Source organism: Planktothricoides raciborskii GIHE-MW2 (assembly GCF_040564635.1).
GTDB lineage: Bacteria > Cyanobacteriota > Cyanobacteriia > Cyanobacteriales > Laspinemataceae > Planktothricoides > Planktothricoides raciborskii.
Genome location: NZ_CP159837.1, coordinates 4,328,352 through 4,385,217 on the forward strand (window position 1 = coordinate 4,328,352; position 56,866 = coordinate 4,385,217).

The following is a 56,866-nucleotide window of genomic DNA, read 5'->3' on the forward strand; positions in this document are numbered from 1 at the left end:
TTCTGAGGAGCCACCGCGACGATAGGAAATCACCGGAACCCCGCAAGCAAGGGCTTCCAGTGCTACCCTACCTAAAGCTTCTACCCACTTATGGGTCATCAGTAAAGCTTGACATTTTCCTAATGCGCTTTGAAATTCTTTGGTGGGTAAAAAGCCCATATACTCTATGGAAGCCTGGGGATAGTCCCGGCAGATCTGTTGCCAATATTCTGGATCTTGAAGATAGCCAAATACTTGTAGATGAATACCAGTTTTTTGAGCAGCAGCAACTGCATCTTCGAGTCCCTTTTCTGCTGATATTCGCCCTGCCCAAGCTAAACCATTTCCAGGTTCTGGGCAAAATTGATATTGAGTTAGGTCAATAGCACCCCCTAAAATTCTAAAGGATTCGGCGACTGAGTAGGTAGCAGCTTGAGCTTTGGTATGGGCCCCCAGAGTTCCTGGACAGAGGTGTGCTACCCTTTCAATCGCCCGATCCATCACACCAGTCCAGGAACCGATACAGACATAGTGAAGAACGGGGCATTTAAAGAAGGGTGATAAGTAAAAGGGCAACCATTCGTAACCAAAATCAATAATTAGGTCATAATCAGCCTGGACTTGATGGGCATAATGCCACATATTGGCCAAAACTGAGTTATGGGGAATAATTACGGGGTCGTTATAGGTGGGTTCGGGGATTAAGGGTTGCAGTTCTCCAGGAATTTCTTTGACGGGTAGAGATGCTACGGTGGAGTCTGTAGGGGCAACGATTTGGATTTGATGTCCTCGTTGGATCATTTCTGTGGCGATGGTCTTGAGATTTAGGGCGACTCCTCCCAGACGACCGGAGTTTAAGGAACTGACAGGACTAGAGACAAAAAGTAATTTCATCTTCAAAAATCTAAGGGGTAACTGATTCTAATTCGGGTTTTAACCAATCCGCATGACCATTTTCGGTCTGGTCGAGGAATTGTTCTAGATTTTGGCATCGTCCGGATTCCATATACCGGCGAAAGAGTCGATTGAGGAGTAAGTTTTGAGAAAATTCTTAGTAGGCTACTTGCCGAATTTCTGGGGTGAGATCGAGTTTTCCTTCTTCTAATAAGGCGAGGATTTGTTGATAGGAGCGTTCGGCGGTTTCAAAGGCGTTGGCGGACTGAGTGATGGAGTTGTCTCGCTTGTAGTAGCGATAAAGGGGCTGAGGGTGAATGGCTATTTTCCCTACTCGGCTTAATAGTTCGAGATTGAACAGGACATCGGCAGCAAAGGGGACTTTTGTCCAACCCCGACCAAAAAATTCCCGACGGAAGACGGGGAAGAATGGGACACGGGGCTTGAGAATATCATCCGCTGTGGCAAAGGTAACGGTGGTGCGATCGCCGAAGGGACGCTTATACAGCATCAAGTCTGTGTTATATACGCCCGTATTGTCGATCGCCGCACCGTATTCCATCGCCAGGGGAAGCAGTTCTGCCAGACGGTTGGGTTGGAAAGCATCGTCAGCATCGAGGTTGGCGATGACCTCGCCAGTAGAAATGGCCATTGCCGCATTGCGGGCGGGGGCTTCTCCACTACCACAGCCCCCCGTGTAAGATTGTTTCAATCGCCCGTCTTCAATGCCGTGGCGAGATAGCACGGATAAATAGTCTACCCCGTCGTCCGAACCGATCGCTGCTTCCCAGTTTGTATAAGTCTGGTTTAGGAGGCTTTTGACAGTTTCAGCGATCGTGTTTTCGGCTTGGTAGGCTGGAATCAGAATACTAACTAAGGGGGCAACACCGTTGCACATAGTAAATAAGTAAATATATAAGTAAATATATAAGTAAATATATACTTTAGTCAATTGATATGCTGCTGATTTTTCCCGTTTTTTTGGCTGATTAAATTGGGACTAGACTCTGCTAAATAGTAATCCACTCCCTTATTGACAAATTGCACTGTAAACGCATCTTGATAATTCAAATTCCGTGCATAAATTCCCAGTTCTGCCATACTTTCAAACAATAATTTCCAGCGATCCTTACTCATAGTCCCGATCCCTTGCTTTTGAGCCTCTGACGAAAGAATCATCTCATACTCTTTGAACTTTGCTAATCCGTAAGCTAGTTCTTCATCTGTGATTTTTGGATTCTCCTTTTTAATCAGACTATTACCCGGATCTGGATTCTGTAAATAGCTGTACCACCCCTGAATAGACGCATCAACAAATCGTTGGACTAGATCGGGATTTTTTTCTACCAGTTCTTTTCTGGTTTCAATGGTAGCAGCATAGGATAAGTAACCATAATCTGCTAACAAAAAGACTAAAGGCTTAAATCCCCCCTGTTTTTCAATCATTAATGGTTCATGGGTAATATAACCTTGTTGGGCTGAATTTTTATCCACGATAAAAGGAACTGGATTAAAGTTATAAGGCCGTTTTTGGTCATCGGTAAAACCATATTTAGCTTTTAAAAAAGGCCAGTAGGTGACATTGGCTGCGGAAGAAACATAAATAGGTTTTCCCTTAAGGTCTGCCAAGGTTTTAATGTCTGGGTTAGGATGAGCGATTAAACATTGGGGATCTTTCTGAAAAATAGCAGCGACGGTGATTTTAGGAATTCCTTCTGCTACAGCCTTGATTGCGTCAATCGGGTTCCCCATATTAAAGTCAATCAGACCTCCCATCAGTAATTGAGTCCCATTTGCTTGAGGCCCACCCATTCTAATCGTGACATCTAAACCGTGGTTTTGGTAAATTCCTGTTGCCAAAGCTTGATAAAATCCACCGTGTTCTGCAACTGCGGTCCAATCTGTAGCTAATGTCACTCGATCGCTGCCAGAATTCCCCCCTGACAGTTGACTCTTTTGAGTACAGGCAGCTATCAGACTACTCATGCAGATAGAACCGTACTTCAGTAACGTGCGGCGATTGATTAAATGATTGGTTAGAGAATTCATAACTTTGGCCTAGATAGTGAAGGAATTTAGCTGATATTATTTCTGGCACTCGATTAATCGCATCGGTGGATTATCTAATAAATCTTGCCAATAGTCCTGACCAAATTTTTCAATTCCTTCAGGAGAAATCATGGGTTTGTACCAGTTGACTGTCTTAAACCCGACTTCTTTGAAAGCCCATTCATAAGTTTCTTGACTCAAATAATAGTCATCAATTACGATCTGTTCTCCATTCACATCGAAAGCCAAGCTAGGAATTGCCATTCCATCCTGAAAATTAGAAAGATTAGTATTTCTATAATATCCGTATTTTTCGATTCGCTTATACGACTCTGAAGATAAGGCAACATTATTATTGAGTGCCACAAATCGGCCACCCGGTTTCAAGTTGTCATAGATGGTTTGGCACATTTGGCGCAGTTGGTCTTTGGTTTGAGCGTGATTGATAGAGAAAGCTGCGCCAACCAGATCGAAACTATCTATTGTCCCCAGTTCGCACATATCACTAACGATATATTCTATTCCCAGGGATTCTTTGGCTTCTTGTTCTCTGGCCAACTCTATCATTTTGGGAGAGATATCTACCCCGACTACTCGGACTGCACCATTTTTTTTAAAGTTTCGGCTGTGTATCCCTTCTCCACAACCGAGATCGAGAATTGATTTACCCGAAAGATCCCCCAATTTGTGCAAATAAGTATAAGTCTCAACATATAAGTAGATGCTGTAGATATTTTGCTGCCGAAATTGTTTGTATTGGGTTGCTATGGGATCATAAACTGCCATATTTTTCTCCGATTACAACTTAGCCGTAATTTGGTGGCTTGATTTGACTTAAGACGATCGCCAAAGGGGTTAAATATATCGAGAAAATCCAGAAATTTCTAGATTTTTTTGGGAATTGGTCAGGAATTCGCTCTGTAATTCGCTCTGTCTCAAATTGATCGCCTCATGGCCGAATAGACCATTATTATATAATACAGCAGATAGAGGCTAGAGATCGCGCGGTTAAGAAACTCGATCTTTGTCGCGAATCATTTCGATCACAATATGTCCAGGGAAACCGGGAATCGGTGGAGAAACTTTCACCAAGCGCGATCGCACTTTTTGCACCTTTTCAAAGTTAAGCATCGCTTCAATAATCGCGGTATTCAACCGTTCCACGGTCTTGAATTTTGCCGTTTCCATCAGTTGCCGGACTTGTTCCACCACATCAGCGTAATTTAAAGTATCTTCCAGGCGATCGTTTTGACCCACCACCGACAAATCCAACCATAAGGTCAAATCGACTTCAAACCATTGACCAAGTACCTGTTCTTCGGGAAAGTACCCAACATATCCGTAATACCGCAGCCCGGTAATTTCGATCGCGTCCATTTTTTTGCCAAAGCTTGCTTGATTTTGCTCCAAGGGCGATCGTGATTTCTATGACTGTGGTTCAAACTATGCAGGTTTTTCACAGTCAACCCCATTCAGTGATGCGCCAACAGAATATCATAAACCAAGTGGGGGGAATTTTTACCAGGGTCGGGAAATCTGCCACTGGGTGAAGATCCTTCGATACCCCCTTGCCAATCACACCGATTATTTGTTATAATAAAAAACGTTGCTGGTGTAGCTCAGTGGTAGAGCACCCGCCTTGTAAGCGGGCGGCCATCGGTTCAAATCCGTTCACCAGCTTTATACCTATTCCCTTATAGACTCAGGATTTTAGGGGTTTACTCAAGCTAAATTTGATATAAAGTAACTCAGTTTTGACTCATTTTTGATTCAAAACTGAGTTACTTTATATCAGATATATAGTCAATCAATCCCTATAAGCCTTAAGTTATAAGGATTTATTTAAAACGAGCATGGAGGGATTTGAACCCCCGACCCTCAGAACCGGAATCTGATGCTCTATCCACTGAGCTACATGCCCTCACAGATTTCTACTATAACATGGTTTTGCTCGAATTGCTAGTTTTGAGGGAACTTTTTTTGCCGATCGCCGATTTGACTAGGGTGTGGGGTGTTCTGGGGCGGAATATTTCCGGGACGGAGGAGCAGCGGCTCCCCGGGGCGGGGAGCCGTATATCGTGCGGTAAGAAGGTTATTGGCTAATGACTAATAGCTAATAGCTATTAGCTAATAACTAATAAATGATAGATGATAAGTGATAGCTGGGATTAAGCGCGAGCGATGCCTTCTTGACGGGCGGCTTGTTGGACAGCGGCAGAGACGGCAGGGACTACTCGGCGATCGAATACCGAGGGAATGATATGCTCAGAATCTAATTCCGCCGGAGAGACTAAAGCGGCGATCGCCTCAGCGGCGCTTAGATACATAGAGTCAGTAATTGTGGTGGCTCGACAGTCGAGGGCGCCGCGAAAAATTCCCGGAAAGGCTAAGACATTGTTAATTTGATTGGGGTAGTCACTGCGTCCGGTAGCGATGACGGCCACCTTGTCGGCAACTAATTCGGGCTGAATTTCCGGAATGGGGTTGGCCATCGCAAAGATGATGGGGTTTTTGGCCATTGTTCCGACCATTTCTGGGGTGAGAACTCCAGGCGCACTTAAGCCAATAAAGACATCGGCACCGACTAGGGCATCGGCTAGACTGCCGCCTTTTTCTGCGGCAAATTCCCGTTTTTCCTCGGTTAAATTGGGGCGATCGCGGGCAATTATTCCCTTGGAATCGCACATAGAGATATATTTGGCTCCAGATGTACGCAGTATCCGGGCAACGGACACTCCTGCCGCTCCTGCGCCATTCATCACAATCCGCACTTTGTCCATTGATTTATTGACAACTTTCAAGGCATTAATTAAAGCCGCCAAAGAGACAATGGCCGTGCCATGTTGGTCATCGTGAAACACGGGAATATCTAGTTCCTGGCGTAATCTGGCTTCAATCTCAAAACACCGAGGGGCACTAATATCTTCTAGGTTGACCCCACCAAATACGGGGACGATATTTTTCACTGTTTGGACTATTTGATCTGTATCTTGGGTGTCCAGACAAATGGGAAAGGCATCGATTCCGGCAAAGGCTTTAAACAGCATGGCTTTGCCTTCCATCACAGGCAAAGCGGCTGCAGGGCCGAGGTTGCCCAATCCCAACACTGCCGAGCCATCGCTGATGATCGCCACTGTATTGTTTTTGATGGTGAGATTGTTTACTTGTTCGGGATTTTCCTTGATTTCTAGACAAATTCGCCCTACTCCTGGGGTGTACGCCATGGCCAAGTCCGCTTGGGTCGCTAGAGGAATTTTGTTTTCCATCCGGATTTTGCCCCCACGATGCATATTAAAGGTGCGATCGTATATATTGATAACTTTAATATTAGGTAGGTTCTTGACTGCTTGAGTAATTTGTTGGGCGTGCTCGCAGCTTGCCGCATCTACGGTGACATCCCGGATGATGCTCGATCGGTCTTGGGAAATTAAGTCTATTTGACCCAGGCTGCCCCCGACTGAAGCGATCGCCTGAGTGACTTGAGCCAGCATACCCGTGCGATTGGGAAGCTGTAAGCGCATAGTTAAACTAAAACTAGAATTTGGGGTCAAATTGACCATAAGGTGATGTTTCTCCTACAAGGCGGTTTAAAAATAGAGACAAGTGTTACGTCGGTAATTCTTGTTCTGAGTTGAACAGAGATTTCAGATCCTACATCTTTTCCGATCGTTCTTGTACAGAAAAAATATTCACCGCAGACCCTTGGCTGTTCCCGCCTCAAGAAACTGGAGAAAAGCCATTTCGGATCCCGGATCATGCCTGAGATCGTCTCAATAGTTAATTTTCCTTAGTTGATTTTTCTTTAATTGTTCCCCATAATCTGCCGGAAATTCCTTTAATCCGGGTGCGATTCCGCCAGAGCGGATCGCGATCGCGAATCGCCAAAAATATTTTTCACGCTTCAACCGGGCTTCATTCCTAGGAGATGAGTTCAGACGGCATCAACTCAGATTTTTTTCATATTCTGCTAATTTTTGCTCTAACCCTTACCAAGACAATGGCTGGGATTGCTAATCTTCCCGATGGTTTGATGGATTTTTCTGGCAAAAATTCCCAAAAAAATAGTGTGATTTAAATCACACTATTTTGGTGTTTGTGTCACAAATATCATGGGTTCTGTGTCACAGTAAACTATGATAAATATCACTTTATATGAAGTTGACAATCACACTCTTTTCTTTAAATAAGCTTCATATTAAAGATAAAGAACTCAAGGTAAGATCGATGAACACAAAATTAGGCAATTCCGAACTCACCTTAGCGGAAGTCTTTTTTCAGGTCTATCAACAAGGTAAAATTGAACACAGTCACAGACAACACCTGAGAGCAACCTTATTAAAGGAAAATATCAGCGAGGAAGAGCAAACAGCGATTAACCGCTTGCTCTATGCGGTTCGGCGGGGTTGGTTACAAATTGCCGAATAGATTTTGAGGGTCGAATAGACAGAAAATAAACTATAACTTTACTGTCATATATCGATGAAAAATTCGGTAAATCACTTTAATTTGCGATAATTTGCGATCAGGCGATCGCCTGCATAAAAAAAATCATAAAATCTATAAAATATTAAGCTTGGTGGGATTCTTGCCAAGTTTTTTAATCTGTGGACAAATTTATATTTGAATTATAGGTGAAGCAATAAATTAAGGCTAATTTTAAATCAACCTATTTATGGGATAAATGCCATGACCCCTGCGGGAGAACCGGAGCCATTTTGTAATCGCAAAATCCCGATCGCCAAGGTTGTCCCAACCGGCGGCAACTGGTCTAAATTAGTCAGATTTTCCAGAACAATTCCACCCTGGGATAATACTTGTTTATTGGTGGCAAAAGTCATATCTTGACCAGAATCTACCCCGTGAGTATCAATGCCCACCCCCGCGATTTGTCGCTCATCGAGCAAAAATTTTGTGGCCTCTGCCCCAAATCCGGGAAAATGTTGTTGATTGATAAAATCATCCGGTTTTGCCCATTTTTCCTGCCAACCTGTGTATAGCAGAACCACCGTTTCTGGGGGAATTCTGCCGTAGGTTTCCTCCCAAGAAAATACATCATCTAAGGTGAGCAAATAATCAGGATTTGTAGCGGCTAAGTTGACAATATCGATCGCTATGGCGGGAACGACTAGGGACTCCGCAGGGTAGGCATCAATTCCCGGACTGTTGGGAAAAAAACTATTTGGGGCGTTGATATGGGTGGCGCTATGTTCCCCCAGGGAAAACCGCCGCAGGTAATAGCCGTCTGGGTCGATATCGGCGACTTTTTCCAGTTCTACGGCTGGATCTCCCGGCCATTGGGGGATTTGGGGGTGGATGATGTGACTCAGATGAATGATTCGGGAGTAGGCGATCGCCTTTTGGGTGGGATACGCTGCCATAAAATTTCCGGGATATTTGTTAAGTTATGTTAAGGATAATATTGTTCAGGACTTTTAAAGAAATCATGCAAAACCGACTCACTCGTAAAATTTTCCTCTGGAGTTTCACGGTAATTTTAACCTTAGCTGGCTGGATTGTGGCTACCCCAGTCCGGGCTGAAACCCTGGCAAATGCAACCACTCCATCGGCTTTAGAAGTATTTCGCGATGCTTATGATAGCCGCTATTTCTGGGATAGTGATTTTCCAGGGTTTTCGGCAACGGTAGATGTAACCGAAGATGGGGCAACTTATAAAGGCGAAATGGAAATTGATTCTAATTTAGAGATTACCGTGGTGGGGATTGATGATGAAGATGCCTATCAATCGGTGTATTCTGGGTTACAAATGTTAGTAATTCACCGCCGTTCTGTGCCCTTTGATTTGCTCCACAAAGAGCATACTTTTAGCTTTGGCTCAGTCCTAGAAAATGGGGCGGTAGAAATTGACCAAGCAGGGGGTGAAACTCCGTCATTTTATTTAGTTCAGGATGGCAAAATTACTCAGGTGAATCGGTTAATGCCTACCGGGGGTGTGACGGTTGATTTGTTAGAGTCGGAACCAACTCCGATGGGTTATTTGGGGACTCGCTATCACGCTTTTTTCAAGACCCCAGATACGGGTGAGGCGATCGCTGAGGCGGATTTTGAAGATACTTACGAAAAAGTGGGGAATTACTATATTCCTAATCGTCAAGTTATTCGCCATATTGAGGCAGGAGAAGAAAGCACTGTTGAGATTAATCTGAGCAATATTCAGTTACTTTCTTAGGGGCTTTTTCGGGAAGCGATCGGGTGGGAAATCCCCACCCGACTAGAGGAATTAGCAGCGGATGTGGCAGCGGATGGGATAACGGATTTGGCAACGGATGAGTGGTTAGTAGACTTATTGCTTTCCCAAGCCAAAAAGCCCCCCTTTTTAAGGGGGTTTGGGGGGATCGAGATAGGTATTTTGCAAGAGGTATGATGAGAGGCATTTTTGTAGGGGCGAAGCATATAGCCCAGCGGCATAGCTTCGCTTACCGGGCAAAAAATCTATAGGATCTAAGGACAAATTTATTCCCCGTAGGCGAAGCCTTCTCGAAGAGTATGCTTCGCCCTCATGGTATTTTATCACAGACTTCTATATTTTCACTCTATATTTGATATGGTGGTTATGGTCAAAATAAGTGCGCCTGAGCTATAAACAAAATATGGTAAGCTTGATGGCTGAATCATCAATTGAAGACGTGAGTGTGAGGAAGTGATTCCAGAATTTGATGAAAATGGCAACTTACCGCCTGGGGTTCATTTTTGCGAATGGGAGGAGTTTGTAGATCGATTTGGCACCACCGATCTAAGATTGCGTTTAATGCGCGGACTGCAAATGGCAATGCAGCAACTTAAAGCAGCGGGTTGTCGGACAATTTATATTAACGGTAGCTTTGTCACCAGTAAGTCTGACCCCGGAGATTTTGATGCCTGTTGGGATCGAGAAGATGTTGATATAGACTATCTCAGAAGGGAAGCTCCTCAATTGTTAAAGTATTATGACAGAGCCGGACAAAAAGCTAAATACAAAGGGGAATTATTTGCCTCAGATCAACCTGTAGGCAATTATGGAAAAAACTCTTTTGATTTGTTTCAAGAGGATAGAAAACACAATACAATATAAAAGGCATTATTGCTATTGATTTATTAAGGTGGAACCCATGATTAAAGATGAAAACCAGTATAAATTTAGTCAGCAGATTGCCAGCGAATTTGAAAAATCTATTGCGGCAATGGATAGAGATGAAAATAGAAAAATAAACGACCCTGATGGGTGGGAAATTATCAGAGGGTCTTTAAAATGTCACCTTGATAAGTTAAGGTCGGAAATTGCCGAATATGAACGGCTGACATCCCACGATCGCGATCGGCCAATTGTGTTAACTCTTGATGATATTGATGATTTATCTCAAATTTTGATTAAGGCGCGGATGGCCGCAAAGTTAAGCCAAAAAGAGTTGGCAGATTTGTCTGGTCTGACGGAAGAACAAATTTGCCGTTATGAAGATAATGATTACCAAGATGCCAGCTTTTTGGAGGTAAAATTTGTCCTAGATGCCCTGGATCTTAGAGTGCAAAAAGCTGAGTTTTTAGTCCCTTTAGATACTCTGAGAAGAACCCCGGTTACTAAGGAAGAATTATTGGGATCTCGACGGAAAAATGACAGCGATCGCGTGGCGATCGAGCAATAATTTCGCCAGTTTAGTCCAAAGTTTAATCCAAAGTTTAATTAAAAAAAGGCGCGATCGCTGCCCCAGTAAAACATCTGACAATAGCTAAAATTATATGGTGCCATAACACTCTACAAAAATCGTTAGTTCAACCCTTAAACTCGAGGGTTACGATTGTTGGATATGACGATTAAACCCATAATACAAATCCCCGCCAATCCTAAGATATAAGGTGGAAAGGTTTCGATCGCCCAGGCAAATTCTCTGGAGATATCCGTTCCTCTGGCATTTAATATATTGTCACCTTCTGTTACAAAAATACACTCTCTGGCAACGGCATTTGGCAAGCACATCACTCTTTCTTTTAGAAACAGACCAACTCCACCAACAATGATTAATAATGGGGTAATAATACTCAAAAATAACGGCAAGGTTAGTGGTTTTATTTGATATTTAGCATCAAATTCTGCATCAGACATTCTCAAGAAGCGGACAATATCTACTAATGTAATAATGAAACCTACATAAAGCCAAAAAAACAGAATAGCCAATATTCCTGTTTTTTTATCTCCAATATAAAATCGATGTAAGCCACCGATGGTAAACAGAGATATAAGTGCGACCAGCAATACTTTTTCTCGATTAGACATGATATCTTATAGATTTATTTTTTTATACTAATTTCAAAAAAGGTTTCGACAATTATAGGATTTTTTGGGGTGATGCCATAAAGCGTGAAGGCATAGCTTCACTTTCCGCCCCTACAGTTTTCAATGTTGCATTATTGATGGAAAATGGTATTATGAGCTTACTCCAACGCGATTTTACACAATCTCGATCGCCTGCCTTGTAACCACGTCTCTATCAAAGAGGTGCGATCGCCTTGAAAGCTCGCACCTCATATACAGTAGAGCGTTTTATAACGATATACCGATCGCACCTAATTTGAAAAGTCAAAAAAGTGGGAAAAAGTGGGATCTTTCTCAAATTAGAGTGTCACCGGGGAAAAAAGTGGGAAAAAGTAGCAAAAAGTGGCAAAAAGTGGCAAAAAGTTGGGTATAGTAGCCATAGTTGTGTCATCTGCCTACCTATGGATATTCCTCAAATATTGGAATTTGTTGATGAAGCTGTTTACGCTAAGACCGACAAACATCTCAATGACTTGCAACGAAAGATTATTGCGGGAATACTCAAGGGGCAAAAGTATGCGGAAGTGTCAAAAAATTATGGTTATAGCGCCGATCATGTAAAAAAAGTCAGCCACGATCTTTTACACATTTTATCTGATGTTTTTGGCGAAAAAGTTAAGAAAGGTAATCTGGAATCTGTATTAGAACGGCAAATTAATGTCAGGATAAATTTTGGCAATAAAAATGCCCGACATAAAAATATTATCGGCATAGGCACTATTAACAATTGCCCTACTCCCGCAGGTGATTCGCCAAAGAAAAGTCAGCCTGTAATCACTGAATTACCGCAGAAATCCCAAAATAAAGCTAAGATTAACACAATTGATAAATTAAGAATGTTTGGCTTAAGCGATGAGCAAATTGCCGAAGCATTAGATATCCCTTTAGATGTCGTTAAGCAAATAAACTTTGATGAGTGAATCGGCTGAAATATTATTTTATTCTTTATTATCCTCAACGTTATTCCATACTGCATCTAGTGATGTTTGAATTGCTGGCAGCTAAAACTGATTTTCACCGTAAGGACGGCGTTGCATTCGCGGATAAATATAAAAAACAGCAAATTTATTCACGCGAATGCAACGCCCCACAGGAATTATCTTGAGCGTGATGTCTTTGATTTACGATGATAATTGGAGTAGCTTTAATTGAGCGGTTTCTAGAATCGAATCTCGGATAAAGCTACTAGCTTTTGTTATTTCCAAGCCAATTAACTCTCCTTTATCGTTCAACTCTGCCGTAATGTTAGGACTGAGTTCAATACTGTTGGCTTCCGGTTCATCAGCTAGAGTTAAATGTAAAATATCTTCTTGTTCAAAATAGATCATTTTTGTGGAATTCATTCGATGATAAACCTCCCGGTTTTTAAACGAAATTTTATTTGTTGACGACTGGTTGCATGAATGGTGATTGGTTGAATTGAATCTGCGTTAACTTGATAGGGAATGATGGCTAGGGCGAAGCATTGTAGGGGCGAATGGCCATTCGCCCCTACTGCCGGAAAGATCACGCCCGTACATTAATATTTTCAGCAATAGGTTATCTGTCGGAAAGATCACGCCCGTACATTAATATTTTAAGCATTGTAGGGGCGAATGGCCATTCGCCCCTACTGCCGGAAAGATCACGCCCCTACAGTTGGTCATGGGTTCCCACATTGATCCACCCCCATTAAAACCGCCAAGGTGCTCCGCACCGCGGCGTAGGCCGCGAAAGGCTTTGCACGAATTTTGCCAGAATTGTCTATTACTCAAATAGCGATCGCACCTTCCCTAATTTCCTCAAAATCAAAAATATGCGATTCCCGTGAGCGATCTGCTTTGCGGAATCGCGGATTTTTCCCTTGCCTAATTATTCACAAATTGCTATAATAAAACAGCGATCGCAGAAAAATAGGTTATGGCATCAAATTAACCGATAAAATATCTTTTGATTTTAGGCTGGTATTATCTGTATATTTGTGATAAAAACGATTGGTGAAACTATGGCAGATTGGGATGTAATTACGATTGGGAGTGGGATTGGGGGATTAGTTGCCGCTGGACTATTAGCCCGTTATGGTCAGCGGGTGTTAGTTTGCGAAAGTCACAATATTCCCGGAGGGGCTGCCCATAGTTTTTCTAGAGATGGTTTTCATTTTGATTCGGGGCCTTCGTTTTATTGCGGTTTAGCTGACGCAAATAGTTGTAATCCGTTGCGCCAAGTTTTGACGGTTTTGGGCGAAACTTTGCCCACGGTTGCTTACGATCCTCTGGGTCATTATCATTTTCCCGATGTGACATTTCCGGTTTATGGCAATTCCCAACGCTATCGAAAGGCGATCGCGCAAATTACTCCCACTGGGGCTGAAGAATTCCGCCGATTTGAACAACGGATGTTAGCCTTATATGACGGATTAAAAGAAATTCCCACCATAGAGTTACGGTCAGACTGGCAGGTGATTTCTGTATTTCTGAAATATTGGCGTTCTCTGTTGAAATTGCTGCCGCAAATTGGGTCAATTAATTCTTCGGTGGGTCAAATTATGGATGAATATATCCAAGACCCTTGGGTGAGACGGTTAATTGATTTAGAATGTTTTCTTTTATCGGGGTTAAAAGCGGATGGAACCGTGACCCCAGAAGTAGCATTTATGATCGGAGAACGCGATCGCACTCCTATTGATTATCCCCTTGGTGGGAGTGGGGCGATCGCGGATGCTTTAGTTCGGGGATTAAAACGTTGGGGCGGGGAATTGCGACTTAGTACCCATGTTGAGCAAATTGTCGTCAAAGAAAACAAAGTTGAAGGGGTAAAATTGCGGAATGGGGAAATTCTCACCGCCCCAATTGTTATTTCTAATGCCACAGTTTGGGATACTTACAGCCAACTCTTGAAACCCGAAGATTTGCCCGCAAATTATCGTCAAAAAGCATTAGAAACCCCCGCTGTGGAAAGCTTTATGCACCTGCATCTCGGCATTACAGCGGAGGGAATAGAAGGGTTGACAGGACACCATGTAGTTGTCCATCACACCGAGCAAGATATCACAGAACCGGGCAATACTTGCATGATTTCTATTCCTTCAGTTTGGGATGCGTCACTTGCGCCTCCAGGACATCATTTGATCCATGCTTATACCTTGGAATCTTACGCCGGTTGGCAGCGAGATGCCGATTATCCCCAGAAAAAACGGCAAAAAGCAGAACCGCTATTTCGGGCTATAGAAAAAGTGATTCCTGATTTACGTTCTCGCATTAAAATTGAGTTAATTGGTACACCCTTAACCCATGCGCGATATTTGCGTCGCTATCAAGGCACTTATGGGCCGGCGATCGCGGCTGGAAAAGGCACATTTCCCAATTTTCAAACCCCGATCGCTGGGTTATATCGCGTTGGAGATAGTACCATGCCGGGAATTGGGGTTCCTGCGGTGGCTGCCTCTGGTATTCTTTGCGCTAATACCTTGGTTTCCCCACAGCAAACTCAGGAATTGTTGATAAATTAATAAATTAAATTAAGTTTACGGGCAGAAATAAATGCACCACATACCATATCAGAAAAAAACTGTCATTCCCGCTTCGGGCGGGAATCCAAAGCCTATCGGCGGTTAAGGAAGCAATTAATTATGTTCACCTACTTAATCCTTACCCATCAAAATAATTCGTAGGGGCAATCCGATGGCGGTGGTTGCCCCGATTTTATTCTGAGATAGATATCTAAAGCCGTTCGCAGCTATGCTGCGGTGCGGAGCAGGCGGTTTTAAGGGGGGTTGGGGGGATCTTTTAACTTAGCCCCCAGCGGCAAAAGCGCCCATAATTAAGGCAGACAATAACAGACCCGGTGAGAGTAACAAGACTAACATTAATAAGTCATGGGTTGACATGAGATATCCTCCGAATTTTTATGATGACTGATTTCTCTCTACATTCTCTCTTTATACAGCATTTTTCAAATAAACGCTATACAACGCCGCCCTGGGTGAACATATTATATTAAATTATTATCCAAATTTATATCGTTTCCAGGGTAGGGCTGGGAACGATATAAATTATATACATGACGGCGACTTATTTTAAATAAATCAATAAGTTCAGACCGGGGATGGTGCGGGAAAGCGTCCAGAGTAATAGAGTCAGATATAAAATTCCCAGACTCCATTGATACCACACTAAGGTATTAATTAATCCGGGGAGGTGTTCGTCTCGGACGCGGATATCATTAAAGCCAAATTTAAATAGATTATTCAAACTAAAATCATAATAGTTTAACCAACTCCAGCGCCGATCCCAAAGAATTGGATAATAGCGATCGCGGAATAAGGGAAACTTAGGAATAATCGGCAATCGACCAATAGTTAAACGCAGTTGCCGCATACTCCCATCTTCGACAAAATAACTGACATTTAATAACTGATGATAGCGACCGCGCCAATAAATAATTGTAACCAATAATACAGGTAATGGCAGCAGAAAAATTGCCAGACAGCCTAAAGTCAGCCAAGAATTTTCTGGACTATTAAAAATCGCCAATAAACCAATCCCGGTAAAGCCGATAAAACTAATCAATACTGAGATAGTTTCTCCTAAGTTGGGCACAATGGGTTGAGGGACTAGCCGACGATACCGATCTATTAACCAAAATAACACCCCAAAATAGGCGATCGCCACCATTCCTACCCCAAAAACTAACTCTGAACTGGTGCCATAAGCACTCAATAAAAGTAGCAAACTTAAGCCTAACCATTGTAAGGTATCTAATACGGAGGCAAAAATACCCGATCGCGGACTACAAAAGATGCGATCGCTGACTTTGACATAGGTAGCTAAATCAATTTCTTCTAGGGATAAAAGTTCATTTAAATTTCTAAAAAAATGCATTTGGCGACTATCAATAATTGCCTTAACCTGTTGATTAGAAAAACCTAAACTTTTCAATTCCGCTGCTGTAGCAGTATTCACATTTACATTGTGTAAACGTTTGCCCAATTCTCGGAATTGCAATTTAGCCCGTAAATACTCCACTTGATTGGCATCAGGAATTTGTTCTGAGGAGCGAAAATTTCTCACTAAATTTCGCAACACTGTTTCATTTCCTTGTAAACTGGGAACCGAAAGTTTTCGCCCAATTCTGCCGGTATCTCCGGCAATTTTTGCCTGTTCTGAATCAAAAGTGAGTTCTGCCACATTCACATAAGCATCTGGGGTAAAGTCAGCATCACTAAAATCCGCTTGATTGAGAATACTGGCGCCCCTTAAGTTCACCGGCTGGGCAAATTGTGCCTCGCGGAAACTCGCTAATTGAGCAAAATTTGCCCCATTTAAAAATAGGGATTGGCTAAATTTATCGTTAGTAAATAAAAGGCGATCGCCAAATTGACCTTGGCTAAAATCCGCATTACTCAGCCATTGCACCCGACTAAAGTTAGCCAGTTTTTGCCACTGGGTTTGATGAAAACTGCCACTATTGGCAAAGGTACTGCCGGTAAAATTTACCGAGTCTTGAAATTCCGCCCGATTAAAAGTTGCTTTTTGGTAAAAAATACTGCCGCGAAATTGGGTTACAGCCTTAAACTTAGCACTATTAAATTTAGCCATAAGACTAAAACGAGTTTCTGACCATTCCGTATTGCCGATAAATTCTGCCCCGATCGCATCTAAGGTATTTAAGAAAAAGGTATTATTAAAATTTACCGTTCCCTCAAACCGAGTTTGCGCCATTTTAATCGGACCTCGTAAAATCGAAATTTGCACCTCAGAAGCGGGAGTTCCTAAGAGCGATCGCGACAACTGGGTAAGCTGCGATAACCGACGGCGATCGCGCTTAATTTGTAACAACTCATCTTCCGTAAACATTGGGGACAAAGACTCCGCATAAAGGGGCACTTGTAGCCCCAAATTATTACCATTAAATGCCCCCAAAATCACCGAATTAGAAACGTCTAAACCTACGGGATTCCCGGGACGATTTAAATAAAGTTTAACCTGCCGATAAAACTGGCTTTTAAACTCCGCATTATCACTGCGTAAATCAATAGTAAAATTGCTTAAATTAATCCGGCGCATCCCTTCAGTAAATTCCGGATTTTTGACTCGTTCTTGCAAAACTTCTCTCGTCAGCATTGGGGGAGTTTGGGGAATCGTCGCTGCCCATGCTGGTGCTATGACTATTTGCTGGAGTAACCAAAAAATTAAACCAATCAAAAGAGCGATCATAAAAACCAATTGAGACACAAATAAGTGGGTAATTCTCATCCTACATTAGACTGGTTGCCAAATTATCTAAATACCCCATTTTTAAGGAAAGTTGGGGTAATCTATTCTTTATCTAAAGCCGATAGCGGTTTTAAGGGAGGTTGGGGTAAATCAATCCGGTGTTTTGGCATATGTCTATTTAATTAAGACTTAATTTTACTATCCAAAATTGGCAAAGCTCGGTCTAAATTAGCCTCGGCAATTGGTTGCTGCCTTAAGGTGACAATCAGTTGTTTGGCCTTAGATTTCTGAGATGACGCGATCGCCTGATATATCTGCTGCCAAATTAATTTTTGTTGCGGGTTTTGCGGCATTAATTCTCTCTGAATATAAGCTGCTAATTCCACCATTTCCATATTTTTCCACTCCGCTTTATTCAACCCCAATGTCCAAGGATCGCTGCGAAAGGGAAAAGCAGGTAATCCCGCTTGATTGTACAAATTGCCGATGGGATTATTCGCCCAACCATAACGCACCACCACCGGGTTTGGTACTGCTTTACTGGTCAGAATCACTTGATTATTTTGAATCTTGGCATCGGCCCAGAAAAAACGGCGATCGCTTCCTGCGAGGGCAAACCCTTTTAGTTCACCACCATTTGGCACCATCAGTCCTGCCCCTACATAATTAAAAGTGACGATCGCTTTGCCATCTTCAAACTGTACCGACTGATATTGCGGACCACTCCACGGGATATCTTTTTGACCATAAACATTGGCGATCGCGGCCAAATAAAGACGATGCCCTGCCAACTGTTTATTCGGCGGATGAATCTCGTTAGGATTCGCTGTATCTGGCAGAATATCGATAGTAGAAATCATCGCCGTATTAGGCAATTTTAATCCTTCTTTCTGGGCATCGCGCAAACTGGGCCAAGGATCTTCTTCCACCGGATAAGTTTGTTTTTCCAGGAAATTGGCCAACTCCACAAATAAAAAAGGGGCATTCTCGTTGTGCCACCACCGCCGCCACTCCTGGATTAAAGCCGGAAACAAAACCCGGTATGTCAAAAACTCCCCTGCATTCGATTCCCCTTGCCACCAAATAAAACCTCGTGCAGAATAGGGGGCAGCCGGATAAACCATACCATTAAACAACTCTGCGGCTTTACCCTCATAATTCGGCTGGTTTTTATCCCCTGAATTATTCACCAAATGCGGCAGGTTTACTTGAATAAACTCATTACTAAAAAATGTCTCAATTTTTTGCCCCGGTACAGCCAAGTGAACAATCCCGATTGGCACCTTTAAAGTTTGGTGCAATTCCCTGGCAAAAAAATAAGCTGTAGCGGGAAAATTCCCCACAGTTTCCGGTGTGGTGATTTTCCATTCTGCCTGGACAGTCTTCTGGGGCTGCCTTGCCCGCCAACCCTCACTGTTCGGGGCCGTATTCGCATCCCAAACCCGAATCTCTGGATCGCAGGACGGACAAGGCAATCGGGTTTCTGAATCCCCCAAATCAGAGTCAGAAACCGGGTCTATGGGCAGGCTGCGACTGACGGGCCACCACATATTACTCTGACCCCCAGCCACCCAAACTTCTCCGACCAGCACATCCTCCAGCTTTTGCTGTTTTGTCCCTGAAATCAGCAGGGTAAATGGCCCACCTGCCGCCCCCGTGTTTACCGAGGCGATCCATTTGCCGTCCAATTCCGCTTGGGTCAAGATTTTTTGCCCCCGAAATGTCACCGCGATCGCCGTCCCCGGTTTGTCCCACCCCCAAATCGACACATTCCTCTGTTGCTGGAGCACCATGCGATCGCTAAAAATCGAAGGTAAAGTTAGGGTGACAAAACCTTGGTTCGTGTCCCCAGATAAATAAAAAGTCATCAGAAAAAAGAATAGCAGTCCCAGGAAGATAACCGTAATTTTCATAATCCAATAACATAAATGACGAGATTAGTCTGAACACCCCGACAAAAAACCGAGCCGTAGCATAATTTTAGACAATTAATCAAAGCTTAACCAGTTCAAAAGACCTCTGGCAAAATAACGGATCGATTAATGTTGGCAGCATTTCATATTTGCATCCTGTTTCTGTAGATTTAATTAAATTTTAGGTATTTACCAAAAAAGAGTTGATAAAATATCTAGTATATATTTAAGACAATTTCGGGAAAAATTACTATGACCGAAGCTACAAAGTTCAAGGCTTATGCCGTCTTAAACGCCGGGGAAAAGCTACAACCTTGGGAATATGAACCCGCCCCCTTACAAGTCAATGAAATAGAAATTCGCGTGACTCATAATGGTCTGTGCCATACGGATATTCACATGAGAGATAATGACTGGGGAGTGACTCAATTTCCCCTAGTCGCAGGGCATGAAGTTGTGGGAGTCGTGACGGAAGTGGGAGAAAAAGTTACCCATCTCCAAAAAGGCGATCGCGTGGGAGTGGGCTGGATCCGTAACTCCTGCCGGACTTGCGACCACTGCTTGCAAGGGGAAGAAAATATCTGTCGTCAAGGCTATACAGGTCTAATTGTGGGCAACTATGGCGGATTTGCCGATCGCCTGCGAGTGAACGCAGATTTCACTTATAAAATTCCCGATGCTTTAGACTCTGCCAGTGCTGCACCATTATTGTGTGCCGGAATTACCGTTTACACTCCCTTACGCACCTATATTAAACATCCGGGGACGAAAGTTGGGGTAATGGGAATTGGTGGACTGGGACATTTAGCCATTAAATTTGCCCGGGCAATGGGAGCAGAAGTGACCGCATTTTCTACCTCTGCGGATAAAGAAGCCCAAGCCAAAGAATTTGGTGCCCATCATTATCAAAAATGGGGCACCGCTGAAGAGATGAAAGCAGTCACCGGCACTTTGGATTTAGTGGTTTCTACAGTTTCCGCCGAAACAGACTGGGATGTTGCCTTTAGCCTATTAGCTAATAATGGCGTGTTGTGTTTTGTAGGCATTCCCGTTTCCAGTCTAAATGTGCCATTAATTCCCTTAATTTTTGGCCAAAAATCTGTGGTGGGTAGCGTCGTCGGTGGTCGCCGGTTTATGCGGGAAATGTTAGAATTTGCGGCGATTAATCAAATTAAACCGATGATAGAAACCATGCCTTTAAGTCAGGTGAATGAGGCAATGGACAAGGTAGCGGCTAATAAAGCCCGTTATCGGATTGTGTTGTTATCTGAATGATGCTTAATGGTTGGGGTAAAAGCCTTCGTAGGGTGGGTTAGGCGCGGCGGTGATTTTGGGACAAAACAGATCGCCTTTGCTCCGCGCCGTCGTCCCACCAAAACCAGCCTCATAGCTCAAGCCTACCCCCTGAAGGCGGGGGTTGGTTAAAAACCGACATCTTGCACTCCTGGCAAAACCCGGCGGGGGATAAATCCCCCGTCGGGCGTTGCCACTTGGCGCGGCGGTGATTTTGGGACAAAACAGATCGCCTTTGCTCCGCGCCGTCGTCCCACCAAAACCTTCCTAGGGTGGGTTAGGCGCGGCGGTGATTTTGGCACACAAAGATGTGCGAGATAAACCGGGTTTTTGTCATAACTTTTGTCTGACTACCCAGATATTTGTGAAGCAACCCGGTTTCTTTGCTTGAGGTGCGATCGCCTCTACCCTGAGAAGAGAAACCGGGTTTATTTCATACAGAGTTCTTCTGATTAGTAGGGGTGAAGCATTCCCCAAAAAAATTCACATAACCCATAAATTATTTGCAAACGCAAAGATTGCGCCCCTAGAATGCCCCTACAAGGTGCGATCGAACCGACTAAGCATTTGTCGTAAAATCTCCCAGGCTTTCTTTTCTTCTCTTGGGCAGAATAAATTCCTTATGTTAGACTTAAAAATAAGTCATCTCTGAAGCAATGTACTTAATTCAGTAACGAGGCCAAATGAACTTAACTGCTACTCAATACAAATATATAGAACTAAATGAAAACAGCGTTCCCTACATTGCCGGAACAACGATGAAAGTCATTGAAGTAATTTCCGGTTATCTAGCTTTTGGCTGGAGTCCCGAAGAAATTAAATTTCAACATCCCTATTTAACCATGAGTCAAATTTATTCGGCATTAGCTTACTATTGGGATCACAAAGAAGAACTAGATGCCGATATTCAGCAACGATTTGAAAGAGTTGAAAAGTTACGTCAAGAAGCTGGCGAATCCGCTTTGGCTAAAAAACTTCGCACTCAGGGGCTAATTAAATGACCATAGCTTTGTACATGGATGAGCATATTCGTCGAGCAATTACTAATGGTTTAAAATTGCGGGGTATAGACGTTATTACAGTACAAGAAGATGGTAGAACGGGCAGTCCTGATTCTACTTTACTCGATCGCGCCACCGAACTCAATCGCGTTATCTTTACCCAAGATGATGAGTTTTTAGTCATAGCCAACTGTCGGCAGCAAGAGGGGGTAAAATTTAGTGGAGTGATTTACGGACACCAACAGTATGTAACTGTTGGTGAATGCGTGAGGGACTTAGAAATCATTGCCAAATCCAGTGAACCAGAAGATTTAGTTAACCAAGTTCAATACCTACCTTTGTAATCAATTTTTGCATGATTGCCTCGCGAGAATGACAGATTTCTTCTATTTGAAGAAAGGCTTCTTTGTTTGGGGTGCGAAAGAAACCGGGTTTATGTCATAACTTTTATCTGACTACCCAGATATTTGTGAATAAACCCGGTTTTTTTGCTTGAGGTGCGATCGCAAACGGTTCGCTTTGCCGACTAAAAACAATTTTATTGTTGCGAAAGTCGCAATTCAGGACATGGCTATTAGGGGTTTATGTAAATTATTATTGCCAAATTTAATGGCTGATAGAAAAAATGCTACAATGCTCCGAAAGGATTCAGGCTATTTTTGATAATTATTCTCGCCTTTACTTTGGGTGGGGCGATCGCTCAGTGATTGTAAGCTGTCAATTATATCGTCAATATTTTGAGACTCATTAACTCATGTAATCTAATATAAACTACAATATTATTCAACAAATCAGGAGGTTTAAATGGTTACAATTACTTTAACCAATGAACAAGAAAAGTTTTTAGAAGAGCAAATTAAAACAGGTAAATATAAAAATTATCAGGAGCTAATTTCTAAAGCTTTTGAAGCTTTAGTTAAACAAGAAAAATCTCAAGAGATCTTAGAAATTAGAGGAAGTGAATCTGCTCAAAAATTATTAAACCAAAAACTTGAACAATTAAGTAGAGAGAGAGTCAACAATCAAAATCAAACTTCCGATCCTCAAAGACAGGAGTTAGCCCAAGAATTTACACAGTTATGTAAAGAAACTCAAGCTTTACACGCCGATCGTCCTCTCACCGATGCAGAAATTCAAGAAGAAATTAATGCTTATCGGAGAGGAGAATGAAAAAAGTTATTATTGATACTAATATCTTAATATCGGCGGCAATATCAGGGAGAAAACCAGAAGAAGTGATTAATTTTATTATTGCTTCTTCTGATTATGAATGGATTGTCTCTCCATCTATTTTAGATGAATACGTCCAGGTGTTAAATCGTCCTAAACTTAAGTTAAATTCACAACAAAAACAAAGATGGCTAGATTTAATCGATCAGGTAACTATCTTAGTTAATCTTCAGCAAAAGGTTCATTTTGAGCGAGATCCCAAAGATGCTAAACTCATTGAATGTGCAATTGCTGCTGACGCTGACTTTTTAATTACTGGCGATCGAGATTTTGAGGAAATTCAAGAAATCGGAAATACTTTAATTATTTCTGTATCTTTATTCAAAACTTTATTTATTGATAAGGATAAGTAGATATGAGTAACAATATTAATCCAGAATATTACCAAGTTCAACTGAGGTACTGTTAGCGCGAATTAGTTGAGTTCAAGGAGAAACCGGGTTTCTGTGATAACTTTTGTCTGACTGCCCAGATATTATAATTCGGTTTTGATATATTCTCTCAATACGGGTTGTAAAAGATAACAACTACCTTCCTGCTGTATCAAGCAACGGCGCGATAAAGAATGTAGGACATTAAATAAATCTGACAACATAACTTCACTATTTTCTGCTAACATTGCCAGATTAATTGGTTCTCTTACTGTTGCTAATAAAGACATTACTACGTTTTCTCTGGCCGATAAGCGACTAAATTGTTGCTGTAAAACATCCTTCAAATCTTCTGGTAACAATAGAGTATCATCTGGTAGTAAATCAGTCATACTTACTCCCAACTCTTGAATGATAGTCGCCACGCTTTTTAACCATAAAGGGTTGCCTTGATAGTCATGAATAAGTCTTGAGTAGTGGTCAATTTGTCCTAATCCATGATCTTTGATAATTTCAGCACTAGCTTCAACATCTAAACCCATGAGTTGTAAAGTTTGAATCGGGCTATTTTTACTGGTAATTTGAGGAAATTCCCTCGGTTGTTCCCAACCGATGAGCAGAAAGCAACTTCGATGAGATAATTTTTCTATCTGTTTCAAGAACGCTCTATATTCTTCATATTCAGGCTTATACTGTCCTGCCAATTCGCCACTACAGAAAAGGTGGTGAACGTCATCTAAGATAATTAAACAGCGATATTTTTGTAAATATTTAATCAGAGGTAAGCGTTTGGGATTAGTTGCAGAAGAATCCAGCTTTTCTGACTGCAAGAAAAACTGAATTAGTTCGTGTTCAAATTCGTCGAGGGTGTGCGATGCGTCTATAGTGCGCCAAATTACATACTCAAACTCATCTTTTATCTGCTGTACGAGTTGTACTGCTAGAGATGTTTTGCCGATGCCGCAGATACCCGTGAGGGCTATGAGGCGACAGCGTTGTTGTATCATCCAGGAGGTGAGAGTGTCGAGTTCGGGAGTGCGTGAGTAGAAAGCACCCAACTCCGGCATCTCGCTTAAATCGTGATGCGATGTTTTAGTTTGTTTTGTGTTAGTTGTTTCTTCATTAGGTCGATGTGAGTTTGGTATATCGGGTAGGTGTCTAGTTTCGCCACATATGTTAAAACTACCACTCACGTTTTGTGTCACTCTTTGTGCAAAGTTCACAACATTATAGTTTTGTAACCTTTCAATTGCCGCTCGAAAATTGGTTTTACTAACATCTTCTCCCAATTCTTCTGAAAGTATCTGCCATAATTGCGAACCTGCATTCCTAACACGACTTTCTGAACAGTCAAAATCTTTAGCTATTTGCTTATATGTTTTACGTTGTAGAGTTCCGCGCAGTATCGCTTCTTGTAAATCGTCAAGGTGTTGACCGGTTTTCTCCAAGACTACCTTATCAGCTATATGTAACATTTCTTTAATATTCATTGGGTCAGGTAGGTGCGAGCATTTTGTGTATTATAGCACAGTGTTAGACATTTTAGTATATTTTGAGATATTTTAATACAAAAGTAGATTGAAAGAGAATAAAAGCAGGAAAAAGTTGGCGGCAAAATAGGACATTTTGAGACTAGACAAAGATTTCATTAGCAAGGAAAATGGGGGAGTCCTCAACTCAATCAATCAAATCTAAAGGAAGATAAATGACTGTTTATCAGAGTTCTCAACCTGTTGCTCAACTGACATGGAGCGATTTTAAAGATGAACAGCTACAGCAAATAAATCCAAAAGTTGTAGCCGCAATTCAAGCGATTCAAGCGGAACGGATGGGCAAAGAGCCAATTGCTTGGCGTGATTTCAGTAGTCACAATCAAAGTTGAGTCGGCTTTTTCCAAAGAAAGTGCTTGGCTTCAAAGGCTTTTAGCCAAAAATTATTTTGTTTTTCAGAGCAGCTTCGACGAAACACGAAATACTTATGTCACTTGAGTTGCTGATCTCCCGGAAAACTGATTTGTACATCCATTTAATTAATGAGTGAGGAAAATAAATGACCGTTTATCAAGGAAATAAACCTGTTACTAAACTTGCAGTTAATGAGTTGAAAGAAGAACAGCTACAGAAAATAAACCCAAAAGTTGTAGCCGCAATTCAAGCGATTCAAGCGGAACGGATGGGCAAAGAGCCAATTGCTTGGCGTGATTTCAGTAGCCACAATAAAGATTGAGTTTGCTTTTTACAGAGAAAGTGCTTGGCTTAAAAGGCTTTTAGCCAAAAATGATTTGGTTTTTCAATAATGTAGCTTTAAAGGAAAGATTTATGTCACTTGAGTTGCTTCTACCCCAGAGAACTGAGTTTTACGAAGTGCGACCGATAACAACTTTTGTAGTTAAAGTCGTGAGTCGTTGCAATCTCAAGTGTTCTTATTGCTATATGTACGAACACCCAGATCAAACTTGGCGAGATCAGCCAGTCTTTATGACTGCTGAGACGATCCAGCTTCTAGCAGATCGTCTCAGCAGCTATGTTCGTATTCGTGAGTTAAAACAGATTCTTGTGGTCTTTCATGGTGGTGAGCCTCTTCTACTCGGAGCCGCTAGACTTAGAGAGTTCTTCACAATTTTGTCGAATAATTTTCATGATATTGAAGCGGATGTAAAGTTCGGATTCGGACTTCAAACGAATGCAACGCTGGTAGACGATGACATTGTGCAGGTACTCCAAGACTTTAATGTTCGTGCGGGTGTAAGTATTGATGGACCGCAAGAATGGAACGATCGTATGCGAGTTGACGCAAAAGGAAATGGAAGCTTTTCTCAAGTTATAGCTGGTGTAGAAAAGTTGCGTAATCCCAAGTCTGGCGCGTCTGTGTTTGGAGGTTTTCTCACCGTTGCCAATCCAGAAATAGATCCTTATGATCTATTGACATTTTTTGAAAAATTCAACACCACTTCTATAGATTTTCTTCTACCCGACTTTAACTATGATACTTTTCCATACGATAAGTATCCCCCAGGAACTTTTGGTCGATGGCTATCCTCTCTTTTCGATTATTGGATAGCTTCAGAAACCAGTATGGAAGTTCGTATATTCAGAACTCTAATGAAGCTTTTAATGGGTGGACAGAGAGGATTTGATTCCTATGGGGCATTAAGTAATGGAGTAATCATAGTTGAAACCGATGGCACTTATCACGGGCTAGATGTTCTCAAAACAGCCTATCATGGCGCAACCAAAACAGGGATGTCGCTGGAATCCGATCCGATTGAGACTTTAGAGTCTTTGCCTCTCGTCAAAGCACTATCTATAAAACGTTTTTCTGCACCTCAGAAGTGTTTTGATTGTCAATTATTTGAAATTTGTGGTGGCGGATATCTTCCTCATCGTTATAGTTCCCAAAATGGCTTTAATAGGGAATCAGTTTATTGCGAAGATATGATGATTCTCATCGAGCATATCAGAAATTACTTATCCACTGAACTTTCAGCTATCTCATAAAAACATTAAGTTATGAGCATTTGTCCAAAGCAAGAAACTAAAATTGGGACTGTTGACTTGGAATTGACCTGTAAGTTAGATGACACTCAACTGTTCTATCAAAATGCTTTAATTGAATATGCCGATCAGTCAGCTACTCGACACCTAGCTATGCTGCATATTCTTAGCAATCAAGGTTATGAGTTAGCGGCGGCGCTTCTCAAGCAAAGTGAAGACGTGAATATATTGAGCGGTTTATTTCTGCAATATAGGGAACTTGAAGCAAAATCTGGCTCACTTTTCCAAGCTTATGTCAACAGTGAAACTGATAGTATTAACGATTGCCTAATCGATTTCTATGCTTTGTTTTCACCGCTGAGTGGAGGCTTTAGTTTAGGGTTAGAACCTCTCAAAAAAGTAAAGGTCACTGTTGGCTCTCTTGTTTGCTTTCCTACCTTAGCTGGCGTTGCGGCTGTAAAGCGAGATAGCGATCTAGGAGAAATTACAGAACAAATGATTAACCTACTGTTTGACGATCGATCTGATTGCATAACTTGGCTGCCAGACAGCTTTACACGGTCAGGAATTCGTATTTCCACAGCGATAACTCAACCAGCCGCAGCGGGAAATGAGTTTAACTTTATTGAAAAAAACTATGTTGATAGTATCACAGTTGTCAACACTAGGCATAATGAGATCCGGCTCTGCTTAGACATACTTCCATTCTTAGATATGGGGCTTGGTGTAAGTATGAGTCGGGCGATGAAGGTTTACACTGTTTTGCCTCGTTACTCTCCTACTACACGCAAAGCTGGTTCTGTATCATCATTGCCTGGTTGGGCTTGGCAGGACTTCGATTCTGAAATCGATCGGCTCGAAGAAAGATGCCACTTATGCGTACAAATGGTGCATGAGTTTTTCCATACTAAAGTTAATCTGGTAGAAAAAAATGTGCGCCTTTACACAACAGACGGGAATTCACCAGAGGTCTTCTCTCCCTGGAAAAACAGAAACCGGCCCCTCAGACAGGTTATTCATGCTCTAATGACCTTTTCAGCAGGAGCGGCTGTATGGACTAAACTTTTATCTTCTCCTTGTTTTTCATCGGGAAATTTGTACTCGCAAGCTGAGAGTTACTGGGTTGAAACACTTAGTTTTGCCGATGTAGCTTATCAAGGTTTAATAAAGTCTGAAGCGTTGACTGATGCAGGCAAGCTTTTAGTTAGTGCTTGTGTTGATAATTTACATTCTGTAGTTAAAGAAGGTAAAAATAGCTGATGCTATATCCTAAAAATTTTAAGCAGCCAGTAGTTTTTTTTGCTAATGGTATTGGCGATGACCTTATCGCATTACCAGCTGTTCGTGCGCTTTATAACATCTTCTCAGGTCGATTATCATTTCTCAAATTAACATTGAATATTTTAGTAATTTTACCTATATAAAAAAATATTTAACGCTAGTTCAAGATTTAAAAGTGTCTATGAAAAAAAATAAACTACTCATTCATTGTACACACAGATACTAAGCCAAGAAAAATATGGTCAGCCGACAAATTCATAAGGACAATAGATAAATTTTTGTCAGTTCAGACTGACTACATAGTTATTATTTTAGGTATGCATCACAACTTACCTTTGGAATTGGCATATTATAAAAATCGAATTTTTGATGTATCTGGCATTCCTCTAGAATTATCATTTGCTTTATTAAGTGTTGCTGACCTTTTCCTGGGTGTTGACTCCTGTATGCTTCATGCTGCGGACTTATTTCGTGTACCAGGAGTAGGTATTTTTGGACCAACTAATACCCAAAAATGGGGTTTTCGGTTTGCCCCCCATAAACATATTACTTCTGATTCTATTACATCTATTACATCACAACAGGTCTTTGACGCTCTGATGTGCTTATGTTAGTTTACCAGCAAATTTTGAGTTTATACTATCTAGAAGTAAATAATATATGTATCAACTTATTGAAGGGGTAAAAATATTTCCGAGTTATAATAACATAATTTTGTCAGAGCGAGTTTTATTAAGTTCAGGAACAGAGGAAGCTAGTGTTTCAACAGATCGATGTTCTACTCCTTACTGTCGGGATGCAATTATCCCTCGATTACCGTGGCGAAAACTTACCGAGTTAGAACAACAAATACTTTTCAGCAGTCAACTTGATAATTCATCAAATCTTTATGTAAGTGTTTTCAGTATTCCTCAAAATATTTTAGGTCATTTTAATGAGATAAGTAGTGTCAAAAACCAGAAAAACTTGAACTATTTTTTACAAAAATATCGGGTTAAGAAAGGGATCAGTCTAATTCAGGATCATATTGAAACCTTCCGTCTTCAAAGTGCAGACCTAACTAAATATGGAATTGGGTGGAATGCCCCTAACCAGATGACTGTAACTGTTGGCAATAGAGATTGCCGAGTTGGTCTCCACATTGATAATCCGCGTGGTTCATCGCTCGATCGAATCTTAATCAATCTTGGCTCTGAACCCCGCTATTTTTTATTCATCAATCTATCAATTCAGCAGCTTTATAGATTGGTTGTTAAAGTTGATGGTAATCTAGTTAGTGAAACTTCGGGTAGTTCAAGAATTTGCAGGGCATTTATGCAGCGTTTCCCAAATTATCCTGTTGTTAAATTAAAAGTAGAACCAGGAGAGGCTTATATAGCTCCTACAGAACATATTACTCATGATGGGTGTACGGAGGGAACAAATAGTCTTGATGTATTTTTCACCTTGCGATCTATTTTTGATTACCAGGGTAGAGTACAGCAAAGTGTTGTTATGTAGTGCGATCCCCCACTCAATCCCTCTTACTAGATTACGCGAAACCTAAATAAGTAGACAGGAACATTGCAATAAGCCAGTTAATGCTGGTCTAATTACTAAGCAAACAACATAGTGAAGATCATGGAAGAAAATTTTCTGATATTAAGTGAGTTAGCAAAAAGAATATCGTATAAGCCAGGGTACACCTTTTCAATCCGTCGAATAGATAACGAAAAAGCTTTTATTTCACTTAGATGTCCATCGTTACCTAATTCTCAAGAAAAGGGTGAAGAGGCTGGTTTAACAATTAATAACACAGTAAAATTGTCAGCTATCATAACATCATCAGATGCCTTACACGCTTTTGCGAACCTTGTGGCAAGTTTTGAACTTCATGAGGCGGCAGAATGGTTCAAGCTAGACGATCGTCAAGTATTTCTTCCACATGGTTGGGGAGATGAGTTTGGCGGCTTTAAGTGGGAGGATTTTATGAATCTTAATGGTAAATTTCTTAATGCTTTAAAACAAATCATAGATCGGCCTGATATATAAATAAAATCATTAGAATATGGCTGACTTGCTTAAGATTTTTATTGTGCTTGATTGTTTTGAGACCTTTAGATAATTTTGAATGGACTCGTTTTGGGAAAACGTCTAGCAAATCAGTATCTATAGCAGAAGTTGTAAATCCTATGTTTTTGAAAAAATCCGGTTTCTTTTGCTTGAGGTGCGATTCCCGCGTCGGGATTCGCTGGGTGGAATCGCCTCTGAGAGGAGAAACCGGGTTTCTGTGATAACTTTTATCTGATTAACCAGATATTTGTGAAGCAACCTGGTTTCTTTGCTTGCGAGGAGGGCATTATTGCTCAAATAGGGGCTGATGTTCTGGCTAGTATTGGTAAGTAATGCCGATCAATTAAAGTGAGCGATCGCAGGCTTTGTCACCAAAGGCAAATTTGCCATTACGCGAGCAAATCAGTAAAAATTTGTGATATTCACCTGATGGGAAAGTCTCTAAGACTTTCTTTTTTTCTCTTGGGCAAAATCAATTCCTTATGTTAGACTAACCCATAGGCTCAAGGGTGAGAATTAAACACCTAACTGATGGCTTTACCGAGGCTAACTATGACAGTTATCAACCGGATTAACTACCGAACACAATCTATAGATACTTCGATTGAAGCTGAACAAGTACAGTTTAAACTCTGGCGAAAAATGACTCCCAGCCAAAAAGAATCTCTGTTTAAGCGCATAGCAAAACGAGGGGCTATATTGGCATTAGCAGGGATTAAAAGTCAGTTTCCTAATGCTTCAACAGATACAATCAGACAACACTATATCAGAAAGCGTTTAGGAGAGAAATGGGCTAAATTTTTATCTGGTTTAACATATCAGGGAGATTTAATGATAGAAGATCCAATTTGGTTAGCACTTGAGTTAGCATCTATCTTGAATTCATTGGACATCCCTTATTATGTAGGAGGCTCAGTTGCTAGTTCTCTCCAAGGAGAAGTCAGACTTACACAGGATTTAAATTTAGTAGTCAACATCCAAGCTAGTCAGATTCAGTCACTAATTAAGGCGATCGCCGATCAATTTTATATCAGCGATATCGCTGTAGAAGAAGCTGTGAATAGAAAGACTTCATCCTTTAATGTTATCCATTTGACTACAACCGAAAAAGCAGACATTTTTGTGATGAAAGACGATGAATTTTCCCTTTCCCAAATGTCTCGTCGTGTACTTCACTGTCCTGATGGAGATATGAGTAAATCTTTTTATCTCTGCACACCGGAAGATACAATACTGCAAAAACTTCTCTGGTTTCGGATGGCTAACAGCGAATCCCAAAAACAGTGGCGAGATATCTTGGGTGTCTTAAAATTACAAGGGAAAAAACTCGATTTTGACTATCTTCAAGAATGGGGGAAAAGATTAAAGTTAACAGATTTACTTGTGCAAGCCCTAAGAGAATCTGGGGGATCGTCTCATATTAGTAAGGGCGAAGCATTCGAGTAATTATCTTGTCGGGGCGTTAAAAGTATTTTAAGAGCAATATAGTGTTTTCTGGGGGGCAGCTAGATATGCTATTAATAAAGGCTTTGTCACCAAAGGCAAATTTGTCATTATGCGAGCAAATCAGTAAAAATTTGTGATATTCACCTGATGGGAAAGTCTCTAAGGCTTTCTTTTTTTCTCAAAATTGGGCAGGATCAGCACTCAGGGGTTAATTAAATGGCCATAGCCCTTTACAGAATTTGCTAGAGTTAACCTAGTGGATTGTACTAAAATAGCAAAATTATGATTCAAGTAATGATTAGCCCACCATCCTTGCTGGAAACGGGCATTAAAGTTGAGAAGATCGATCGCCTTCTACTCTTCAAATTTACTGACGAATTACAATCTCGCCTCGAAGACCTACTAGAAAAGAACAAAACAGGTTACTTGACCCTAGAAGAAGAGGCAGAACTCAATGCCATCGGGGAACTTGACCGCATCTTTACCTACCTCAATTCTCTCTTGATTGCCCAGCAATGACTATTAATGAATTGACCAAACAACTGGTGCGAAAATGCGCTGGCTACCTGTGCGAATATTGCCACTCTCCAGAACTAATCAGCACCTCTCGTTTCACCATCGATCACATCCAACCGCGATCGCTGGGGGACTCTGACAATTCTGATAACCTAGCTCTGGCTTGCAGCCGCTGTAATCAGCGTCGTTATAACTTTATTGTGGGTCGGGATGTAGAAACCTCAGCAATTCTGCCCTTATTTAATCCCCGTCAACAACAATGGTCTGACCACTTCATCTGGAACGCAGACGGCACAAAGATTGTTGGCACAACTCCCATAGGTAGAGCCACTTGCGAGCGTCTTGACCTCAACGATGAACGCTATACAGGAGAACGTTCTATCCAAGAAGCCCGTGCGCTATGGGTTCAGGCTGGTTGGCATCCCCCCTCAGCGGATCCCCGGCAGCTTGAGTAGTCAGTTTATTTGTACCATGAATTAAGGGCTACTTACGCTGTTGAAAATACTGTGACAACATCCATATTGGTGCAGTGGTTACAATGGCTTGTGTGAAACGATAGACAAGAATGCAAAATTCTTAAAAGCCCCCTTTTTTAAGGGGGGTTGGGGGGATCGAGATATTTATTTTGCACTCTTGTCTAATATTTAAACGAGAGGTAAGCATGACGATGAACTATCAAGAAATCATCACGATCGCACCCGGTAAACGAAGTGGTAAACCTTGGATTCGCGGAATGCGGATTATTGAACACCAGATCAACCCTTCAAAGTTTTAGCAAATACATTGCATAATTTTTGTAACCCAGGAGAGATATCTTCCGGGGATAAACGAACATCAAGAATGCTAAAATTATCCCGTTTTTTTGCTTCATGCAACGCTGTTCGGAACTGCGATCGCGTTTCAATCGCAAAACCATTGCCCCCCATCAATTCAGCTAATTTAGCATAGTCTAATGTGGGGATATTGACATACTTTGCTTCTTGGTGTCCCATTGCTCTTAGGGTGGCAAATGAAGCATTATTTGTCACAATCACAATCGGATTAATTCCTAAATGCTTGGCGGTGAGAAGTTCCATGCCGGTCATCTGAAATGAACCGTCCCCCACAAGGGCGATCGGGCGACGAAATGGATCAGCAAAATAAGCACCGATCGCCCCTGGAATGGCAAACCCCATACTGGCATAATAAGCCGGACAGAAAAACGAAGTTCCTTCCTGCATCCAGATATCATCAGCGGCAAACAAACAGTCTCCGGGATCTGCTAAAAACACCGTATTTTCATCGATGAATTGATTGAGTTCGTAAATCAGACCGCCCATAGAAATTTTTTCTGTGGTTGGGAACACCCGATCGCGAATTTCTTTGACTAAAGTCTGTTGGGAATGGGGCAAATCCTCCCGATGACATAAACTTTGAATAAAATCCTCAAACAGAATATGGTGATATTCGTGGTGCTTAATCGTAATGATTTCAGAATTTACCGAAATCGCATTGGCTACATCCAGGTGCGCTGTGAATAGCCCTAAGTTAATATCTGTGAGAAAAGTACCCAACATCAGCAAACAGTCTGATTCTTCCACTAAAGATTGGACTAAGTGACTGCTAGAAACCCCGTTGTAAATCCCCAGATACTGCGGATGTGCTTCTGGAAAAACACTCTTACCGAGCACGGTTGTCACCACCGGACACCCTAGCTTTTCGGCCAAGATCAGCAATTGTTCTTGTAAGTTGAATCGATGCAGTTCAACCCCAGCCAAAATGACTGGTGATTTGGCCTGATTTACCATCGCAATGGTTTCCGCGATCGCTTCATCCAAAGTTTCTGGATCGGTTTGTTTGATTGGCTGCGGCTGAATGGATATCGGCTCAATTTCTGCATAAACGCGATCGCGAGGTATTTCTAAATAGACCGGACGTTTAAATTTCAGGGCATAGTCGATCGCCTTGTGAATTTCTCTGGCTGCCGTAAATGGATCGTCCAGAGTAACCGCATAAAGCGTGACCTCTTCATAGATCCGTCGCTGAGAATCAAAGGTTTTGACCTTGTGGTGGAGCAAATCTCGCTTTTGTCTTTCTCCGACTCCCGGACTACCGCTCAAAACCACTACGGGAGACTTTTCCGCATAAGCGCCCGCGATCGGATTAATCATATTCAGACCACCGACTCCGTAGGTGACTACAGCCACCCCCAAACCTCGAATCCGAGCGTAAACATCTGCGGCAAAACCCACAGAAGGCTCGTGAGTCATCACAATCGGTTGAATCTCGCTTTCAGTCAAAACATCGAACAAACTTAAAACATAATCTCCAGGGATACCAAAGGCGTGTTGAACGCCATATTGGTGTAATACTTGAAATATATATTCGCCCAGTTTAGGCATAGTGAATCAACATCCTGATTAATCATAAATTCTTCATAGACAAGAGTGCATAATGAAACAAAGATCCCCCCAGTCCCTTTTCAAAAAGGAACCCTCCCAATTCCCCCCATCATCGGAGGAAAAACTTTGATTAATGCAAAAAGTCTAATGAGTCAATAAAAAAGTTATCCTTTATACATTATATCTTGAATTAATCGGATCGTGGCGATATCCCGCGATCAAAACCGAAAAAAATTTCAGTTACAATCGTCAAGAATGATTGGCTGTTGACGGTTGACCGTTATTGGTTATTCGCTATTCTTGATCGGATTCAAACAACAAACAACCAACCACAAATAACTAATAACAAATAACCCATAACAAATAACTAATACTAAATCTTTTTTGAGGGAAAGATAAAAAGTAAAAATATCTTTCCCCCTAGGAGCGATCGCCCATTTATGCCCACTCATGGTTTAGGGTTTTGGCACTAACTCAATTTCATATAAATTTGGCCAAAGTTTGCCAGTGACAAAAAGGCGATCGCCTTCTGGATCGTAAGCAATACCATTAAGGACATCATTTCCTTGCATTTTTTGCCCAGATGCGTGATGTAACCCTGATAAATCAATTACCCCAACAATTTGACCTGTTTTCGGATCGATTCGCACAATCAAATCCGTCATCCAAACATTAGCAAAAACTTCCCCATTAATATATTCTAATTCATTCAATCGGTTCACCGGCTGATTCCCATATTTTACTTTAACCTGGCCAATTTCCTCAAAAGTTTCTGGATCTAAAAAATAGAGGGTATCCGTACCATCACTCATAATTAATTTTTCCCCATCATGGGTAATCCCCCAGCCTTCTGTGGGATAATTAAACTCACCAACTTGCTCAAAAGTTTCTAAATCGTAGACAAAACCCACTTGAGAAGTCCAGGTAAGCTGAATAATTTTATCTTGCCAAATGACAATCCCTTCCCCAAAATCTTGCTCGGCTAAACGATGAATTTGTAAAACCTTGCCGGTTTCTAACTCAACTTTGCGTAAAGAAGATTGTCCCTCCAAACCCGTTCCCTCATAAAAAACCCCTTGATGATAAACTAATCCTTGGGTAAAAGCTTTGGGGTCATGGGGATAAGTGTTGATAATTTTATATCCTTGAACTGGGATTTTGGGAGTTTGATTCTCAGGAGTTTGGTTCGGCAATTGAACCGTATTTTCGGCAACAACTTGATTGATCTCCGCTACATTTCCCGCTGAAATTTGGGAAGTCTTTGGTGCTTGTTTTAGACAACTAGAACTGGTTAGGGCAATAAAAAACACGAGAATAGAGGTTAAGAGAGAGTTTGTAGCCATTTGTAGCCATTAATGGTGAATCGGTGTGATTGGTTATTGGTTATTGGTTATTTGTCAGGAGCGAAAAATTTTCCCCAGCTAACCATGTTAAACATTTACTTTAAAAGATAGTCTCATTAGGAAAAAAGTTGCGCGAAGCGGCGCATCCGCGCCGCTTCGCGATAGCGCATCCGCGCCGCTTCGCGATAGCGCATCCGCGCCGCTTCGCGAACGCCTAGATTAACCTAAATAAATCTCTACACAATTCTACACAATATACTGATTTAACTCTTGTACCAGCAAATGTACCGTTGTCGAAGGATTATTATTAGTGGGATCGATAATATCATACTCCTTAAGCAATTTCTCCGCATTTTTAATCGCTGTAGCTTGGTTTTTCTGTAGCCTTTCATACATATTATCACTATTTTTTTGATAGGAATCTCCTAGCAGAGAGTCTAATTTTTTCTGGCAATTCATATTTTTCATCAAATTAAATTACCGATAAAGGGAATAGCACCATATCGACCTTTGATATAATCCTGTTCAAATGGCGCATCATTTTTAACATTATATTCTGCTAAAGAATATAAATCAGTAGCCCCATAGCGATTTTTTTCAGTAAACCAAATTTGATCGCGCCGAAAAAGTTTAGAATCCAATAAATTGGTGTCGTGAGTCATCAAAATGATTTGGGCATTGTGGGGATTAGTGTCTGGGGAATTAAATAATTGAATAATCGCTTTACCAATCAGGGGATGAAGTCTAGCGTCAAACTCATCCACGATCATCGTTTGTCCCTGTTTTAAAACGTCAACAATCAAACCGGACAAGGCAAAAACTTTCTGGGTGCCTTCGGATTCTTGCTCAAGTAAATCAAATTTTTCCTGATCAATGATATTTCCCCCTGCATCAAATTTATCATGTAAAGTTTGCACAAAAACCATTTGATTACCACTATCTTTAAATAAGTAATTCTTGAAAAACTCTGGGATTTCATCGGGAAAATGAATATCTTTTTGTTCAAAAGTCTTAAGTTGTATATTGCTGATATTGAAATCGAGAGTTTTAATCAAATTTACGATCGCTTGTCGATTGATGTCAGAGAAAAGACATTCAACGGTATATGCGGATAGGTTGCCATCGTTTAAGCCAGATATGATATGTACATTCTCGTCAAAACCCTGAAGAATTTTATCGGCGATCGCCACATTAAATTGAGCGGCAACCGATAAAAACAGAGAATTATGTCGGGTTCTCTTATCGATGCCATCGGCTTTGAGATTTTTTTTCATCATAATTTTATCTTTAACCCGGTTAAATAGTTCAGTTTCTTGTTTTTTGGGAACATAAAACAACCATTCTGAGATTACTTGTTCTGAAGTTACTTCAAATCCATATCGATATTGTTTTCCATCGAGAATCATCACAATTTCAAAAAAAGACGGCTGGTTTTCTGTTTCAAGACTTAATCTAAAGGGTTCAACTTTGATTTTATCAGTCGTTTGGGTTGCCCTGGAAGAGTTAATCATAAACCATTGCATAAATTTCATGGCGCGAGCTAGGTTGCTTTTGCCGCTGGCATTTGCTCCATAAATTGCCGCACTTTTCAGTAACTTGAGTTGGCTATTTACCGGGAAAACCGAGGCGGGATTAGCGGGATCGTCTGTGGCATTCAAATCCGCAGCAACCATACTAAAAGTAACAGGTTCTTTAAAAGAGCGATAATTGCCAACGGTAAATTCAATGAGCATGATTTAGTCACCGGATAAATTTCAAAAAGTAATTTTGCTTAATTTTAATAAATTGACTGATATTGACTAATTCAGTATATAGCACTTGGCAGATTTATGAAGTAAAAAAACTCTGTCATTCCCGCCGATGGCGGCCTTCGCGGGGGTGTACTTCCGACGGGAATCCAGAATACCTCTGTACTTCATCAGGATCATAACGGCTATATCATTTTACTGATACTAAGTAGGTGAACATAATTAATTGCACTTTTCGTTCCCCGCCGATAGTCTGTGGATTCCCGCATTCGCGGGAATGACAATGCATCTAATGGGGTCTGTGTTGAATTTATTTATGCACATCTACTTATAGGAAAAACCATGATTCCCTTTGCCGCCAAATGAGCAGAATTTGCGCTACAACCAAATAAGTTTGTAGGCTAGATGTATGATAAATCATTGGTTAATGCTTAATTGGTCAAAAATTTGGCCTTGGCTGAGTTTAGCGATCGCCCTAATTTTAATTCCTTTAGCACTTCGTGGCTATGTCTATTTGACCACCAAAAAATTTCGCGAACGCGACCCAGAGAAAGTGCCAAAAACTCCTGTAGCAATTGTTTTTGGGGCGGGGGTTTGGGCCGATGGCACCCCAACGCCAATGTTAGCAGATCGCCTGACTGGGGCAGTAGCCTTATACCAGCAGGGAAAAGTCAAAAAACTGCTAATGAGTGGCGATCGCCGTGGGTCTGATTACGATGAAGTCACAGCCATGCAGAGTTATGCCGAAAGCTTGGGCGTTCCCAGGGCAGATATCATCTTAGACTACGCCGGTTTTAGCACCTACGAAACTTGTCACCGGGCAAAAGAAATTTTTGGCATCACCCAAGCGGTATTCGTCACCCAAAATTTTCACTTACCCCGCGCAGTCTATATTGGTCGGGCGATGGGTATTCAGGCGAACGGCTTAGGCACCCGTGACTGGGGGCGGTACGGGATCGACTCCATCAGCTATCATACACTTCGCGAGATCGTGGCCACCGCCAAGGCGCTTTGGCAAGTTCATCTCACTCGTCCTCGACCCATCGGTTTAAATCAGGGGGAAAAAAATTCTTGAGCAATGGAACTGTCAAGTTTTAGTCCCATCCCATCAAGCAGTCAATTCTCACGATCGATCTTATCAATCACTTTCCCAGGGGCGATCCTTAAAGGCGCGATCGCATCACCCGATGATTAGAATAGCCAGCCAAACCCATTTGTCCCACAATAAACCCCTTGGCAGATCGATCTGGGTCAAATTTAGATAAAATATAAAAAAAAAGAAACAAAGTTACCTGAACTCATATCCTTTCCGTTTTATTAAAAAATCTTCATAATTAGTCCTGCCACTGCGCTGTGATGAGATTAAATGCACGTGATTCCTAATCAAACCACGAATACAAAATTAGCCTTACAACTGCTGCTATTCGTTGATAGCCGTCCACATTCAGCCGAACAAATCCAAGAAATCCGCAATTACCTAAAACAGTGGAGGACGGAATTTCCCTACAATCTGGAAATCATCAATGTAGTTGAAGAACCCTATTTAGCGGAACACTACAAATTAATTGCCACCCCCACCTTGCTGAAACTTTATCCCGAACCGAGGCAGGTACTCACCGGCAATAATATTGTCGCCCAACTAGATAAATGGTGGGTGCGCTGGCAATCTACATTAAAAGAGCATCTGAATACTCAATTGTCTGAGTCTAACTGTGTGGTTAAGCACCATGAACCCACTCAGATTGCGACAAATAGCTCGGTGGCAGACTCAGCGGAAATGATCCGCTTATCCGATGAAGTATTTCGGCTGAAACAGGAAAAAGCAGAACTCTTGGATCAACTGCGATTTAAAGACCAGATGATTGCCATGTTAGCTCACGATATTCGCAATCCTTTAACGGCGGTTTCCTTGGCTTTAGAAACTTTAACCAAAGCTACCACATCTGCGGATGGGAAAAAAACCCCGATCGCCCCCAGTTTGTTCAACCGCTTAATCCAACACGCTCGCAACCAAGCCACAGCCATTGACCGACTCATCGAAGATATCTTACAAGCGGCAGGGGGCGATCGCGATCAATTTTATCTGCATCGTCAACAAATAAACCTGGGCTGTTTGTGCCAAGAAATATTGGAGGATTTTTCTCATCAATTCGAGAAAAAATCCTTGAAACTTGTGACAGACATTCCCAACGATCTTCCATCGGTTTATGCAGATCCAGAACGGGTGCGACAAGTGATGATTAATCTTCTGGATAATGCTGGCAAATATAGCCCTGAAGGGGGCAACATTCGCATATCCATTTTACACCGTACCAGCCAAAAAGTTCAAGTGAGTATTTCTGATGAAGGACAGGGAATACCTCCAGAGAATCAGGAGGAGATTTTTAAAGATCACTTTCGTTTACAAAGAGATCGTGGCCAAAAAGGATATGGCATTGGTTTATCGGTTTGTAGACAGTTAATCCGCAGTCAATATGGCCAGATTTGGGTAGATTCCCAACTATCAAAAGGCAGCACTTTTCACTTTACTTTGCCGGTTTATCAAGCCTAGGAAAGACATTATAGCAGCGGAGTTATGAAGTACAAAAAAAACTGTCATTCCCGCGCGGGAATCCAGAAAACCTCTGTAATCCAATAAAAACCTCTATAAGCGATCGCCGATGGCTGACTGCTGAGGGTTTATTCTGGCAATGAATGCATCCTCAAAAAACTTTGCTGAAAACAATTTGCTGAAAACAATTTGCTGAAAACAATTGCCTGAAAACAATGGTCTCAAAAAAAAATTTTTTTGAGTTAGATAATTGCTAGAGTAATTTGGAAAATGTTAAGGTATTGATAAAAGCGATCGCCAGTTTTTTTACTGCGATATAATTACCAGAAAAAATTATCCTGGGGATAAATAATTTTTGGCGGATCGACTCAAAAAGCAAAATCTGGATAAGATGATTAAGATAATGATAAATTAAAGGTTAAAGAGAAACTAAATTTTCTGGAATCCCATCTAAATCCAGAGTATAACCATAAAATGAATCAAGTTTGTACAATCAAACCAAGAATATAGATGATGATGAAACTGCTCAATAGAATGGGTGGGAACGCCGAAAGTTCTCAACCACCGCAACAAACCTCGCAACAAACCCAACAGGCGGCACCTGTTGGCCAAAAAACAGCCAGTCTGTTACTGATCACTTGTTCCTTTTTTTGGGCGATCGCCACGCCACTGCTCGCCCTAGAAGTCACTGTCAAACCTTCTAATCCCCAAATCGGGGATACCCTATCGGTAGAAATTCTCGTAAATCCTGGAGAAGCGGCACCGACTGAGGTGACAATGTTAGACAAAACTTATCCGGTCTTTCCCCTCAGAGAAAATAAATATCGGGCTTTGTTGCCGACTACTCCCCTGGATCGACCGGGAAGACGGGAAATCCGGGTCATGGGTGCTAACGAGGTAAGAAATATTGCCGTCTCCATAAGCGATCGCAGCTTTCCCACCCAATCAATTTGGCTACCACCGGATAAAGAGGATCTGGGAACGGACTATGAATTTGATTTAGTCGATGCATTCAAAGCATTGGTCACGCCACAAAAATTCTGGAATGGCCCGTTTATTAAACCCAATGAAGGATATATCAGCACTATTTATGGTGTCCGAAGATACTATAATGGTGTCTTTGCCGACGACTATTATCATCGGGGTGTGGATTATGCAGGCCCTTATGGTTCCCCAGTATTAGCCCCCGCTGCGGGTCGAGTGGCATTGGTCGGACGGGAATCAGACGGATTTGAAATTCATGGCAACACCGTTGGCATCGATCATGGTCAGGGGGTCGTGAGCATTATGATCCACCTGAGTCAAATCTATGTCCAGGAAGGAGATATGGTCAAAGCGGGTCAGGCGATCGGTGCGGTGGGAAACACTGGCGCTTCCACCGGGCCACATTTACATTGGGGTCTTTATGTGAATGGACAGTCAGTCGATCCAGTTCCTTGGCGATATGAAGGATTTGAATAAGATTTCTCCCTCGGAAACATCATCCACATCCCCAAGAAAAAACCAACTATTCTCTAACCTTTTTTGGTTAGAGGTTTATTTTTAAATCGATTGTCTGGCAAAATCAAAGCAAGCTGACCAATATCAAAAAGTCCCGTGAAACAGCAGAGGAATTATGAGTATCCAAAAAATTGTTGAACAAGCTCTTCAAGATGGTTATTTAACCCCAGCAATGGAAGCTGAAGTAGGGCGCATTTGTAATACGGCGTCCGAACTCTCCATTGAAGAGTACATGGCCCTCGATCGCCTGATGGGATCTCTGTTGACGGGTGAAGTGGTCGTCCTCCCCCGCAAACAATTTATTAACGTGATGGAAGAGTTGGTGCTTTCAGCGGCGATCGCCCGTGTGGCGGAAATCGAAGCTACCAGCGATCAAACCTTAGATGTGGGTGACATTGCCGCCTACGCCCTCAACCGACTTCCACCCCTCTATGCCACCACGGAAGAAGGGGCCAATTTCCAACGCAATAAAGCCAAAGAAGAACTGGATGAGTTGATTGGTAAACAGGTGGAAGAGGCGATCGGACGCTACTTAGATAGACCGGAATTTTATCCTGAACGTCAAGTCTTGGGTAAAACTTCTGGCAGCGAAACCTTGTCTCAAGTCAGCAGCCTGCTGGAAGCTTATGCCCCTCGATTTGAAACATCGGGGAATTAAGCTAAATTTGTTGTTTGTTGTTTGTTATTTGTTGTTCGTTATTCGTTATCGATGGTCAAGCAAACAACTAACAACTAACAACAAACAACTAACAACTAACAACTAACAACTAACAACCAACAACCAACAACCAACAACCAACAACCAACAACAAACAACAAATAACTAACGTTGCCAACTGCGAGGATCCAATGCATCCCGTAGTCCATCTCCGAGCAAATTAAATGAAAGTACCGTGAGAATAATCAGCAAGGCTGGAGGCCAGACTAACCAAGGTTGCAGCACCAAAATCGAAGCATTAGTGGCTAAAGACAACATATTGCCCCAGGACGGATCCGGTTGCTGGATGCCCAACCCAATCAAACTCAATACTGATTCGGCGATAATAAATCCGGGGACGGCCAGGGTAGCAGAAATAATCACATAAGTCGCCGTTTGGGGCAGGACGTGACGAATAATAATGTAGAACGGTTGCGCCCCCATTGTCAGGGCAGCTTGAACATAATCTTGTTGTTTAATAGAAAGAACTTGTCCACGAATCACCCGCGCTAGTCCAGCCCAACTAATAAAAGAAGTAATCACCACAATTAATAAGAATCGCTGGGTGCTACTGATGCCTGGGGGTAAGACAGCAGCTAATGCTACGAGCAAATAAATGCTAGGAATGGTCATCATTACTTCTAATAAGCGCATGATGATCGTATCGGCGATGCCCCCAAAATAGCCAGAAATACCGCCAACAATCATGCCCAGGGGAAAAGAAATCGCAATGCCGACTAGACCAATAAATAAGCTAATTTTCGCCCCATGAATTAAGCGACTGAATTGGTCGCGGGCTTGATCGTCGGTTCCCAAGAGGTTAATTGTGCCTTCTCCTGTGGTGCCAAATAAATGTAAATTAGCGGGAATCAATCCGAATATGTTATAGGTTGATCCTTTGACAAACAAACGAATCGGTGAGGGTTGGTCTTTGTTTTCAATTAGTTCGCGATCGCCTGTTTCCAAGTCAATTGCCCCCTGAGTGGTGGGATAAACATGAGGACCGATCCAATTCCCGGATTCAGTTTTCCAATATATTTTGGTTGGCGGTAACAATGACCCATTCGCCTGTTGAAAATAGGGATCGTAAGGAGCCACAAAATCAGCAGCGATCGCGGCTAGGTAAAAAACCAGCAATAACACCGCACCTAATTGAGCTAAAGGATTTTTTTTCAGTTTTTTCCACCAATTCATACCATCCCTCCTGGAAATTTACCAAAACATCGCATTTTTAGGATAGAAACCGGGTTTCTTTAAAAAATCTCTGTAATCCCACCAAAATTGTCATAGAAACCCGGTTTCTAGCTGATTATTTTATATGTTAATTTATTTTGCCATAAATTATTGCAGTTCTTCTTGCAAAATTTCTTGATAAATATCGGGCAAATATCGACTCATAGAATTAGTTTCAATGCCATAACCTAAACTCGTCCAAGTCCCGGAAAGCAACCATAAAACTTCATCGATTTTCCCGTCCCGCAAGAGTTGAGGAATATCGACTCCCCAAGCCTCTGGGTCACTTAACCAACCATAAATCACCCTATCTTGATATTCCGGTTCAAAACTATAGGATTCCCAAAACAAAAATTTGTGCTGATTCGGGTGATAGCGTTCGGCCATTTCTTCCCAAGTAGTAGTAATAAATTGATAACGTCCCGCAGCAGTTGAGCAATTGCCATAATTTGGGCCAACGGAAATTCGTTCGCAAATATCGGGATGGCGATCGAGTTTTTTGACATATTTTCCCCCATAAATCACCCAATAGGGTCGAGATACATTAGATTCACTAGCGGAAATTGTCCGCATTAAAGCGCGAATATAGGGGTCGCCACCGCGCATAACTAAAGGGGCTTGATAACCCCTTTCGGATAACTCTAAGTTGGCTGATTTTCTGCTTTGGCAATGTTGCAGAAGTAATACCAAACTAATGGCGGCAGTGGCAGCAACAATCCGGTTGAATAATTTTGGTTGGGCTAATTTTGATGATGAAGTCACTAATCAAATATCTCTAAGTATTTGTTGTTTGTTGTTTGTTGTTTGTTGTTTGTTGTTTGTTGTTTGTTGTTTGTTGTTTGTTGTTGGGTAGGGATTCTTTTGTTATTTGTTGTTGGGTAGGGATTCTTTGGGTAGGGATTCTTTGGTTGGAGAAAGGGGAACAGTTCTCAGGGAACGGGGAAAGTCGTAGGGGCTTTCTGGCCATTCGCCCGTACAAAAGTCGTAGGGGCGAATGGCCATATAGCCTGACGGCATGGGCTTCGCAAGGACGCCCGTACAAAAGAAATATCACTATTAACTATTCACTATTAACTATTCACTCTTCACTCTTCACTCTTCACTCTCTCCTCTGTTCCCTGTTCCCTGTTCCCTGTTTGTTGGTTGTTGGTTGTTATTAGTTATTTGCGATGCCTCATTGAGAGTAAATTTATCATAACCAATAACAAACAACAAACAACAAACAACAAACAACAAACAACAAACAACAAACAACGAATTAACGAACATTGGCAAATAATTCCCTAAAAGTTTTAGCCGGTGCGTCAGGTTTGGCGATAATTTCCACAACTTTATTGTGTGATGTGGGTTCGGAGAGGGCAGCGACGCAAACTTGGGCGACCTTGGTGCGGGGAAGACTGCCTTCAAACAGGGTGTCCGCATTGGACATAATCAGGAGATCGCTACTTTCATCGTTTCTTAGACCCCCCGGACGGACTATAGTATATTTCAGCCCGCTTTTTTGCAGATATTCTTCTGCCCTTTTCTTCCAGACCAAAATCAACCAAAACAGGTTGAGTGGATGGAATAGCTGAGAGACACAAAGCGATGAGACGAAAACAAAATGCTCGATTCCTTGGCTTTTGGCCACATCGACTAGGTTTTTGGTGCCTTCGTAGTCCACTTGATAGGGACCGAAAGGATCCAAACTGGGTCGGGCGCCGGTGGCACAAAGTAAGACGGTGCAATCTGCGATCGCCTCACGAATGGTTTCTGGCTTCAGGACATCTCCGACGACCAATTCCGCCTCTGGGGGCAGAACTGCTTGACCCAGTTCCCGGTTACGCACTAAAGCTCGGACGGGAATCTGTTGGTTTAAGAGTTCTTTGACAATTCTGCGTCCGGTTTCCCCGGTTGCTCCGGCTACAAATGCTTTCATGTGTTGACGATCAACCAATATCTTTGGAACTATATTTTATTAATAGCTATTAATAGCCGGTTTTGCACAGAATTGAGCCGTGGAGGATGAACCAAACCGCCGTGAATCCCTCGCCGAATCTCAGTTAACGGATTATTTTCAGGAAAAGCGGGTGATGCAACCACTGACGCATGAGCCAATTATGACTGCAATGCCAACTCCGACAAATGCCGATGGAATCGACGCATCCGTAACGAATGAACCGACTTGGTTTCAAACCCACTTTATTGGCTGTATGGAAATGTTCGCTGATGCCAAAACTGCCGCTGAATATTTTGACGCTCACCAAGGATGGTTTATCCGTTGTGCTCATCCGATGAAAGCCAAACCAATTGGCGCAAATGGTTATGCTTTAACCATTGGCAAGTTTGGCTCTTTTGGTTATCAGGTGGAACCCAAAATTGGCCTGCATTTGTTGCCCCAAGATGAGGGGGTTTATCGAATTGAAACGATCCCCGTACCCAACTATACGCCCCCTGGGTATGAAGTGGACTTTAAAGCGGTACAAACCTTGGTAGAAATTCCGTTTGAGCCTTCAGAAGAATTAGCGGCAGATGGTTCAACTCTGCCAAGTAAAATGACTCGTGTGGAGTGGCAGTTAGACCTCAAAGTTGGCGTCTGCTTTCCCCAATTTATTAAAAAATTACCGGAAGCGGTGATTCAAAAAACCGGCGATCGCATTTTGGCTCAAATCGTTAAACTGGTTTCTAATCGTCTCACTTACAAAGTCCAGGAAGATTTTCACACCAGTCAAGGAGAAGCCACCCTGAAACTCTTTAAAAAACATTGGCAACAAACCAAAGGTCGTGGGGTTTGCGAACAAGTTAACCCCCCACTCTAAAACCGCACAAAAAAGCCACAAAACCCACAAAACCCAAAAAAAAAAGGAGGCGATCTTGCGCGATCGCCTCCTTTTTTTGGCTTTTTTACCCTCGTTCCCAGGCTCCAGCCTGGGAACGAGACCATCGTAGGGGCGAGAAAATTTCCGGTAAATCTTGCCCCAGATCCTTAACTTGGGAGGATCAATCCAGAATTAGGCAGAAAAATATTACAGACTGCTGACAATTTTCTGGACAATTTGGACCCCGCTAAAGGCTTGCCAAGCAAATAGCAGCACCAAAATCATATTCAAGCCCACATGGAGCGATCGCGCCCAGTCAGCACCTTTCTGCATAAAAGGCGCCAAAGCAGCGGAAGTCGCAATCATGGCAGTCATACCCAAACCGACCAACAAATGCGGCCCCACAAACAACTTGCCATTATTCACATAAGTAGCAGCCATCCCGCCAATGGTGCCGAGCACCATCAGCGCCAACAGGATCGAACCCACTTGATAGTGTTTCGTATTGTATTTACCTTTAATCAGTTCTTTTTTCTCTTCCCCCGTCGCTTGTCTGGTTTTCTTGGCTTTTATCCCCAGAACCAGAGCGTAGATCGTCAGGGCAAAAATCACCCACATCAGAACTGGATGTAAGAAAGGCAGCACATAAGTTTGCAGTGGTTCGGGAAGAACTTCAATTCGCATGGTAATTCTCTATTAATTAGCCGATAGTTAGCCGATAATTAGCCGATAGTTAGGCGAAAATCTTCATAAAACTTATCATAAATTTAGGATCCACGGATCAAATTCATTGTTTAACTTTAATCTAGAGGTAATAAAAAGCCAGACTAACCCAGCGGAAGCGATCGCAACCAGGATGAGTTTTTCCCGTTGCTGAACATAGCCCTTTAGCTTTGCTAACGGCTTTTCTAGCGCAGCAACTCAGACCACTGGTTCAAACCCATAACCAATGGGTTACTCTGATCAACATTGCCCAATTGTTTTAGGTGACAAGAGGCTCCCGTATGCCCTCTCAGCAAGATATTTTATTACTACAGGCAGTCCGAAGTGGCCAAATCACTCCAATTTCAGCATTAATTGCCCAAGGTGCTGATGTGAACACCACGGATCCAGAAGGTACAACGGCTTTAATGTTTGCCGCGTCTCAAGGCTACACAGAAATCGTGCGAATCTTGGTTGATGCTGGTGCCAAAGTCAATGCTCGAAGAAAAAAATATGGCGTCACTGCTCTGATGTTGGCTTGTGCTAACTACCAGCTAGATGTTGTGAAATTTTTACTATCGAGAGGTGCGAATGTTAATGATGGAAATGATGATGGCAGCACCGCATTAATGGCGGCGGCCATGAAAGGCAAAGCCGTCCTAGTGCATATGCTACTGGATGCCGGGGCTGACCCCAATGTCTCCGATCAAGATGGGGATACTGCCCTGAAAATTGCCTTAAACCTAAGCTTTGCCGATGTGGTAGAGATTTTACTCCATGCCAAAGCCCAACTCCAGGAAGCCGACGCCATAGCCGCCTTCCTGACCGCTGTCACCAAAGCGGATTTGGCCATGATTCAAACCCTGCTGTCATATAAGCCAGAGTTGGTCAATTGCCACAACGAAGACAGTGAACCCCCATTGTTGTTAGCGGTTGAGCATCAAAAAACCTCCATTGTCAAAGCGTTATTAAATGCCGGTGCCAATGTCAATGCCCCAGACTTAGAAGGGGAAACCCCATTAATGGCAGCAGCGGCTAGTGGCAATGTGGAATTGGTGCATATTTTATTAGATGCTGGCGCCCAGATTAATGCCAAAGACAAGGATGATGAAACCGCTTTAAATCTGGCGGTTGTGGAAGGATATCTGGATGTGGTGCAGGTACTGCTCGATCGCGGTGCCGACTTTCAGCAGCGCAACCGACTCGGCGATACGCCGCTGTTAGTTGCCGCATTGCAAGGACATCAGGATATTGTGGCCTTGCTGCTACAAAGAGGAGCCGATATTAATGTGAAAAACTTTAATGAAACTCCCCTGACCCTGGCAGCAACATTCGGCCATCTCAAGACCGTGAAAGTGTTGCTCGATGCCGGGGCATCGCCCAATACCACCGTGTCCGAAGGGAAAACCCCATTAATGAGAGCCGCTGACAGAAATCATATTGCCGTGATGCAGGCGTTAATCGAAGCTGGTGCCAATCTCAACCAGCAAGATGATGCCGGGGCGACCGCCTTAATTTGGGCGGCGTCTCGGGGTCGTGAAGAGGCGGTCAAAGTGCTGATTTCCGCAGGGGCAGACTTGAATTTAAAGAACCAAGGAGGTTATACCGCATTAGCGATCGCTGAATTCAACCGCTATAGAAAAATATTGCGTACCCTTCAACAAGCAGGAGCGCAAGAGTAGTCAATCTGGAATCACCACAAAGACCCAGACAACACACAACAGATTATCTTTATTTTTCTTTATGTCTCTTTATTTCTCTTTGTGTCCTGCCTTTGTGGTGTTTTTGTTGACAAATAGATCGCCAAATTCACAGATGCTAAATTCTTATGCAAAAATCATTTGATTTTCAAATCCTCAATCAAATTAGAGGTTTTTTTTGTGTTTATATTGTTTTTCATAATTTCACAATTAATTTATATCATCTAGACATCGTGCCGTTCCCGGTCAAGCTGATCGCCTCATTGGGGCAAGAAGTGGTGATTGGTTTTTTTTTAATGAGTGGATTTTTAATATTTTTTTCTTTGGCAAAAAAATATGCTTCTTTTAAAGAATTTTTAATCAAAAGATTTCAGCGAATTTACATTCCTTTCATTTTTTCACTGCTCGTTTCCGGTTTTATCGGCTATTTTACCGGCAGTTTATCTAAGCTTTTTACCTGGCAACATTTGATAGGAAATTTACTTTTATTGCAAGATTTCGGCAGTGTTAAACCGGGAACTTGGTTTTACCCATTTTTGGGCAACTTGCCTTTATGGTCACTTTCTTATCAATGGTGGTTTTATCTGTTAGTTTACCCATTGTATCGGTTATTGCCTAAAAATGAAAAGCGAATTTATTGGGTGTTGCTGATTTCCGTATCTGCTTATGTAATTTATTCAATACATCCGAATCAAATATGTTTAATCTTGACTTATTTTATCTTAGAATGGTTGGGGGTTGAGTTAGGATTTATTTATTTAAAACATCAGAAAATAACCCTGCATCATACTCGAAACTGTTTAATCGCGATCGCCGTGATGGTCATCGTCACCGGACTGCCAATTTTTAGCTGGTCAACCATTAAATTGGGTCATTATCCTTTTTTGATTTTTCGGCATTTTTTGATAGGGTTAATTTTCTTGTTAATCAGTATGGGGGCATTTAAAATCAACTGGCAATGGTTTTTTAAGCCCCTGCTGAGTATCTTTAACCAAGTCTACCCCATTTCTTATGGCTTATATGTTTTACATTATCCGCTCTTGGTGCAGTGGGGACTGAGAAATTTTCACGACCAGGGTCGAATGCCTTGGCCAGATTTATGCCTGAGCTTCCTGACCTTGATTGTTTTATCCTATCTCGCAGAAATTCAACTGCCGAAATTGATTAATTGGTTGGGGGAAAAATTAGCTTATAAGGCAAATTGATGGGACAGAATAAAATTGGTCAAGGTCAATGAAAGCGTTAAATCAAATCCTTCATATGATTTATGACTTTGCTGAAGATTGATTGCGACTGTTTTTGCTGCACCAATTTCTCTAAATCATTAATCGAGGGAAATTGCGCGGGATGTAAGTAGGGGCCTGAACCCAGGGCTTTGGCTAAGGCATTATTATTTTCTCGTAAGCCTTCATAGAAAAATAAGACTTCTCCAGAGACACCACAGTATCGATTAAAGGCAATGGCTTCGATTAAGTCTGATTCGGAAATGCGATAGTTGCCGATTTTAATTAAAATTCCCGGCGACAACCTCGGCAAATGTGCCGATTTATATTCTAATTTGGTGATATAGCTGATGGTGCGTTTATAGCTGGCTAAATCTCGGCGATAAACTTGGGGATGAATCAGATCGACTAAGTTACGATTTAACCAAGTTTTCGAGTCTTGTAAATATTCATCTAAACACCATTTATAGATATTCGGGGATAAAGAAACAATCAGATTAGGGTTGACTTGTTTAAGATTTTGGTAAAGCCTGGATAAAAAGTTGGTTAAAATATCCGCTCTCCATTGGATCCAACGAGCATCGTAAGGATTTTCTGGGGGGTCACAGTCGAAGACTTGGCGATAGGCTTGAATGGTGTTTTGATCGTAGCCTCCTGCACTGGGGAGGGCTGGCATTCTATCATCTCCTTGGATGCCATCAATGGGATAATTCTTGGCCACCTCTAAAACTAATGAACTGAGGAAATGTTGCACTTCGATGTCAAAGGCATTCATCCATTCAAAGCCATTTTTGCTCAAGAGATTTCCGTCGCGATCGCGGGCTGCCCAGTGAGGTTTTGCTTGCAAGATTTTGCCGCCTTTTTGCCGATAGGAACAAGCAAAGCCATATTCAAACCAAGGAATCACTGCTAATCCTACTTTTTTGGCGGCTTCGCACAGTTCCCCCAGGGGGTCACGATCTTGAAATTTTGGTAAGATTTTGTAGCCGAAAGCTTCCTGCATTATTTGGGAAGGATAGAGGGTGTATCCTTGGTTCCAAACCACGGGAAATACCACATTAAATCCAGTTTCCGCGAGGAATTCCATTGCTTCGGTGATTTTATCTTTAGAGGTGAGAACTTGGCTGTCGGTATTCGTTAGCCAAATGCCGCGTATTTCCATTGTTTGATTCGCTCCTATTTTGGTGAAACTGACCGCCGATCCGCAGGTGGAAATTTGATGAGCCTCTGTCTGCTAAGATAACAAGATTTATCCCCTTGTCCGCAATTGCCCAGCTTAGGAACCGCCCGACTGGATCCCAGCGTTACCATAACTGATATTTAAGCGGAGATATAACCAGCCAACCATCGATTCGGGGCGATCGCTCACAATCGCCAAATCGGTCGAGTTGCAATAGCATTAATTTAAGAAAATGTCAACAATTTTTAAATATTTGTATCGAGGGCTGGATGAAATTGATCAAATTGGGGTCAATTTTCATGCCTTTGATCGGCGAGATCGCCCCATTGTTGAGTCGGGCGATCGCTCGATTACATTCCCATCCACAGCAACGGGGAAGTTCAAGCCGGTTGCCTATGATTTAATCGTCATCCTCGCCGCCAAATTATAGCTAAATTAGAGCCAAATTAGAGCCAAATTATAATTAAAAGCAAAAGATGAGAGGCATTACCGCCACAACTATGCTAATCTAGGCAACATAAATTGAAAGTTGAAGTTATCAGGAATTTCATCAATCTTTACAGAAATTCGACCCTAAAAGCCTGATAAAAGCCTGAATCGATGGCCGAAAAATTTCTGCAAAGATTGTTGGATCCAGAAATGTTGCCATAGGGATCTTAGGGTCTTAGGCAAATTCCTGAATTGCCGTTCATAGAGGTTGCTCAACTCTGCCCCTGGTCAATCGAAACCGAAAACACAACCGTACCATTGACCCACTTGATCCAACACGATCCATCATTGATCGTTTAGCAAATTTTTAGCGCCGGATAATTTGCCTAAATTTTTGCCCTCGACAATATCCAAATCCGTCTTTTTAAGGGATTTCGCCGTGATTGCACAAACATCTACTCAACCAACTCCTCAGCAGGAATCGATCGTCAACGAGTCAGACCTGGAATCACTTAGTCGCCAGATGCTGGTGATTTTAGATTTTGGCTCTCAATATTCCGAGTTAATTGCCCGACGAATTCGGGAAACACAGGTGTATTCGGAAGTTTTATCCTACCGAACTACGGTTTCACAAATCAAACAACTAAATCCTCAAGGGATTATTCTGTCTGGCGGGCCAAATTCCGTTTACGATGCCAACGCCCCTCAGTGCGATCCAGGGATTTGGGACTTGGAGATTCCTATTCTGGGAGTCTGCTACGGGATGCAGTTGATGGTTCAACAATTAGGGGGCATCGTGGAACGGGCAGACAGAGGTGAGTATGGTAAAGCCTCTTTGTTAATTGACGATCCTACGGATTTGCTCACCAATGTGGAAGATGGGGCAACGATGTGGATGAGTCATGCGGACTCCGTGAAGCAACTGCCCGAAGGATTTGAGGTTTTAGCTCATACAGAAAATACCCCTTGTGCGGCGATCGCCCATCACGAAAAACAACTCTACGGGGTTCAATTCCATCCTGAAGTGGTGCATTCTATTGGCGGTCAAGCCTTGATCCGCAACTTTGTCTATCATATTTGTGAATGCGAACCCACCTGGACAATGGCCGCATTTGTGGAGCAAGCGACTCGGGAAATTCGCGCCAAAGTCGGAGACAAGCGGGTTTTATTGGCCTTGTCTGGAGGGGTTGATTCCAGTACCTTGGCCTTTTTGCTGCATAAGGCGATCGGCGATCAGCTAACTTGTATGTTTATTGACCAAGGGTTTATGCGGAAGAATGAACCAGAACGGTTGGTCAAATTGTTTCAGGAACAATTTCATATTCCCGTGGTTCACGTCAAAGCCCGCGATCGCTTCTTAGTCAAAATTGCCGGAATCACCGATCCCGAAGAAAAACGCAAGCGCATTGGCCATGAGTTTATCCGCGTCTTTGAAGAAGAATCCAAACGCCTTGGCCCCTTTGACTATCTGGCCCAAGGAACCCTCTATCCCGATGTGATTGAATCTGCCGATACCAATGTTGACCCCAAAACCGGCGAACGAGTGGCGGTAAAAATTAAAAGCCACCATAATGTCGGCGGTTTACCCAAAGATTTGCGCTTCAAGCTGATTGAACCCTTACGCAAACTATTTAAAGATGAAGTGCGGAAAGTGGGCAAATCCATCGGTTTACCGGAAGAAATTATCAACCGTCATCCTTTCCCCGGCCCAGGATTGGCCATTCGGATCCTCGGTGAAGTCACCGAAGAACGACTGGAAATTCTCCGGGATGCGGATCACATTGTCCGACAAGAAATTAACCGACAAGGAATGTACAGCAAATTTTGGCAAGCCTTCGCGGTTTTGCTGCCGATCCGCAGTGTGGGTGTGATGGGAGATCAGCGCACTTATGCTTATCCCATTGTGCTGCGCTTTGTTTCCAGTGAAGATGGCATGACCGCTGACTGGTCTCGCGTTCCTTATGATTTCTTGGAAACTATTTCTAACCGAATTGTCAATGAAGTTCCAGGGGTCAACCGGGTGGTTTATGACATCACCTCTAAGCCACCGGGAACGATTGAATGGGAATAATTCTTGATTAGTGACTCAGCCAACGGGTTGCGGGCGATCGCCTCAATTCATCTCCATTGAGGCGATGAGTATTAACCCTTAATCATCTCCATGATTTTGGTGCATGATTTTGGTGCATGATTTTGGTGCATGATTTTGGTGCCGATTTTGGTGCATGATTTCGGCGATCGCTCTTTCCTGGTTTGTCGGTTTTGCTCTTTTGTGGAAAACTCAAAAAAATCTGTGGAAAATTCATCCCGTCTGTGGAAAACTTCGAGCGGCAACAGCCGCTCATCCCCATTCATTTCTCACCGGCAAAATGACCAGCAACCTATTAACCAGTGACTTCTAGGTGAAATCAAGTGCCTTGTTTTCAATGGTGCGATCGCTCAAATTAGTCAAGACTTACCCCAAACATTTCTAATCAGGGCGAGCGAGCGATTCCCTCTATGAGGAGCTTGTTTAGCATATGGTTCATTACCAAAATTTTGGCCTTAATTCTCAGCAAAATTATCAGAAAAAAACGTTCCATGAAAAATTCTTACAACCAAAGTTTCTCCTTATTAGTAGCCGGAATGATTACCGGATTATTAATTCTGCTTAGTTTGAGTTCTTTTGTAATTATTGACCCCGGTGAAGCGGGAGTGATCAGAATTTTAGGCAAAGCCCAAGATGGGGCGTTACTAGAAGGAATTCACCTCAAACCGCCGTTTATTTCCACCGTCGATATTTATGATGTCACCGTGCAAAAATTTGAAGTTCCTGCCCAAAGTTCTACCAAAGACCTGCAAGAACTGACCGCCAGATTTGCCATCAACTTCCGGCTCGATCCAGACAAAGTAGTGACGATTAGAAGAACTCAGGGGACTTTAGAAAATATTGTCGCCAAAATTATTGCTCCCCAAACCCAGGAATCTTTTAAAATTGCCGCAGCTTTGCGGACTGCCGAAGAATCGATTACCCAACGCAGCCAACTGAAACAAGATTTTGATAATGCCTTAGAAGCACGGTTAGATAAATATGGGATTATTGTCCTGGATACCAGTGTGGTTGATTTAAATTTTTCCAAAGACTTTGCTCGCGCTGTTGAAGAAAAACAAATTGCCGAGCAACAAGCTCAACGAGCGGTGTATATTGCTCAAGAGGCGGAACAAGAAGCCCAAGCAGAAATTAATCGCGCCAAAGGAAAAGCTGAGGCGCAAAAACTATTAGCTGAAACCCTGAAAGCCCAAGGGGGTCAATTGGTACTCCAGAAAGAAGCGATCCAAGCGTGGCGGGAAGGGGGCGCTCAAATGCCGAAAGTTTTGATTATGGGAGATAAATCCAGCAGTGTGCCATTTATCTTTAATCTCAACGATCTGGAAAATTAAGGTTATTTGTTGTTTGTTGTTTGTTATTTGTTGGTGGGAGGGAATATAGCAATTTTCGGAGTTATGAAGTACAAAAAAACCTGTCCCGAACAGCCGATGGCGGCCTAAGCGCGCTTCGCGCAGGCTTCGCGCCTTCGCGGGGGTAAAGGCGGGAATCTTTGAAAACCTCTGTACTTCATCCAATAAAAACCGCACTAACGAATAACAAATAACAAAAATCGCGCTACCGACTGGTAGCGCGATGGCCAAAAAAACCGTCACTCAGCCCGGTACTCCTGGACTTATGCTTCCCCTTCTACTTGTTCTCTATACTCACTCGCAGTTAAGGCATCTTGCAATTCATCTTCATTCGTAATCCGAACTTTGAGTAACCAACCTTCTCCATAAGGATCTTCACTAAAAATCTCCGGCCCATCAATCACTGCTTGGTTGCGAGAAATCACCGTCCCAGATATGGGGGCATACATCTCTTCTACCGCTTTCACCGACTCAATGCTGCCAAAGCTTTCACCTTTTTTTATGGCATCACCATCTTCCGGCAACTCGACAAACACAATGTCACCGAGTTGGTCAATGGCATAGGCACTGATGCCAATGGTGGCAATTTCGCCATCGAGTCGGACATATTCATGGGTGTCTAGGTATTTCAGGTCTTCTGGGTATTCCAAAGCCATGTTTTTTTCCTCTGTATAATGATTAATTGGGGATTAATTGGGGATTAGTTTTTTGTGCGATCGCATCTAGAACCAGATCCAGATCGACAAAGACTATCTCAACACAGAATTTACCCAAAAGTTGGGTGAATGGGCTGAGATGTTCGCCGGTGACTTAGCGGTTATGTTGCTACATCATCCTGGATGGTTTTCCTTTGTCGTCATCTCAAAACAATTGCCAAGATATCCCCGTAAAGATTATTGCCTAAACAATTAAATCTAAGTTGCCCAGAGATGAACAAAAAAAAATTACGCCAGTTGCTGATCGGCGACTTTTCCTGGCAACGGTTAGTGCGTTCCATCATCTTTGTTTATGTGGCCATTGGGTTTTGGGGTTATTTTTTCTCAAATTCCCTGATTTTTCAACCTCAACCCGCGACTTATTCTGACACTTCGGAAATCCTCAAACTCAAATCGGCCAACGGGGAGTTGATTTCAGCAGTATATTTACCCAACGATGAAGCCAAATATACGATCCTCTACAGCCACGGCAATGCGGAAGACTTGGGGGATATCCTGCCAGTGCTCCAAGAAATTCAAGCAATGGGATTTGCCGTGTTTTCTTATGACTATCAAGGATATGGTACTTCGGGGGGTCAGCCCACCGTAGCGAAGAGTTATCAAGATATTGATGCGGCCTATCATTATTTGACGCAGACTTTAGGCATTTCCCCCAATCAAATTATTATCTACGGTCGTTCCGTGGGGGGCGGGCCTTCGGTGGATCTGGCCGCCCGTCAGCCCGTAGCTGGTTTGATTTTAGAGAGCGCTTTTGTCAGTGCTTTCCGGGCTTTAACTCAAGTCCCCCTTTATCCCTTTGATAAGTTTGAAAATTTGGCCAAAATGAAACAAGTGAATTGCCCCGTTTTGGTGATGCACGGTAGGGAAGACGAGGTGGTGCGCTTTTGGCACGGACAGGCATTGTTTGCCGCTGCCAAAGAACCCAAGCTTTCTTTATGGGTCGAAGGGGCTGGCCATAATGAGGTGATGTGGGTAGCAGGCGATCGCTATTCTGCCGCTTTGCGAGACTTTGTAGAATTACTGCCCTAATGGGAAGCAGGGGTGCAGAGGAGCGGAGGGGCGGAGGGGCGGAGGGGATGAGGGGATGAGGGCGTAGCCCTTCGGCAGGCTCAGGGTAAGAGGTGTAGGGAAAAGTGAAAAGTGAATAGTGAATAGTGAATAGTGAATAGTGAATAGTGATACTTCTTTTGTACGGGCGAATGGCCAGAA

The 56,866-nt window shown here is 42.4% G+C and carries 56 protein-coding genes and 2 tRNA genes (1 of these 58 running past the window's edge); 34 read left to right on the forward strand and 24 right to left on the reverse strand.

The genetic code is table 11. The annotated features are described in order from the left end of the window. From ABWT76_RS18525 to folB, 5 genes are all read right to left on the reverse strand, one after another. Positions 1-873, reverse strand: partial view of a glycosyltransferase family 4 protein gene (locus tag ABWT76_RS18525; RefSeq protein WP_354634756.1) — the 5' portion only. Its footprint begins 189 nt before the window's first position; 873 of the gene's 1,062 nt are visible here — the first part of the coding sequence; it begins with the start codon at positions 871-873; its stop codon lies beyond the left edge, outside the window. Between the two features lie 157 nt (positions 874-1,030). Further along, the gene (locus ABWT76_RS18530) at positions 1,031-1,825 is read right to left on the reverse strand and encodes a glycosyltransferase family 2 protein (protein WP_354634757.1); all 795 of its coding nucleotides are present in this window, start codon (positions 1,823-1,825) and stop codon (positions 1,031-1,033) included. Further along, a complete protein-coding gene (locus ABWT76_RS18535; protein ID WP_190877935.1) occupies positions 1,822-2,922 on the reverse strand; it encodes an ABC transporter substrate-binding protein in 1,101 nt (366 codons plus the stop codon). The genes ABWT76_RS18530 and ABWT76_RS18535 overlap by 4 nt, the downstream gene beginning before the upstream one ends. A gap of 36 nt (positions 2,923-2,958) precedes the next feature. Beyond that, positions 2,959-3,708, reverse strand: a complete 750-nt coding sequence (locus ABWT76_RS18540) for a class I SAM-dependent methyltransferase (protein ID WP_190877937.1) — start codon at positions 3,706-3,708, stop codon at positions 2,959-2,961. 222 nt (positions 3,709-3,930) lie between these two features. Next, positions 3,931-4,299 carry a dihydroneopterin aldolase gene (gene folB / locus ABWT76_RS18545; protein WP_054466445.1) on the reverse strand — a complete coding sequence of 123 codons (369 nt, stop codon included), beginning with the start codon at positions 4,297-4,299 and terminating at the stop codon, positions 3,931-3,933. 231 nt (positions 4,300-4,530) lie between these two features. Between folB and ABWT76_RS18550 the strand changes: the two genes are divergently transcribed. Next, positions 4,531-4,602 (forward strand) — tRNA-Thr (locus ABWT76_RS18550). A gap of 168 nt (positions 4,603-4,770) precedes the next feature. Here ABWT76_RS18550 and ABWT76_RS18555 read toward each other — a convergent pair. Further along, positions 4,771-4,843 (reverse strand) — tRNA-Arg (locus ABWT76_RS18555). A 247-nt stretch (positions 4,844-5,090) separates the two neighbouring features. Continuing rightward, positions 5,091-6,482 carry a malic enzyme-like NAD(P)-binding protein gene (locus ABWT76_RS18560; protein ID WP_054466419.1) on the reverse strand — a complete coding sequence of 464 codons (1,392 nt, stop codon included), beginning with the start codon at positions 6,480-6,482 and terminating at the stop codon, positions 5,091-5,093. Between the two features lie 664 nt (positions 6,483-7,146). Between ABWT76_RS18560 and ABWT76_RS18565 the strand changes: the two genes are divergently transcribed. Continuing rightward, positions 7,147-7,347, forward strand: coding sequence for a hypothetical protein (locus ABWT76_RS18565; protein WP_054466444.1), 201 nt, complete (start codon positions 7,147-7,149; stop codon positions 7,345-7,347). Between the two features lie 245 nt (positions 7,348-7,592). Here ABWT76_RS18565 and ABWT76_RS18570 read toward each other — a convergent pair whose 3' ends face one another. Next, positions 7,593-8,300 (reverse strand): cyclase family protein, encoded by a 708-nt coding sequence (locus ABWT76_RS18570; RefSeq protein ID WP_190877939.1) that lies wholly within the window; start codon positions 8,298-8,300, stop codon positions 7,593-7,595. A 65-nt stretch (positions 8,301-8,365) separates the two neighbouring features. On the opposite strand from ABWT76_RS18570, the gene ABWT76_RS18575 reads away from it, so the two are divergent. From ABWT76_RS18575 to ABWT76_RS18585, 3 genes are all read left to right on the forward strand, one after another. After that, a complete protein-coding gene (locus ABWT76_RS18575) occupies positions 8,366-9,109 on the forward strand; it encodes a DUF3386 domain-containing protein (RefSeq protein WP_354634758.1) in 744 nt (247 codons plus the stop codon). A 471-nt stretch (positions 9,110-9,580) separates the two neighbouring features. After that, entirely contained in the window at positions 9,581-9,991 is a 411-nt protein-coding gene (locus ABWT76_RS18580) for a DUF6932 family protein (RefSeq protein WP_354634759.1), read from the forward strand. A gap of 37 nt (positions 9,992-10,028) precedes the next feature. After that, positions 10,029-10,559 (forward strand): helix-turn-helix transcriptional regulator, encoded by a 531-nt coding sequence (locus ABWT76_RS18585; RefSeq protein WP_354634760.1) that lies wholly within the window; start codon positions 10,029-10,031, stop codon positions 10,557-10,559. 134 nt (positions 10,560-10,693) lie between these two features. On the opposite strand, the gene ABWT76_RS18590 is transcribed toward ABWT76_RS18585, so the two are convergent. Beyond that, positions 10,694-11,188 carry an NINE protein gene (locus ABWT76_RS18590; protein ID WP_354634761.1) on the reverse strand — a complete coding sequence of 165 codons (495 nt, stop codon included), beginning with the start codon at positions 11,186-11,188 and terminating at the stop codon, positions 10,694-10,696. A gap of 440 nt (positions 11,189-11,628) precedes the next feature. Here ABWT76_RS18590 and ABWT76_RS18595 point away from each other — a divergent pair, with 440 nt between their 5' ends. Beyond that, a complete protein-coding gene (locus ABWT76_RS18595; protein WP_354634762.1) occupies positions 11,629-12,147 on the forward strand; it encodes a hypothetical protein in 519 nt (172 codons plus the stop codon). A 201-nt stretch (positions 12,148-12,348) separates the two neighbouring features. Here the strand turns inward: ABWT76_RS18595 and ABWT76_RS18600 are convergent, their stop codons facing one another. Further along, positions 12,349-12,570 carry a DUF2283 domain-containing protein gene (locus ABWT76_RS18600; RefSeq protein WP_354634763.1) on the reverse strand — a complete coding sequence of 74 codons (222 nt, stop codon included), beginning with the start codon at positions 12,568-12,570 and terminating at the stop codon, positions 12,349-12,351. 641 nt (positions 12,571-13,211) lie between these two features. On the opposite strand from ABWT76_RS18600, the gene ABWT76_RS18605 reads away from it, so the two are divergent. Continuing rightward, entirely contained in the window at positions 13,212-14,714 is a 1,503-nt protein-coding gene (locus ABWT76_RS18605) for an NAD(P)/FAD-dependent oxidoreductase (protein WP_354634764.1), read from the forward strand. Between the two features lie 562 nt (positions 14,715-15,276). Here ABWT76_RS18605 and ABWT76_RS18610 read toward each other — a convergent pair. Together ABWT76_RS18610 and ABWT76_RS18615 are read right to left on the reverse strand one after the other, a co-directional pair. After that, a complete protein-coding gene (locus tag ABWT76_RS18610) occupies positions 15,277-17,439 on the reverse strand; it encodes a pentapeptide repeat-containing protein (RefSeq protein WP_354634765.1) in 2,163 nt (720 codons plus the stop codon). 164 nt (positions 17,440-17,603) lie between these two features. Further along, positions 17,604-19,334 carry a sialate O-acetylesterase gene (locus tag ABWT76_RS18615; RefSeq protein ID WP_354634766.1) on the reverse strand — a complete coding sequence of 577 codons (1,731 nt, stop codon included), beginning with the start codon at positions 19,332-19,334 and terminating at the stop codon, positions 17,604-17,606. Positions 19,335-19,586: 252 nt separating this feature from the next. Here ABWT76_RS18615 and ABWT76_RS18620 point away from each other — a divergent pair, with 252 nt between their 5' ends. The 5 genes from ABWT76_RS18620 to ABWT76_RS18640 all read left to right on the forward strand — a co-directional run bounded on the left by ABWT76_RS18620 (position 19,587) and on the right by ABWT76_RS18640 (position 23,211). Further along, positions 19,587-20,609 carry an NAD(P)-dependent alcohol dehydrogenase gene (locus tag ABWT76_RS18620; protein ID WP_190877945.1) on the forward strand — a complete coding sequence of 341 codons (1,023 nt, stop codon included), beginning with the start codon at positions 19,587-19,589 and terminating at the stop codon, positions 20,607-20,609. A gap of 701 nt (positions 20,610-21,310) precedes the next feature. Next, positions 21,311-21,628: a DUF433 domain-containing protein gene (locus ABWT76_RS18625; protein WP_190877947.1), complete on the forward strand. Its 318-nt coding sequence runs from the start codon at positions 21,311-21,313 to the stop codon at positions 21,626-21,628. Further along, positions 21,625-21,972 (forward strand): DUF5615 family PIN-like protein, encoded by a 348-nt coding sequence (locus tag ABWT76_RS18630; RefSeq protein ID WP_354634767.1) that lies wholly within the window; start codon positions 21,625-21,627, stop codon positions 21,970-21,972. Before ABWT76_RS18625 ends, ABWT76_RS18630 begins: the two co-directional genes overlap by 4 nt. Positions 21,973-22,432: 460 nt before the next feature. Beyond that, positions 22,433-22,798, forward strand: coding sequence for a hypothetical protein (locus ABWT76_RS18635; protein WP_054466410.1), 366 nt, complete (start codon positions 22,433-22,435; stop codon positions 22,796-22,798). Continuing rightward, positions 22,795-23,211 (forward strand): putative toxin-antitoxin system toxin component, PIN family, encoded by a 417-nt coding sequence (locus tag ABWT76_RS18640; protein ID WP_354634768.1) that lies wholly within the window; start codon positions 22,795-22,797, stop codon positions 23,209-23,211. The genes ABWT76_RS18635 and ABWT76_RS18640 overlap by 4 nt, the downstream gene beginning before the upstream one ends. 122 nt (positions 23,212-23,333) lie before the next feature. Here ABWT76_RS18640 and ABWT76_RS18645 read toward each other — a convergent pair whose 3' ends face one another. Further along, positions 23,334-24,719: an NB-ARC domain-containing protein gene (locus ABWT76_RS18645; RefSeq protein WP_197285285.1), complete on the reverse strand. Its 1,386-nt coding sequence runs from the start codon at positions 24,717-24,719 to the stop codon at positions 23,334-23,336. A gap of 215 nt (positions 24,720-24,934) precedes the next feature. On the opposite strand from ABWT76_RS18645, the gene ABWT76_RS18650 reads away from it, so the two are divergent. From ABWT76_RS18650 to ABWT76_RS18695, 10 genes are all read left to right on the forward strand, one after another. Next, on the forward strand, positions 24,935-25,111 hold the full coding sequence (locus ABWT76_RS18650) for a hypothetical protein (protein WP_156331720.1): 177 nt from the start codon (positions 24,935-24,937) through the stop codon (positions 25,109-25,111). A 167-nt stretch (positions 25,112-25,278) separates the two neighbouring features. Then, positions 25,279-25,455 (forward strand): hypothetical protein, encoded by a 177-nt coding sequence (locus tag ABWT76_RS18655; RefSeq protein WP_156331719.1) that lies wholly within the window; start codon positions 25,279-25,281, stop codon positions 25,453-25,455. Between the two features lie 92 nt (positions 25,456-25,547). Beyond that, entirely contained in the window at positions 25,548-26,726 is a 1,179-nt protein-coding gene (locus ABWT76_RS18660; protein WP_255353193.1) for a radical SAM protein, read from the forward strand. Positions 26,727-26,738: 12 nt separating this feature from the next. After that, positions 26,739-27,983, forward strand: a complete 1,245-nt coding sequence (locus tag ABWT76_RS18665) for an HEXXH motif-containing putative peptide modification protein (protein ID WP_354634769.1) — start codon at positions 26,739-26,741, stop codon at positions 27,981-27,983. A 227-nt stretch (positions 27,984-28,210) separates the two neighbouring features. Then, positions 28,211-28,618 carry a glycosyltransferase family 9 protein gene (locus ABWT76_RS18670; protein WP_354636424.1) on the forward strand — a complete coding sequence of 136 codons (408 nt, stop codon included), beginning with the start codon at positions 28,211-28,213 and terminating at the stop codon, positions 28,616-28,618. A gap of 46 nt (positions 28,619-28,664) precedes the next feature. After that, positions 28,665-29,504 carry a hypothetical protein gene (locus ABWT76_RS18675; RefSeq protein WP_054466405.1) on the forward strand — a complete coding sequence of 280 codons (840 nt, stop codon included), beginning with the start codon at positions 28,665-28,667 and terminating at the stop codon, positions 29,502-29,504. A gap of 120 nt (positions 29,505-29,624) precedes the next feature. After that, on the forward strand, positions 29,625-30,035 hold the full coding sequence (locus ABWT76_RS18680) for a hypothetical protein (protein WP_354634770.1): 411 nt from the start codon (positions 29,625-29,627) through the stop codon (positions 30,033-30,035). Positions 30,036-30,608: 573 nt separating this feature from the next. Further along, the gene (locus ABWT76_RS18685; RefSeq protein WP_354634771.1) at positions 30,609-31,502 is read left to right on the forward strand and encodes a hypothetical protein; all 894 of its coding nucleotides are present in this window, start codon (positions 30,609-30,611) and stop codon (positions 31,500-31,502) included. A 282-nt stretch (positions 31,503-31,784) separates the two neighbouring features. After that, positions 31,785-32,021, forward strand: a complete 237-nt coding sequence (locus ABWT76_RS18690) for a hypothetical protein (protein WP_054466403.1) — start codon at positions 31,785-31,787, stop codon at positions 32,019-32,021. Then, complete coding sequence (locus ABWT76_RS18695) at positions 32,018-32,473, forward strand: HNH endonuclease signature motif containing protein (RefSeq protein WP_354634772.1); 456 nt, start codon at positions 32,018-32,020, stop codon at positions 32,471-32,473. Before ABWT76_RS18690 ends, ABWT76_RS18695 begins: the two co-directional genes overlap by 4 nt. A 300-nt stretch (positions 32,474-32,773) precedes the next feature. Here the strand turns inward: ABWT76_RS18695 and ABWT76_RS18700 are convergent, their stop codons facing one another. From ABWT76_RS18700 to ABWT76_RS18715, 4 genes are all read right to left on the reverse strand, one after another. Continuing rightward, the gene (locus tag ABWT76_RS18700) at positions 32,774-34,399 is read right to left on the reverse strand and encodes a thiamine pyrophosphate-binding protein (RefSeq protein ID WP_354634773.1); all 1,626 of its coding nucleotides are present in this window, start codon (positions 34,397-34,399) and stop codon (positions 32,774-32,776) included. Positions 34,400-34,854: 455 nt separating this feature from the next. Next, positions 34,855-35,742: a glutaminyl-peptide cyclotransferase gene (locus ABWT76_RS18705; RefSeq protein ID WP_354634774.1), complete on the reverse strand. Its 888-nt coding sequence runs from the start codon at positions 35,740-35,742 to the stop codon at positions 34,855-34,857. A 246-nt stretch (positions 35,743-35,988) separates the two neighbouring features. After that, positions 35,989-36,210, reverse strand: a complete 222-nt coding sequence (locus ABWT76_RS18710; RefSeq protein ID WP_054466400.1) for an RloB domain-containing protein — start codon at positions 36,208-36,210, stop codon at positions 35,989-35,991. Then, the gene (locus ABWT76_RS18715; RefSeq protein ID WP_354634775.1) at positions 36,210-37,475 is read right to left on the reverse strand and encodes an ATP-binding protein; all 1,266 of its coding nucleotides are present in this window, start codon (positions 37,473-37,475) and stop codon (positions 36,210-36,212) included. The genes ABWT76_RS18710 and ABWT76_RS18715 overlap by 1 nt, the downstream gene beginning before the upstream one ends. Before the next feature lie 424 nt (positions 37,476-37,899). On the opposite strand from ABWT76_RS18715, the gene ABWT76_RS18720 reads away from it, so the two are divergent. The 4 genes from ABWT76_RS18720 (at position 37,900) to ABWT76_RS18735 (ending at position 42,199) form a co-directional block, all read left to right on the forward strand. Continuing rightward, positions 37,900-38,565: an ElyC/SanA/YdcF family protein gene (locus ABWT76_RS18720; protein ID WP_354634776.1), complete on the forward strand. Its 666-nt coding sequence runs from the start codon at positions 37,900-37,902 to the stop codon at positions 38,563-38,565. Positions 38,566-38,856: 291 nt separating this feature from the next. Further along, positions 38,857-40,041 (forward strand): histidine kinase, encoded by a 1,185-nt coding sequence (locus tag ABWT76_RS18725; protein WP_354634778.1) that lies wholly within the window; start codon positions 38,857-38,859, stop codon positions 40,039-40,041. Between the two features lie 510 nt (positions 40,042-40,551). After that, positions 40,552-41,502, forward strand: coding sequence for a M23 family metallopeptidase (locus tag ABWT76_RS18730; RefSeq protein WP_231636768.1), 951 nt, complete (start codon positions 40,552-40,554; stop codon positions 41,500-41,502). Positions 41,503-41,656: 154 nt separating this feature from the next. Next, a complete protein-coding gene (locus ABWT76_RS18735) occupies positions 41,657-42,199 on the forward strand; it encodes a late competence development ComFB family protein (RefSeq protein WP_054466396.1) in 543 nt (180 codons plus the stop codon). A 165-nt stretch (positions 42,200-42,364) separates the two neighbouring features. Here the strand turns inward: ABWT76_RS18735 and ABWT76_RS18740 are convergent, their stop codons facing one another. The 4 genes from ABWT76_RS18740 to ABWT76_RS18755 all read right to left on the reverse strand — a co-directional run bounded on the left by ABWT76_RS18740 (position 42,365) and on the right by ABWT76_RS18755 (position 45,389). Further along, entirely contained in the window at positions 42,365-43,432 is a 1,068-nt protein-coding gene (locus tag ABWT76_RS18740; RefSeq protein WP_054466395.1) for an ABC transporter permease, read from the reverse strand. Positions 43,433-43,579: 147 nt separating this feature from the next. Then, entirely contained in the window at positions 43,580-44,233 is a 654-nt protein-coding gene (locus tag ABWT76_RS18745) for a glycoside hydrolase family protein (RefSeq protein WP_354634779.1), read from the reverse strand. Positions 44,234-44,335: 102 nt separating this feature from the next. Beyond that, positions 44,336-44,488, reverse strand: a complete 153-nt coding sequence (locus ABWT76_RS18750; RefSeq protein ID WP_354634780.1) for a hypothetical protein — start codon at positions 44,486-44,488, stop codon at positions 44,336-44,338. Positions 44,489-44,729: 241 nt separating this feature from the next. After that, a complete protein-coding gene (locus tag ABWT76_RS18755) occupies positions 44,730-45,389 on the reverse strand; it encodes an SDR family oxidoreductase (RefSeq protein ID WP_354634781.1) in 660 nt (219 codons plus the stop codon). 79 nt (positions 45,390-45,468) lie between these two features. Between ABWT76_RS18755 and ABWT76_RS18760 the strand changes: the two genes are divergently transcribed. Next, positions 45,469-46,269: a DUF1997 domain-containing protein gene (locus tag ABWT76_RS18760; protein WP_354634782.1), complete on the forward strand. Its 801-nt coding sequence runs from the start codon at positions 45,469-45,471 to the stop codon at positions 46,267-46,269. 207 nt (positions 46,270-46,476) lie between these two features. On the opposite strand, the gene ABWT76_RS18765 is transcribed toward ABWT76_RS18760, so the two are convergent. Beyond that, positions 46,477-46,953, reverse strand: coding sequence for a DUF4079 domain-containing protein (locus ABWT76_RS18765; protein WP_054466392.1), 477 nt, complete (start codon positions 46,951-46,953; stop codon positions 46,477-46,479). A gap of 320 nt (positions 46,954-47,273) precedes the next feature. Here ABWT76_RS18765 and ABWT76_RS18770 point away from each other — a divergent pair, with 320 nt between their 5' ends. Together ABWT76_RS18770 and ABWT76_RS18775 are read left to right on the forward strand one after the other, a co-directional pair. Continuing rightward, positions 47,274-48,653, forward strand: coding sequence for an ankyrin repeat domain-containing protein (locus ABWT76_RS18770; protein WP_054466391.1), 1,380 nt, complete (start codon positions 47,274-47,276; stop codon positions 48,651-48,653). Between the two features lie 146 nt (positions 48,654-48,799). Then, positions 48,800-49,876: an acyltransferase gene (locus ABWT76_RS18775; protein WP_054466390.1), complete on the forward strand. Its 1,077-nt coding sequence runs from the start codon at positions 48,800-48,802 to the stop codon at positions 49,874-49,876. Positions 49,877-49,913: 37 nt separating this feature from the next. Here ABWT76_RS18775 and ABWT76_RS18780 read toward each other — a convergent pair whose 3' ends face one another. Next, entirely contained in the window at positions 49,914-51,056 is a 1,143-nt protein-coding gene (locus tag ABWT76_RS18780) for a glycoside hydrolase family 10 protein (protein ID WP_190877980.1), read from the reverse strand. A gap of 250 nt (positions 51,057-51,306) precedes the next feature. Between ABWT76_RS18780 and ABWT76_RS18785 the strand changes: the two genes are divergently transcribed. The 4 genes from ABWT76_RS18785 (at position 51,307) to ABWT76_RS18800 (ending at position 54,923) form a co-directional block, all read left to right on the forward strand. After that, positions 51,307-51,504 (forward strand): hypothetical protein, encoded by a 198-nt coding sequence (locus ABWT76_RS18785; protein ID WP_190877982.1) that lies wholly within the window; start codon positions 51,307-51,309, stop codon positions 51,502-51,504. A 438-nt stretch (positions 51,505-51,942) separates the two neighbouring features. Continuing rightward, a complete protein-coding gene (gene guaA / locus ABWT76_RS18790) occupies positions 51,943-53,574 on the forward strand; it encodes a glutamine-hydrolyzing GMP synthase (protein WP_369817717.1) in 1,632 nt (543 codons plus the stop codon). A 154-nt stretch (positions 53,575-53,728) separates the two neighbouring features. After that, entirely contained in the window at positions 53,729-53,905 is a 177-nt protein-coding gene (locus ABWT76_RS18795) for a hypothetical protein (protein ID WP_354634783.1), read from the forward strand. A gap of 178 nt (positions 53,906-54,083) precedes the next feature. Continuing rightward, positions 54,084-54,923 carry a prohibitin family protein gene (locus ABWT76_RS18800; protein ID WP_054466436.1) on the forward strand — a complete coding sequence of 280 codons (840 nt, stop codon included), beginning with the start codon at positions 54,084-54,086 and terminating at the stop codon, positions 54,921-54,923. 281 nt (positions 54,924-55,204) lie between these two features. On the opposite strand, the gene gcvH is transcribed toward ABWT76_RS18800, so the two are convergent. Then, the gene (gene gcvH, locus ABWT76_RS18805) at positions 55,205-55,597 is read right to left on the reverse strand and encodes a glycine cleavage system protein GcvH (protein ID WP_054466386.1); all 393 of its coding nucleotides are present in this window, start codon (positions 55,595-55,597) and stop codon (positions 55,205-55,207) included. 273 nt (positions 55,598-55,870) lie between these two features. Here gcvH and ABWT76_RS18810 point away from each other — a divergent pair, with 273 nt between their 5' ends. Beyond that, positions 55,871-56,686, forward strand: a complete 816-nt coding sequence (locus ABWT76_RS18810; RefSeq protein WP_054466385.1) for an alpha/beta hydrolase — start codon at positions 55,871-55,873, stop codon at positions 56,684-56,686. Positions 56,687-56,866: the final 180 nt, after the last annotated feature.

What these genes read in the sequence shown, in the direction of transcription:
- ABWT76_RS18710 (WP_054466400.1), bottom strand. Translation starts at nt 36,210, where the DNA reads ATGAAAAATATGAATTGCCAGAAAAAATTAGACTCTCTGCTAGGAGAT.
- ABWT76_RS18585 (WP_354634760.1), top strand. Translation starts at nt 10,029, where the DNA reads ATGATTAAAGATGAAAACCAGTATAAATTTAGTCAGCAGATTGCCAGC.
- ABWT76_RS18590 (WP_354634761.1), bottom strand. Translation starts at nt 11,188, where the DNA reads ATGTCTAATCGAGAAAAAGTATTGCTGGTCGCACTTATATCTCTGTTT.
- ABWT76_RS18810 (WP_054466385.1), top strand. Translation starts at nt 55,871, where the DNA reads ATGAACAAAAAAAAATTACGCCAGTTGCTGATCGGCGACTTTTCCTGG.
- ABWT76_RS18785 (WP_190877982.1), top strand. Translation starts at nt 51,307, where the DNA reads ATGTCAACAATTTTTAAATATTTGTATCGAGGGCTGGATGAAATTGAT.
- folB (WP_054466445.1), bottom strand. Translation starts at nt 4,299, where the DNA reads ATGGACGCGATCGAAATTACCGGGCTGCGGTATTACGGATATGTTGGG.
- ABWT76_RS18765 (WP_054466392.1), bottom strand. Translation starts at nt 46,953, where the DNA reads ATGCGAATTGAAGTTCTTCCCGAACCACTGCAAACTTATGTGCTGCCT.
- ABWT76_RS18725 (WP_354634778.1), top strand. Translation starts at nt 38,857, where the DNA reads ATGCACGTGATTCCTAATCAAACCACGAATACAAAATTAGCCTTACAA.
- ABWT76_RS18655 (WP_156331719.1), top strand. Translation starts at nt 25,279, where the DNA reads ATGACCGTTTATCAAGGAAATAAACCTGTTACTAAACTTGCAGTTAAT.
- ABWT76_RS18540 (WP_190877937.1), bottom strand. Translation starts at nt 3,708, where the DNA reads ATGGCAGTTTATGATCCCATAGCAACCCAATACAAACAATTTCGGCAG.
- gcvH (WP_054466386.1), bottom strand. Translation starts at nt 55,597, where the DNA reads ATGGCTTTGGAATACCCAGAAGACCTGAAATACCTAGACACCCATGAA.
- ABWT76_RS18600 (WP_354634763.1), bottom strand. Translation starts at nt 12,570, where the DNA reads ATGAATTCCACAAAAATGATCTATTTTGAACAAGAAGATATTTTACAT.
- ABWT76_RS18775 (WP_054466390.1), top strand. Translation starts at nt 48,800, where the DNA reads ATGCAAAAATCATTTGATTTTCAAATCCTCAATCAAATTAGAGGTTTT.
- ABWT76_RS18780 (WP_190877980.1), bottom strand. Translation starts at nt 51,056, where the DNA reads ATGGAAATACGCGGCATTTGGCTAACGAATACCGACAGCCAAGTTCTC.
- ABWT76_RS18575 (WP_354634758.1), top strand. Translation starts at nt 8,366, where the DNA reads ATGCAAAACCGACTCACTCGTAAAATTTTCCTCTGGAGTTTCACGGTA.
- ABWT76_RS18690 (WP_054466403.1), top strand. Translation starts at nt 31,785, where the DNA reads ATGATTCAAGTAATGATTAGCCCACCATCCTTGCTGGAAACGGGCATT.
- ABWT76_RS18605 (WP_354634764.1), top strand. Translation starts at nt 13,212, where the DNA reads ATGGCAGATTGGGATGTAATTACGATTGGGAGTGGGATTGGGGGATTA.
- ABWT76_RS18645 (WP_197285285.1), bottom strand. Translation starts at nt 24,719, where the DNA reads ATGAATATTAAAGAAATGTTACATATAGCTGATAAGGTAGTCTTGGAG.
- ABWT76_RS18625 (WP_190877947.1), top strand. Translation starts at nt 21,311, where the DNA reads ATGAACTTAACTGCTACTCAATACAAATATATAGAACTAAATGAAAAC.
- ABWT76_RS18675 (WP_054466405.1), top strand. Translation starts at nt 28,665, where the DNA reads ATGTATCAACTTATTGAAGGGGTAAAAATATTTCCGAGTTATAATAAC.
- ABWT76_RS18630 (WP_354634767.1), top strand. Translation starts at nt 21,625, where the DNA reads ATGACCATAGCTTTGTACATGGATGAGCATATTCGTCGAGCAATTACT.
- ABWT76_RS18715 (WP_354634775.1), bottom strand. Translation starts at nt 37,475, where the DNA reads ATGCTCATTGAATTTACCGTTGGCAATTATCGCTCTTTTAAAGAACCT.
- ABWT76_RS18700 (WP_354634773.1), bottom strand. Translation starts at nt 34,399, where the DNA reads ATGCCTAAACTGGGCGAATATATATTTCAAGTATTACACCAATATGGC.
- ABWT76_RS18620 (WP_190877945.1), top strand. Translation starts at nt 19,587, where the DNA reads ATGACCGAAGCTACAAAGTTCAAGGCTTATGCCGTCTTAAACGCCGGG.
- ABWT76_RS18685 (WP_354634771.1), top strand. Translation starts at nt 30,609, where the DNA reads ATGACAGTTATCAACCGGATTAACTACCGAACACAATCTATAGATACT.
- ABWT76_RS18570 (WP_190877939.1), bottom strand. Translation starts at nt 8,300, where the DNA reads ATGGCAGCGTATCCCACCCAAAAGGCGATCGCCTACTCCCGAATCATT.
- ABWT76_RS18660 (WP_255353193.1), top strand. Translation starts at nt 25,548, where the DNA reads ATGTCACTTGAGTTGCTTCTACCCCAGAGAACTGAGTTTTACGAAGTG.
- ABWT76_RS18560 (WP_054466419.1), bottom strand. Translation starts at nt 6,482, where the DNA reads ATGGTCAATTTGACCCCAAATTCTAGTTTTAGTTTAACTATGCGCTTA.
- ABWT76_RS18740 (WP_054466395.1), bottom strand. Translation starts at nt 43,432, where the DNA reads ATGAATTGGTGGAAAAAACTGAAAAAAAATCCTTTAGCTCAATTAGGT.
- ABWT76_RS18535 (WP_190877935.1), bottom strand. Translation starts at nt 2,922, where the DNA reads ATGAATTCTCTAACCAATCATTTAATCAATCGCCGCACGTTACTGAAG.
- ABWT76_RS18650 (WP_156331720.1), top strand. Translation starts at nt 24,935, where the DNA reads ATGACTGTTTATCAGAGTTCTCAACCTGTTGCTCAACTGACATGGAGC.
- ABWT76_RS18770 (WP_054466391.1), top strand. Translation starts at nt 47,274, where the DNA reads ATGCCCTCTCAGCAAGATATTTTATTACTACAGGCAGTCCGAAGTGGC.
- ABWT76_RS18615 (WP_354634766.1), bottom strand. Translation starts at nt 19,334, where the DNA reads ATGAAAATTACGGTTATCTTCCTGGGACTGCTATTCTTTTTTCTGATG.
- ABWT76_RS18720 (WP_354634776.1), top strand. Translation starts at nt 37,900, where the DNA reads ATGATAAATCATTGGTTAATGCTTAATTGGTCAAAAATTTGGCCTTGG.
- ABWT76_RS18595 (WP_354634762.1), top strand. Translation starts at nt 11,629, where the DNA reads ATGGATATTCCTCAAATATTGGAATTTGTTGATGAAGCTGTTTACGCT.
- ABWT76_RS18565 (WP_054466444.1), top strand. Translation starts at nt 7,147, where the DNA reads ATGAACACAAAATTAGGCAATTCCGAACTCACCTTAGCGGAAGTCTTT.
- ABWT76_RS18735 (WP_054466396.1), top strand. Translation starts at nt 41,657, where the DNA reads ATGAGTATCCAAAAAATTGTTGAACAAGCTCTTCAAGATGGTTATTTA.
- ABWT76_RS18665 (WP_354634769.1), top strand. Translation starts at nt 26,739, where the DNA reads ATGAGCATTTGTCCAAAGCAAGAAACTAAAATTGGGACTGTTGACTTG.
- ABWT76_RS18730 (WP_231636768.1), top strand. Translation starts at nt 40,552, where the DNA reads ATGATGATGAAACTGCTCAATAGAATGGGTGGGAACGCCGAAAGTTCT.
- ABWT76_RS18635 (WP_054466410.1), top strand. Translation starts at nt 22,433, where the DNA reads ATGGTTACAATTACTTTAACCAATGAACAAGAAAAGTTTTTAGAAGAG.
- ABWT76_RS18755 (WP_354634781.1), bottom strand. Translation starts at nt 45,389, where the DNA reads ATGAAAGCATTTGTAGCCGGAGCAACCGGGGAAACCGGACGCAGAATT.
- ABWT76_RS18800 (WP_054466436.1), top strand. Translation starts at nt 54,084, where the DNA reads ATGAAAAATTCTTACAACCAAAGTTTCTCCTTATTAGTAGCCGGAATG.
- ABWT76_RS18680 (WP_354634770.1), top strand. Translation starts at nt 29,625, where the DNA reads ATGGAAGAAAATTTTCTGATATTAAGTGAGTTAGCAAAAAGAATATCG.
- ABWT76_RS18695 (WP_354634772.1), top strand. Translation starts at nt 32,018, where the DNA reads ATGACTATTAATGAATTGACCAAACAACTGGTGCGAAAATGCGCTGGC.
- ABWT76_RS18640 (WP_354634768.1), top strand. Translation starts at nt 22,795, where the DNA reads ATGAAAAAAGTTATTATTGATACTAATATCTTAATATCGGCGGCAATA.
- ABWT76_RS18750 (WP_354634780.1), bottom strand. Translation starts at nt 44,488, where the DNA reads ATGCCGTCAGGCTATATGGCCATTCGCCCCTACGACTTTTGTACGGGC.
- ABWT76_RS18705 (WP_354634774.1), bottom strand. Translation starts at nt 35,742, where the DNA reads ATGGCTACAAACTCTCTCTTAACCTCTATTCTCGTGTTTTTTATTGCC.
- ABWT76_RS18795 (WP_354634783.1), top strand. Translation starts at nt 53,729, where the DNA reads ATGATTTCGGCGATCGCTCTTTCCTGGTTTGTCGGTTTTGCTCTTTTG.